Below are 57,671 nucleotides of genomic sequence, written 5' to 3'. Positions count from 1 at the left end.
CAATATTCCAACAAAACTACCAGTACTAGCCGTGGCTTGTTGGTTAGCTTCTATCGTCAGGTTGCCGTTGCTAGTTTCGAGTGAAGAGCTACTGGCAAAATTTATATTTTTGCTTACTTTTAGCGTAGCGGCACCTGTACCTGACAAAATGAGATTAGCCCCCGAGCTAAAGGCCACTACGTCAGTGCCTGGGATAGCATTATCGTTTTGTAAATCCACGTCTAGGTTGGCATTGGTGGCAAAAGTAATGTCACCGTTAAAGTTTACTTGATCGTTTCCTATTCCGCCGATGATGGTCAAACTGGGCAGATTGCTTGTAAATGCCTCTACATTAATAATGTCATTACCCGTGGCGGTGTTGATGGTAATCGAACTGGCACTTGCTAGTGCTACATTCGCTGGAAAGTTCTCGGGAATCCCTCCATTCAAAGAATAGGTACGTCCCGTTACATTAAACTGGATATTGGAACCGCTTTGACTGGCGCTGAGTGTTTCGCCGTTGCCCGCTAAGTCGGTAATGACGATGGCCCCAGAAGTAGTAGTGATGGTATAATCGGGGGAACAAAGGCCACCTTCGTCTATGGAGCCGTTACAGTTGTTATCGATACCATCGCAGATTTCGGTGGCACCCGGTCTGATTGCAGAATTGTTATCGTTACAATCGCCTGAGGTAGCCGATAATTCAGTAGCTACTTTATAGCCTGTCGGACGTAAACACTGGGTAATGGTAGATGCACCCGTTTGGGCATAGCCATCGTTATCCGTATCTTTATACCAAACCTGTCCAGGTTTTTCCAGTGCATCATTGTCATCACAATCGGTGTTGTTGGTCACGTAGCCACTTGGTTGAGTGCAGGCAGTCTGGGTGATTGCGGGATTCCCAAAACCGTCTCCATCTTGATCCCGATAGTAAGTAACATTTCCGCCAGCTTGTGATTCGTAAGCACCCATATCGTATCCTCCTTGAGCAGGACGTGGATTATTATCCAAATCGGTACTTGGCGCCCCAGTAGAAGTACCCGCATTCATTGCTGGAGAGCAACTTTGCAAGCGCAAATTTCCCCCCGCCGCATCGACAAAATTGGGATTGGTATTAAAGAGGCTATTGTCATTGGTCGCTCCCGATGGCGCACTGGCACCGCTGATGAGACTGTAGGAAAGCGTCATCGTAGCAGAGCTCTGCATCAAAATTTCATTGGTGTTTTGCCATAAAATAGAATTGCGAAGCAGTAAGGGATTGGTTGGAGAAGTTGAATTACTATAATGAATTGCGCTACCACCATTGGTTGCACTGTTGTTGTAAAAAGTGCTATTGGTAAATGTCGCATTAATGTTTGCGTTGGAAGCCCCCGACATTGAATAAGCCCCCCCATTATTTCCCGCTGTATTATTTAGAAAAGTACAGTTGGTAAAAGCTAGGTCAACGCTGCGGGAACCACCTCCTGTAAAATAATAAGCCCCACCATTGACAGTAGCGGTGTTATTTGTAAAAATACATTTACTAAAGGTATGATTTAGGATACCCCCAGAAGCCGAGGCAAAAACCGCAGCGCCATTACCAGCCCCACTATTGCCACTAAAGGTACAATTTGAAAAAGTTGCGGTTCCGTTTCCAGATGCTGCGGCTTCATGGTATGCCCCACCCCTGGAAGATGAAGTCGAAGTATTGCTCGAGAACGTGCAATTATTGACGGTAGTGTTCGTACGTCCTCCATTTGAATTGGAATAAATACCAGCGCCATAATCATTTACAGTGTTTCCCGACAAGCTTGAATTTTCGACCAATAGGCTGGCCGTTCCACCCGAAATTCCACCAACATTGCCACTATTATGTATGGCTGGCCCAGAATTGCCCTGAAGTTTACAGTTGCGAATGGTAGCACTAGTCCCAAACGGAAAGCCAACCCCATCATTGGCTATACCTCCGCCAGGATAGCCATTAGCCAACTTCCCTGCGGTAACCGTAAAACCATCGAGTGTCACCCCTGCTTCGACATTCTTGATATATACTACCGCATGGGCGTTTGTTCCTTGTATATCACTTGCCGTAACGGCAGGATTGGCCGTATCGTTGTTGTCTATATCCCCACTCAAGATGGTTTGGTTAGAGGCAACGTTTCTTTGTGAAAGTAGGGTTTCGGTACCCGCAAAGCCACCATAGAGGACTATAGGGAAGTCGATTTGAAAAGTTTTGGTGTTGACAGGTGAGGGGCTAGCATTTCCAGATGCATCTACAGAAGGCTTATATGTACCCGCAGCAACCCAAATTTCCTGAATGTTGCTGCAGCCGCTGGCATAATCAATGGCGCTTTGTAGGCTGGTATAGGCATTCGTCCAGGAAGTACCATTATTGGAACCACTGGCGTTCTGTTTTACATAAAGGCGCGTTGCTCCACCGCAGGAAGGGGTAGCAGCCTTCGTATAAACACCGATAACCCTGAAGTCCCCCCCTGAACTAATCGGTGCCCCATTGTGGTAAGCCTGTCCGCCCGTATAAAAGCTGGTAGTATTTCGAAAAACGGTAACCGAATTTGCAGAAGAAGTTGACACCCGAAAAGTGTATTGATCACCTGCAATAAAAGCTTTGGTACCACTACCTCCAGAAATTTTGATAAATAGGTAATCTCCCCGTTGGGTCATTGCAATACCCGTCTGAGAGTACTGCAGGGTTCCACCAAAGCCATCTCCTTGATAGATATCTAGTCGCCATACCGCGCTTTCATCAATAGAAGTAGTGCCCGAGCCCGAATAAATCGAGAGCCCAGCAAATTCACCAGTGCAACCGCTGTCCATGGTAATACTTTGCGCAAAATCGCGGGTTGTGAATCCAGTCGAGGAGCCTGGGCTGCCTGTGTGTACACACAAGGTCTGGCCAAAAACCAGCGTCATACGGCTGAGGCCAACCAGTAATAAACACAGAAAAATAAATAGTCTTTTCATGTGATTGAGATGAATTAAAGTGATACCCAAAATTCAGGATTTGTGAGACACAGGTGTTATCTCATTTTGGACTTTCTTTTGCTCATTTTGAACAATAAAAAAATCCCCTCAGCGGGGATTTTAATTTTTATTAACTCAAAATGGACTTTCTTTTCCTCATTTTGAACATTTTCACATTTTAATTCACTTTTACCACCTTCAGCGTCGCCTGCTGGTCGGTTGCCCTCACCTTCAAGAAATACATCCCCGTCGGTAACTCACTCACCCCAAATTCTTCTTGGTGAGTATTGGTTTCGGGCACAAATTGGCGACGCAAAACTTCCCGACCTGTTGCATCCGTCAACGCAGCTTGCACTGTTTGCCCTTTGCTGTCTTGCACCTTCAGACGCAGAATGCTGGTGACGGGGTTGGGAAGAACCGTGACGAAGGCGCCGTTATCGGTTAGCTGTTTTCCGTTATCCGACCCTTGCCCTTCGCCCCTTGCTCCTTGCCCTTTGCTTTTTGCATCTTCACTATCCGCTGACCTTGCTGCTCCCACACCTACCCCGTCTTTCGACTGAATGCGGAACCAGTATTCTTGATAAGCCAGCACGTTGCCTTGCGGCTTGCGCGTTGAGGGATAAATGCTGCCCCAGCCCTTTTGGTCCCAGTAACGAATGCCTAACTTGTACAAACCTTTGGGTAACCCTGCATCATATACGTTACCGCCTGCACCGTTGTCTTGGTAAAAACCGTACGCGGGATGATTCTGAGCGTACAACTCCGTCCAACCTTCGCGGTTGGCATACATGAAATACGGCGCATTGTTCTCGTGCGTGTTGAACGAACGAATTACGCCCATTTCTGGCGTCGCCAACATATCAAATGTCAATGAGCCGTCAGTGCTTAATCCGCACGCTTCTACGTTGATGGTCCAGTAGCGTGGTGCCATTTTGTTGGCATTTTCTACGTAAAATAACGTCGGGTTCACTTGCGTACTTTGTTCTAATTCGGGGCCACCGTCGCGGGTGATGAATTGGCTTGTCCACAACGACTTGTCATTCGCTAGCTTTACCGCCGACTTACTTTCGCCGATGTTGATTAACGTTACCACAAACGCATTCCAATAAATATCCTTGCGAACACTTTCTGAGCTTTGGCAACCACCATCAAAAAGACACTTCGCCCAGTACGTTTGCTTCGTCACGTTGTTAAAGGCCACTTCAAAACTTGGCGCAGTGACCCCCGTGTTCCAAAACGTCTGACTTCCTGCGGGACAGTTGGCTGAAATCGTGACCGTTGTACCCGTACAAACAATCTCTTGGCTTGCCGTAATCACGGGAGCTACTTGCGTTGGGGTTAACGTAAACGTCACGACATTGCTTTTTTCACTTACGCACCCATTTTCCGTTTGACAACGCGCATAGTACGACGTCGTTTGACTTGGAACAGTGGCGGGTAAGCTTGGCAGAGCAACATTCGTGGTCGCATTGTACCAAATCGTGCGCAAACTGCCGCACGTTGATTGACCACTGAAACTCGCCGATGGGTTACAACTGCTCGTCGGTGACAATGATACCGTCGGTGCCGATGGAATGGTAACCAGTTTTAACCGCATTACCCCCGACTCTGACTCCACACAAGAAGGCGTTCCGTCTGATTTACGGCAGCGTACACGGTAGTTGTGATACTGATTATCAACCAAGCCAGCTGGTACGCCTGCGCTGTATTCGCCACCGTCAACGGAATAAAGTATCACTTCACCCGTGGCACAGTTCGCATTAAAAGTTAGCGTAGTAGTCGCTAGGCTACACACTTCCTTCGTCTCACCTACGGCTACCGTCACCCCGTCCACCAACAGTGACACGTTTTGCGGCGTTGAGGCGCGGTTATTAATCGTCAATTCTATCACGCCCGAATAAGTCGAAGCGCAATTGGCATCACAAGCCGCTTGGTAGCGGTGAAGTTGGTTATTGGACGATTGGGAAACTGGTGCTGTCGCCGACCAGTCGCTCCATGCACCACTGCCCACTTGGCTACGCCAAACGGGTGACCCCGAAACACACAAACCCGAAACCGTAAACTGCAAACCGTTAACTGGATTGGCGTCTGTATCGCAGAAGGTTTGAGAATTACCTTCGTTCAACGTTTGTTGAAGAGTTGTTAGCGTAATCGTTGGTTTGCTTATTACCGTCAGCGTCGCAGGGTCGGAGTTGGTATTGACAGTTGCCCCGATGGCCACGCAGCGGAATTGATACCCATTTAAGCCCGCAACATTACTGATTGTGAGGGTAGCGGTTGTGCCGTTGGCATAAGGTGCCGAGGCGGGTACGTTGCTCCAGCCACCGCCCGAATTCAACTGCCATTGGTAGCCTGTTGCGTTGGTTGCGGCAGCCGTAAAGCTCGCCGAACTGCCCGAACAACGACTGATTGCCGTGGGTTGGGTTGTAAACACAGGCGCAAGTGCCGTGTTATTGAACGTAAACGGCACGATATAACTACACGCACCCCCTTGAGGCGTAACTTTGGCGTACAACGTTTGCACACCTGCTGGCAGCCCCGAAGGCACAAAGGTATTGGGTGCCGTAAATGTCCCCGCTGGAAGCGTCGCCATTGCATCGGTATAAATGCCGTTGACAACACCATTGTACGTACCGCCGTAGGTAAAAATTGGCGTAGGCGTGTTGTTAACGATAAGTGATGCGTTCGTAGCGTTGGTGACAGTACCTGTGAGTGAGCCGTATTTTAATACGCCGTCATTGGTAAAGGTGCCGTTATTTTCAAGATTATCAGCCACTTGCACGAGGCCCAAGTTGGTAAAGGTAAATCCAGGGCGGTTTATTAACACCCCTTTTAATACGATGATTTTACTACAGGCGTTGTTTATCACTAAGTCTCTGTTTATCAGGCCATGTGTATCTACCTCCCCTGAGCTTGTGATGGTGATAAGGGCGTTATTGGTAAATGTACCCTCCGAGTTTAAAAAACCACTTTTGGCGTTGTTGATGGTTATTTCCCCGCCCAAGTTGTTATTAAACAAGGTGTTATTTTCAATTCCCTTTATGGCTTCTGTAGCAGCTAAAGTGCCGAGCTTAATTTTGGCGGCGTTGGTAAAAGTACCCCCCGTCTGATTAACTAGGTAATTACTTCTTGCGCCATCTATTTCAATGACTCCGTCGGCGCTGTTGTTGAAGATACTCGTATTAACCAGCCCTTCAGACCCACTTTCAGGCCCACTGTTCACCTTGATGCTGAGCTTGGCGAGGTTCGTCATAGAGCCTGACTCATTGAATACCCCCCGCGTTGCGTTATCAATTTTAATTTCTCCGTTGGCATTATTTTGGAAAGAGCTATTGAGGTTTCGGATGCCATTGGTTGCCCCATCGACCTTGATTTTAGCCACGTTGGTCAACGTACCGCCACCTGTATTAAACAATCCTACTTCCAGTGGCGGCGTTATGCTACTTATGATGGATACCTCCCCGCCCGCCGTATTGGCAAAAGCCCCTCCGTCATTTACAAGCCCCCGATTTCCCACGCTGGCCGTCGCTCCGATGGTGATTTTGGCGGCGTTGGTGAAATTATTTTTGTTTAAGAATCCAACTTGTGTTGACCTGTCAATCTTGATTTCTCCTGCATTATTGTTGAACGTAGCTTCGTTTAACAGTCCACTGCCCCCCACACTGGCCACAGCGCCAATGGTGATTTTAGCCGTATTTGTAAATGTACCACCTGCATTAGACAAACCTACGTCTGTTGACCTGTCAATTTTTATCTCCCCTCCTGTGTTGTTAAAAATTGAGGAATTATAAACTCCATACATTCCCACACTTGTAGTAGCTCCGATGGTAATAGTGGCCACGTTAGTAAAAGGCCCATCACTATTTAACAAGCCCGTTGTTGTTGAATTATCAATTTTTATCGCTCCGCCTGTGTTATTAAAGGTTGTGGAATTATAAATCCCATACAGTCCTACACTTGCAGTAGCTCCAATGGTGATAGTGGCAGTATTGTTAAAGGTGCCTCCATAATCATTCCTCAAACCAAAAGAAGTTGACCTATCAATCTTAATCTCTCCTCCTGTATTGTGAAAGGTTGAGGAATTGTAAATTCCAGACTTTCCTACACTTACAGCAGCTCCGATAGTGATGGAAGCAGCATTGGTGAAAGTGCCTGCCAGATTATACAAGCCAGCTTCCGTTGAGTTATCTATTTTAATTTCCCCCCCTGTATTGTTGTTAAAAGTAGCGCGGTTGAGGAGTCCATATGCCCCTACACTGCCAGTGTTCCCCAAAACAAGCTGTCCGTTGTTCTGCACCGTGCCTGCATTGTGAAATCCAGCAAAAAAAGCCCCTACCTTTCTTGTTCCATTGATGGTCAGGCTCTTGGTTGCCGCAATGGTCAACACAGCCCCCGCCTGTACCTCCACCGATTTGGCCACGGCAGCGGTGTTGATGACGGGTTTGTTGGTGGTGTTCGGAATCACGACGTCGTTGGTAGCGGTAGGTACACTTACTGGCGACCAGTTGCAGGCGGTGTTCCAATCCGTATCTACCAAGCCTGTCCATGTGAGGATACCCGTGGGGGTTGCAACGAGCGCACACGCATCGTAGGTAAACGGCACTACATAAACGCATCCGCCACCTTGAGGGGTGATTTTGGCGTACAATGTTTGCACACCTGCTGGCAACCCCGAAGATGCAAACGTATTGGGTGCCGTAAATGTCCCCGCTGGAAGCGTCGCCGCCGCATCGGTATAAATGCCGTTGACAACACCATCGTACGTACCGCCGTAGGTGAAAATTGGCGTAGGCGTGTTGTTAACAATGAGTGATGCGTTCGTAGCGTTGGTGACAGTACCTGTGAGTGAACCGTATTTTAATACGCCGTTGTTGGTGAAGGTAGCACCAGAAGCTTTCTGTAATAAACCACTTATTTGAATTAACCCTTGGTTGGTTGTTACAGAGTTATTTTGATTATAATAATCGCCCGTTACTTTCAACCTGCCACAAGCATTGTTGACAATTTGTTCAGTTCCCAAAATTTCTACCTGACCACTTAGGTCTATCAAACCTGAATTATTGATACTTCCACTTCCCCCGCTCAATATTACCGATGAAGAAGTGCCAGTACTGAAAATAGAAGCGCCACTTTCGTTGGTAAGCGTACCAGAAACCACATAAATACCAATATGCCCGTTTGTATTAATCGTTCCTCCCCCTTTATTAGTAATAGCACCACTATTCAATCCGATACATTCATTAGGAGGATTCTCTACATTTAAAACACCGTAGTTTACAATGTTGCCATTATTTACTTCCAATCCAGACAATGCGCTTGAGCCATTGGAAGCTATATTTATCGTGCCTTTGTTGATTAACTCTGCTGCATCATTCACTCGAATCGAAAATGTGGTAGATGAAATTGTTAGTGTAGCGCCCGCATTTACGGTTAAGCTTGCTCCTGAACCAGTTATGGTTATTTTTTGAGCCACACCTGTTCCTGAACCAATAATGGGATCATTCGTTGTAGCAGGAATCACTACGTCATTGGTAGCCGTAGGTACGCTGGCGGGTGACCAATTGCAGGCGGTGTTCCAATCGGTATTTACGCTACCCGTCCACGTGAGCGTACCCGTGGGAGTTGCAACAGGCGCGCACACTTCGTAGGTAAACGGCACTACATAAACGCATCCGCCAACTTGGGGCGTAATTTTGGCGTACAATGTTTGCACTCCTCCTGGCAAACCCGAAGGCGTAAACGTATTGGGCGCGGTAAATGTCCCCGCGGGAAGCGTCGCCGCCGCATCGGTATAAATGCCATTGATGACACCATCGTACGTACCGCCGTAGGTAAAAATGGGCGTAGGCGTGTTCTTAACGATGAGTGATGCGTTCGTAGCGTTGGTGACAGTACCTGTGAGTGAGCCGTATTTTAATACGCCGTCATTAGTAAACGTACCGTTATTGTCAAGAGTACCAGCTACTTGAACCAGCCCCGCATTGGTGATGGTTCTGGAGGCATTGTTTTGGAGAATGCCTGACGCTACAATGAGTTTGCCGCAAGCAGTGTTATTGATTGTACCATCGTTTGCCAGCCCGTAAGACCCAGACCCAATACTTACCGTAGCTCCAATAAGAATGGTGGCGGCATTGGTCAAGGTACTGCCTGCAGCAGTAGATAGAGCACTAATACTCGCATTATCAAGGGTAATGGTACCACCGGAGTTATTAGTAAAGGACGCACCATTAAAAATGCTATACCACCCTATACTTCCCGTGGCACCGATGGTGATTTTATCCTCATTGGTAAAGCTACCGGCTCTATTGCGCAAGCCCGCAAGCGTAGAATTATCAATCCTAATTTCTCCACCAGTATTGTTATTAAACGTTCCGTTACTACTATTATGAATGCCATACTGCCCTGTACTGCTCGTAAATCCGATGATAATTTTGGCGGCATTGGTAAAAGTAGCACCATCATTCTCCACACCCTGCCCTGTTGCATTGTCAATCCTGATTTCTCCTCCGGTGTTATTATTAAAAACAGCATAATTATATATCCCGGTACCTCCCACACTCGCCGTAGCCCCAATGGTAATTTTAGCAACATTGGTGAAAGTGCCTCCCAAATTCCACAAACCTATTTCCGTTGTGTTATCAATCTTGATTTCTCCGCCTGCATTGTTGTTAAAAATAGCTTGATTTTTAATACCCCTAGGCCCCACGCTTGCCGTAGCTCCTAGGGTGATTTTAGCCGCATTGTTAAAAGTAGCTACTTCATTATTTAGGCCTATAATCGTTGATCGATCAATCTTGATTTCTCCTCCCGCGTTATTGTTAAACGTAGCGCCATTAGCGTTACCTAGGCCGACGCTTGCAAGTGCCGTAGCCCCAATGGTAATTTTGCTTGCGTTAGTAAAAGTACCTGGTGGATGAATCGACAAATCCCCACTTGTGCTAAGTAAACCAACCGCCGTTGTATTATCAATGGTAATGTCGCCGCCCGCATTGTTAAAAAAAGTGCCTCTATTATCAAGGCCATTAACCATAGTAGGAGTTATTGTTCCAATAGAAATTTTAGCAACATTAGTAAAAGTACCTCCTACATAATTGTATAAACCAGCGGTGCTACTTTTATTAATGGTAATTTCACCTCCTGTATTATTGTTGAAAGTAGCAGTATTATAGAGCCCAGTAAACCCTACCCCTGCGTTTAATCCGATGGTAATCTTGGCTGCGTTGGTAAAGACTCCTCCATCAATATTCTCTAAACCGCCCTCCGTTGCTCGGTCAATTATAATCTCTGCTCCGAGGTTATTGTTGAACGTACCCGTATTTACAAATCCATTACTGCCAACACTGCTCGTGTTGCCCAAAATAAGCTGCCCGCTGTTGTGAACCGTACCTGCATTAAATAGACCAGACGTTGTACCTTCAATGAGCTTTGAGCCATTGATAGTCAAACTCTTTGTAGCATTAATTGTCAGCACAGCCCCTACCTGTACCTCCACAGTCTTCGCCACGGCGGCGATGTTGATGACGGGTTTATTGGTGGTGTTCGGAATCACTACGTCGTTGGTGGCCATAGGAACGCTGCTAGGCGACCAGTTGCAGGCCGTGTTCCAGTCGGTATCCACTCCACCCGTCCACGTGAGCGTACCCGTGGGGGTTGCAACAGGCGCACACGCCTCGTAAGTAAACGGCACCACATAAACACACCCGCCACCTTGGGGGGTAATTTTGGCGTACAACGTTTGCGAACCCGCTAGCAAACCCGAGGGAGTAAACGTATTGGGCGCGGTAAATGTCCCCGCTGGAAGCGTCGCCGCCGCATCGGTATAAATGCCATTGATGACACCATCGTACGTACCGCCGTAGGTAAAAATTGGCGTAGGCGTGTTGTTAACGATGAGTGATGCGTTCGTAGCGTTGGTGACAGTACCCGTGAGTGAGCCGTATTTTAATACGCCGTTGTTGGTGAAGGCCCCACTGTTAGTCAGATTGCCAGCTACCTGCATGAGACCAGCATTGGTAATGGTTTTGGAGGCATCATTTTCAACAGTGCCTCTTATCATAATGACTTTACCGCAAGCAGTATTGTTAAACGTAGCCATGTTCCAAAGCCCGCTCCCTACCTCTGTATTTGCCCCAATGGTGATGGTTGCTGAATTGGTAAAGGTGCCGCTAACAGTACCTATAGCTGCTGTTATTGTATTATCAATGCTGATTTCTCCTCCAGTGTTGTTGTTAAAAGTTCCTTGGCTGAGAATGCCTGCGTTTCCACTATTGACTCCCCGTCCAATCGTAATTTTTGCCGTGTTCGTAAATACACCGCCTTCATTGCTCAAGCCGTTATTATAAAAAAAATCAATTTTTATTTCTCCGCCTGTATTGTTGAAAGTTCCAAAGTTCCGAATTCCATTATCCCCAATAAGTGCTAAAGCACCGATGGTAATGTAGCCAGCGTTAGTGAAAGTGCCAGTGATGTTTTCTAAAGCTATATTAGCTGACCTGTCAATTTCTATCACAGCCCCCGTATTATTGTAGAAGGTAGCTCGGTTGTAAATTCCATATATTCCCAAGGCAGAGCTATTTCCCAAAATAAGTTGTCCATGATTTTGCACTGTCCCTTGGTTGTATAAACCCATGGTACGTGTGCCAACACCAATTAGGTACCCTTTGGAGCCATTGATGGTCAGGCTCTTTGTGGCCGCGATGGTAAGCGTTGCTCCTGCCTGTACCTCTACCGATTGAGCCACAGCAGTTGTGTTGATGGTAGGTTGGTTGGCAGGAGTACTGGGTATTGTTACATAATTGGTGGCCGTAGGCACGCTGCTAGGCGACCAGTTGCAGGCCGTGTTCCAGTCGGTATTTACTCCGCCCGTCCACGTGAGTGTGCCCGTGGGATTTGAACCTCCACCCGCACCGATGGTGAGCGTAGCGGCATTGGATGTAACCGTCGCCCCACCAGGGCCAGTTGCCACACAGCGGTATTGGTAGCCATTCAGGCCATCCACATTGCTAATGTTGAGCGTGGCCGTGGTTCCATTGGTGTAAGGGCTCGTGGCGGGGACATTGTTCCAACTACCGCCCGTATTGAGTTGCCATTGATAACCTGTGGCGTTGGCAATCGCAACCGTAAATGAGGCAGAGCTCCCAGCACAGACCGTTTGACTGGCAGGCTGCGTAGTGAAAGTAGAGGCCGTGGCCACTTCAAACGTAAAGGGTACAATTTGGGGGCACGTACCACCTGAGCGCGTGATGTTGGCGTAGAGTGTTTGCGAACCCGCCGATAAACCAAAGTGCGTAAAGGTATTCGTTCCTTGGTTAAAACCACCTGCCGAGGCCGTAGCCGCCTCATCTTTATAAATTCCCTCCACCGTCAAATTATTCGCTGCCGCAAACTCAAAAATACTGGTCGATGTAGCGTTGTTGAAGATTCGGATGGCATTGTTGGTGTAGGAAGGGCTAGGATTGGCAACATAAATAATTCCATTATTGATAAAATCCGCCGCGGGGCCATTAAGATTTAAGGGGGCGCTGAAAAAGCCTTCGTTGAGGATTTGGCCTGTATTGAACACTTGTCCTGCGAGCAGTTTTACCACCCCACAAGGGTAATTGTGAAACAGCCCCGCGTATTTTTCTATCTGTCCTCCCAAGGTCATTTTACCGTGGTTTTGTACCATTTCGGGGGAAGTACTACCCGATAAATACATGGAACCAGAGAACCCCGCAAAGCTAAGTGTCCCACCGGCTTGGTTTAGCAATACCGCGCTCTCAACTATTCTAATCCCATAGAAACCAATCGTAGCTCCCGTCAGCGTAGCCCCCGCGTTATTAGTAAACTGCCCATTCCCTCTCAACTGTACCGCACTGGCAGGAGAGCCCAATTGATTGACAGTAATCGTTCCGTTGTTTTCGACCGTCCCACTGACAGACAGCGCATCATCACTCCCACTTCCATTAATCGTCAGTTCCTTACTGGCATTGACGGTGAGGGTTGCCCCCGCCTCTACTACCAAATTCTGAATAGAGGCATTGGTATTCAACACAGGATAACGCGCCAAGCTTCCTGGAATGTTTACTTTATTGGCATTTGTAGGTGCTACATTCGTGGACCAGTTGGTGCCCGTTGCCCAATCGGTATCCGTAGCTCCTGTCCACGTAATGGTTTGGGAAAATGCTTGCTGACTCAGCAAGATTAACCAAATGAAGTGTACTAGTTGTTTCATAAAAAATTAGAGTTTTTGATAAAAATGAACTTGGATGTCTGTTTTTTTAGATGCAGCAAAGCAGTAATAAGACCCCCAAAATGACGATGATGGAGAGTTTTGTCATGGTTGAGAAAAGGGTAAAAGTGTTGTGTGTTAAACCGCGTTTGTACGCTCACAAACATACGCTCACCACCCCGAATGGTATTAACTCTAATGTTCCATCTTTTGCTCTAATGTTCCATCTACCAAATTTTCTTTTGCTCTAATGTTCCATTTCTTTTGCTCTAATGTTCCACTCGCTGATTATCAGATAGTTACAAAAAGCCATTTTCGGCCATTTTTACAAAAAAGAGAGCCCCCAAAAATTGGAGGCCCTCTAAGCACTACGATATTAAAGCTACTACATTTTAATTCATTTTTAGCACTTTCAAGGTCGCTTGTTGGTCGGCGGTTGTCACCTGCAAGAAGTACATTCCTGCTGGCAATTCACTTACCCCAAACTCTTCTTGGTGCGTGTTGGTTTCGGGTACAAATTTACGACCCATCACTTGGCGACCCGAAGCATCCGTCAAAACCGTTTGCACCACTTGCCCCTTGCTCTCTTGCACCTTCAGACGCAGAATGCTGGTGACGGGGTTGGGGAGAACGGTCGCGAAAGCGCCGTTATCGGTTAGCTGTTGTCCGTTATCCGACCCTTGCTCTTCGCCCCTTGCCCCTTGCCCCTTGCTTTTTGCCTCTTGCCCTTCGCCATTTGCTCCTTGCCCTTTGCTTTTTGCCTCTTCGCTCTCCGCTGTCCTCGCTGTGCCTACGCCTATTCCATCTTTCGACTGGATTCTGAACCAGTATTCTTGGTAAGCCAAGACGTTGCCTTGCGGTTTACGGGTGGATGGGAAGATACTGCCCCAACCTTTCATGTCCCAATAGCGAATGCCTAGTTTGTACAAGCCTTTGGGTAAACCTGCATCGTAGGAGTTGCCACCTGCGCCGTTGTCTTGGTAGAATCCGTAGGCAGGGTGGTTTTGAGCGTATAGCTCCGTCCAGCCTTCTCGGTTGGCATACATGAAGTATGGTGCATTGTTCTCGTGCGTATTAAACGAACGAATCACGCCCATTTCGGGTACGGCCTGCATGTCAAAGGTCAATGAACCGTTTGTGCCCAAACCGCACGCATCCGCATGTATCGTCCAGTAGCGAGGGGCCATTTTGTTGGCGTTTTCGACGTAAAACAACGTCGGATTCACTTGCGTACTTTGTTCCAATTCGGGGCCACCGTCGCGGGTGATAAACTGGCTCGTCCAAGCCGAACGGTCGTTGGTTTTGATGGCAGATTTGCTTTCGCCAATGTTGATCAACGTCACCGTAAACGCATTCCAATAAATATCTTTACGAGCACTTTCAGCACTTTGACAACCACCTGCAAAAATACATTTTGCCCAGTACGTTTGCTTTATTACGTTGCTGAAAGCCACTTCAAAACTTGGCGTAGTCACACCTGTGTTCCAGCTCGTGGTGCTTCCTGCGGGACAGTTGGCCGTAATCGTCACCGTTGTACCCGTACACACAATCTCTTGACTGGCCGTAATCACGGGCGCTGCTTGTCCCGACGTTAGCGTGAACGTCACCACGTTGCTTTTCTCGCTTACACAGCCGTTTTCCGTTTGACAACGAGCATAGTACGACGTTGTTTGGCTTGGAACGGTTGATGGCAAACTTGGCAAAGCCACGTTCGTGCTGGCATTGTACCAAACTGTGCGCAGGCTTCCGCAAGACGATTGTCCGCTGAAACTTGCCGATGGGTTACAGCTACTTGTTGACGACAACGAGACCGTCGGTGCCGATGGAATGACCACCAATTTTAACCGCATCACGCCCGACTCCGATTCCACACACGATGGAGCGCCGTTCGATTGGCGACAACGCACGCGGTAGTTGTGGAATTGGTTGTCCACCAAAGCCGTTGGAACGACCGCGCTGTACTCGCCACCATCGACTGAATAAAGCACTACTTCTCCCCCAGCGCAATTGGCGTTAAATGTGAGGGTCGTATTGACCAAGCTACACACTTCTTTGGTTTCGCCCACAGCTACCGTCACGCCGTCCACCAACAACGACACATTTTGCGGTACCGAAGCACGGCCAGTAATGGTCAATTCAATTGGTCCTGTGTAAGTTGCGGGACAAGCCGCGTCGCAAGCCGCTTGGTAGCGATGGGGTTGATTATTGGAGGATTGGGAAACGGGGGCTGTCGCCGACCAGTCGCTCCATACGCCATTCCCTACTTGTACTCGCCAAACAGGATTGCCTACCACACACAAACCCGAAACCGTAAACTGCAAACTGTTCTCAGGATTGGCATCTGTGTCGCACAAGGTTTGAGAGTTACCTTCAACCAAGGTGCGTTGGAGGGTTGTCAGCGTAACCGTTGGTTTGCCTTGTACCTTCACCGTAGCGTTGCCCGTTTGCGCTTGGCTACAATTGGCAGCCGACACGCTCACGAGGTCATACACAAATACGCCTGCGGTCGTGGTGGGTTGCGTCACCGTAGCGGTGTTGGCGCCACTGGCCGACGAAACGCTTTGCTGCGGCCCGCCGTTGATGCGGTAGCCAAACGTATAAACGCCCGTTCCGTTTGCGCCCGTAAAGGTAATGGTCACCGAAGCTGCATTTTGGCAAACTGTAGTTGAGCCCGCAATGCTGGCCGTCACCGAGGAAGGGGCATTCAGCGTGTACGGCCCCGCCAAAGTCACGTCACAACCTTTGTATGTTATCTTAAAATCGCTGTAAGTACCTGCGCCAAGACCCATTAGGATAAACGAATTTCCTGCTGCTGATACACGGGCAGAAGGCGCCCCCAGCGGGATTGTCGTCGTCACAGCGTTGCCATCTTTCTTGTAACTCAAGGTATAATCCCCCGCTGGCAAGCTGGTTGAGAACGATAGTGTGCCGTCCGTTGCGCCGCAAGTGGTAGGATGGCTGCTGCCAGTTTGGGTCAGCGTAAACGTCGGTGCGCTTAGGGTGGCCGTGGCGGCGGCGCTGATGCAGTTGTTCAACGTCACTTTAATGTTCGTGTAAGCACCTGCACCCAAACTACTAATCACCAAACTCCCCGAAGCATCGCTGCCGACCGTCGCCGTCATTGCCGTGCCGCCGTCTTTTTGGTAGCTCACGCTGTAACTGGTGCTCGCCGCCAAACCCGTCAACTGAATGCTGCCGTCGGTGGTGTTGCAGCCGCTCGGTGGTGTTTTGGTACCCACTGCAAAGGTCGGTTTGTTGGGATCGGATAGCGAATAAGGCCCCGCCAAAGTCACCTCGCAGCCAGTATAGGTTATTTTAAAATCGCTGTAAGTACCTGCGCCAAGTTCTGGTAGAACAAAGGTGTTTCCTACCGCCGACACCCGTCCGCGCGACGTACCTACTATAATAGGAGTTGAAAGCGCGTCGCTGCCTTTCTTGTAACTCAAGGTATAATTCCCCGCTGGCAAGCTGGTTGAGAACGATAGTGTGCCGTCCGTTGCGCCGCAAGTGGTAGGATGGCTGCTGCCAGTTTGGGTCAGCGTAAACGTCGGTGCGCTTAGGGTGGCCGTGGCGGCGTCGCTGATGCAGTTGTTTAACGTCACTTTAATGTTCGTGTAAGCACCTGCGCCCAAACTACCCATCACCAAACTCCCCGAAGCATCGCTGCCGACCGTCGCCGTCACTGCCGTGCCGCCGTCTTTTTGGTAGCTCACACTGTAACTGGTGCTCGCCGCCAAACCCGTCAACTGAATGCTGCCGTCGGTGGTGTTGCAGCCGCTCGGTGGTGTTTTGGTACCCACCGCAAAGGTTGGTTTGTTAGGGTCGGATACCGTAAGAATGTCGGCAATCGTAATATCGGTGCTGTTATGCACAATCTTGAAATCTCGGTATGCCCCCGCCCTGAGTCCCGACAAGGTAAAGGTATTGTTGCCTCCACTGCCCGCCGTCACCGAAATAGTGGCAATGCCAGGACTCCCAAGGAAAGTATAATCTAAGGTATAGGCGTTGGTACCTACGGGTAGGGTGGTGGTAAATACCAGCGCGCCGTCCATCGCGCCGCAACCGCTCGGTGGCACCGTTGAACTGTAGGCAAACGTAAAGGCAGACGCAGGCGCACCCACCGTGGCCGAAAGCGCACTGCTGCTGCAACCGTTGATGGTTAAAATGATATTGGTATAACTTCCTCCGCCCAAATTGGCGAGGGTAAGATTGCCATCGGCATCGGAACTGACGGTGGTGGTAACGGCCGTACCGCCGTCTTTTTGGTAACTGATGCTGTAGCTTTTGCTCACGGCCAAGCCCGACAACTGAATGCTGCCATCGCTGCCCCCCACGGTCGTAACGGCCATTGTACCGCTTACGGCAGGGTTGGGCAAATCGCCAATACGGATAACGGGTGAATAGGGAAGTGCACAGTCTGCAGTCAAGACAAAATCCGAATAAATGCCCGCACTCAAATTAGACAAGTTAAACCGTCTAGCCCTACCCACCTGCACTACCGTCACATCAATTGTTACAGTAGTATCATTTTTTTTGTAACTCAACGAATACGTTCCTGGATTGGTTACAGCATTAAATAATACACTTCCGTTAGTTCCCGCGCAGGTAGTGGGAGAAGTAATTGTAACAGGAGAAACGGCTCCTGCCACATAAATCGTCGCCCCTGCGTACGCTACTTCGCACGTACCGTATTGCACTTTGATGTCGGTATAATACCCCTCAGCCGATACGTTGATAACACCTACATTTCCACTACCTTGGTTATATACCTCTATTTGCCCCGATTGGCTAACGCCATTTCTTTTGTAGGTGGCAGGATACGTACTTAAAGTCCCTGTAAAGCCCAGGTTGGTATCAAACACGAGGAGTCCCAATGTTGAACAAGTTGCTCCACGGGTACTCTTTCCGTTGGTCAAAGCTGCCTCTGATACCGTAACTGTACTAGTGACGGCTTGCAGCCAACAGGCTTTTTTGAGGGTGATGGTATATGTACCGATTGATAAATTACCCACACTTAACTGCCCGCTGGCGTTAGACGTTAGGTTTTGGGGAGTGCCTCCTACGCCTATCGTAACGGCGTACTCTGTATTGGGCTCCACGCCTAACAGCAATATACTCCCGTTGTTGTTGGTTGGGCAGTTGGAGGGAGCAATCCCAAGGGGGGTAAAGACGGGTACCGATGTGGCGGGTTGGGTAATGGTGAACGTCCCTCCGTTGAGGTTTTGCACCAACCCAGTATTGGCCGTTATGGTACTAGTGCCCCCACCATCTTCGATGATCACCCCAGCGTTATTGGTCGTGCCTCCGCCTATTATTTCGCTATTTGACTTAATCCACAGCAAAGAACCACACCCTACATTTGAAAACGTACCCAGGTTTCTCAATGCTGTCTGCCCACCCGCAATGCCTCCAACAATGATGCTGGCATAGTTTCTAAAAACCCCACTGGCAATATTGTCTATACCGACACCGTTAGAAGGAAAATTATCAACGGTAATTTCCCCTCCCACATTGTTGTCAACATTACCAAGATTAACAATACCATAGGTAGCCTGTCCCACATTACCAATATTTATCGTGCCTGCATTGGTGAAAGTAATGCCCGTACCAACAATCAGCGCCGCATTTGTGCATCGGCTTATTTTTATCACGCCCCCTGTTTTGTTCTCAAATGTACCAACACATACAATACCATTTTGACCTACAAACTGCGTTTGGCCCACATTCACCGTCCCCGCATTGGAAAACGTAGCATTTGCAGCGTTCTCTATTGCTGTGGTGGATGTATTATCCACCGTAATGGTTGCCCCGGCGTTGTTGTTAAAAGTTCCAAAGTTTACTATCCCTGTAGCTCCCAGCGCATTTTCATTTCCCAATACCAACTGACCGTTGTTTTCAAAAGTCCCACCAACATTATTGGTAAAAGATCTATTATTTCTAAATCCGTTAATGGTCAGCTTTCCCGAATTAGCGATGGTCAGGGTAGCGCTGGAAAATATAGACACTGATTTGGCTTCGGCATCGGTGGTACTGATGGTTGGGTAAAGCGGTGGTGATAATACGGCGCTGATTTGCACATCGTCGGTGGCGGTGGGGACAGTTAGTTTGCTCCAGTTAGCAAAGTTATTCCACTCACCGTTGGCGCAGCCCGTCCATACCAACGTAGTTTCGTTAGCAAGGACATTGATTACACGGCTCCCCGTAGCGCTAATTCCCCCAATAGCAAACTGACTGTAAATACCAACGGGAAGGTTACTTAACGTAAAACTGCCATCATTTGCAATGCTCACCGAAGCGGTGCGGGTTTCGGCCGTAGCACTGCTGTTAGCCTGGTAAGTGTAGCTCAAGGTTTGGGTAGTGCCGCCGTAGCCCATACTCGTAAACGCAATGCTCCCCGTGCCCGTGCAGGTCGTTGGTTGAGTAGCTGTGCCTAAGGTGAGCGTGGGGTTGTCGACCGAGGCCAACAAGCTAAATTCAAGCGTACTACAGGTAGTTCCCTTCACCGTGATGGTATACGTCCCCACGCCCAAAGAGGGAATCGTGATTTCGTTGGTGGTTACTGCCACGCTGGTGGTGGTAGGGCTACCGCCGTCCTTGCTGTAAGTCAGCTCGTACGTATCGTTGACCAAACCTTTGATTTTGATGGCGCCATCTCCGCCGTTGAACGTGGTAGGAGCCCCCCCAACCGCTACCAAGGCAGGGAGTGGCCCCGCACCCACGTCAAACGTGCCGCCGTTGAGGTTTTGTATCAAGCCCGTGTTGGCCGTAATGTTACTGTTGCCCGAAGCTTTTTCGATGATGGTTCCTGAGTTGCTTGTGGTAGCGCCAGAACCGCTAATAATTCTACTATTAGACTGAACCGACAGCAAGGCACTACAACCGTCATTGATAAAAGTAGCTCTGTTATCCAAACCATACAATCCTCCCGCAGTGGCTCCTATTATGATGGTCGCATAGTTTCGGAAAGTGCCAACCCCATTGATAATTCCACTGTCACTGAAATTGTCAATGGTGATGACACCGCCTAAGTTATTATCAAAACTTCCCCGAGAGTTGATACCAACACTACCCACACTTCCACCCACGCCAATGTTGATAGTTCCCGCATTCACAAAAGTGGCCGTTTGCGTCATTTCTATAGCCAAAAGGACACATCGGTCTATTTTGAACACTCCCCCTGTTTTGTTCTCAAATGACCCAACATTGTTTAAAGCAGCACTTCCCACCGACTGCGTTTGACCCACATTCACCGTTCCTGCATTGGTAAACGTACCACTATTATCTATTGCGGTGTTCGAGGTATTATCCACCGCCATGGTTGCCCCTGCGTTGTTTTTAATTGTCCCAGTCACATTGTTTCTAATCCCAAAAAAAGATAACGCACTTTCATTTCCCAACACCAACTGACCGCTGTTTTCAAAAATCCCACCATTGGCAAAAGAAGTATTACTATTAAATCCATTAATGGTTAATTTTCCCGTATTGGCAATGGTCAGGGCAGCGCTAGAAGTCAGGATAGACACCGATTGGGCTTTGGCATCGGTCGTGCTGATGGTTGGGTAAAGCAGTGGTGATGATACGGTTGTGATAAACACATCGTCGGTGGCGGTGGGAACGCCCGCTGGATTCCAGTTGCTGGCGTTATTCCAGTCGCTGGTCCCTGCAGCTCCCGTCCAGGCTTTTGTTTGGGCCAACAGTGGCTGGCTTGCCCCCAGTCCCAGCACCAAAAATAGGCTGGTGAGGTAGGTGATTTTGAGGTGTTTTAAACGTGTTAAGAGATAATGTAGCTTCATATACGTAGTCCGTTAAATTTGAAGCCACAAATAAATAGCAAAAAAAAACGAGAAAAAATAAGGGTTAACCCTTATTTTTTGGATACTTTTATGACTTTTTAAGGGAAATATATGCCAATAAGAACGAAAAAAGCCCCTCTCCAGAAAGAAGAGGGGTTGGGGGTGAGGTAGGTTGAGGTTATAACAAAGTAGGGTAATTGTATGTACAGTACAAAGGTCTGTCAAAAAAAAACAAAAAGATATAAGGGTTAACCCTTATTTTTAGGTTATGAAAATCGGCTACTTTTATTTGTTTTGGATGGTTACTTTGTGTCACGTTTGGGGGCAAGAAACCCCAAGTCCGCTGCCCAAACCGTCGATAAACAAGCTGGGACTTGAAGTATATGTGCTCAACAACGCCTTCCGCTACGATTCGTCGATTGTGCTGCTCCGCCGCATGATTGATGCCCCAACGACCTCCAACGAAGACCGTTTCTACGCTTTTTTGTACCTTTCGCACACCTACAAACGGCTTTTTGACTACACCACCACGTTGGAGCAGCTAGACTCCGCCTTGTTTTATGGCCGCAAAACTGCCCACCGCGCCTATTTTGAAGCCAATATTTCCTGCCAAAAAGCGTATGTCTTATTTGATACCCACCGCTACGAGGAGGCCGACCAGCGAATGCAGCAACTTGCCCGCACCAACTACCAGTATTTGGACGAAGAGCAGCGGGCAAAAATCAACATGCAGGAAGCCTATTTGCTGTATTTGAAAAAACGCTACCCCAATGCGGAACGGCGCTACTACGAAGCCCTGACGCACCTCCAACGCAGCAGCACCTGCGACGTGCCGATGATTTATACCAAGCTCATTCAGCTCTACGAAAAAATGGGCGACGAAGCAGGAATGCGCAGAGCCGCCGCCCAATCCATCAAAGCCGCCGACTCCTGCAAAATCACCAAATACGGACTTTATACCTACGAAGAGCTGTACCGATCCTACGAACGCTTGGGCAATATTTCGGCGGCGTTCAACGCCCTCAAAGTCTATGATTCGCTCAACACCATTTACAAACAAGAGGAGCATTTGTCGGCGCTCAAAGACCGTGAATTAAAATACCAACAAGAAAAAAACAAAATCAACGAAAAGCTCTACCAGTCGAGTTTAAAAAACGAACAACAAAAGAACCTTATCCTGATAGGTATTTTGGTGACACTCTCGGGTTTTGTGGCGTATTTTATTTTGTGGCAACGAAAAAAACAATTGCAGACCGAAAAAGAAAGAAACTTACATTATACCAAACAACTGTTAGAAAAAACAGAAGAAGAACGCAAGCGAATTGCGGGAGATTTGCACGACAGTATCAACTATGAACTGTTGTCGCTCAAAAAAAGTGAGAAACAAGACCCCGAGGTGATCAATACGAAGATTGACCAAATCATCAACGACGTGCGGGTCATTAGTCGAAACTTGCACCCCGTGATGTTTGACAAAATTGGGCTAGAGCCCAACATCGAACAATTGATAGAGCGGTTTCAGGCCCAACATAACCTGATGGTTAGCACCGAGTTTGACTACCAAGGCTCGCTGAGTTCACAAGCAGAATTACAGCTCTATCGCATCATCCAAGAAGGCCTGACCAACATCATCAAGTATGCCAAGGCGCACGCGGCCAAAATTACCCTGACCGAATCTACCGAAAAAATCCACCTACAAATCCGCGACAACGGCGTAGGTTTTGACGTTGCCAAAACCCTGTCGAGCACCGATGCTTTCGGGCTCCACAACATCATAGAACGTAGCCGAATTATTGGAGGAACCACCCATATACAATCATCGCCCGAAGGCTCAGTGATTGATGTAGAAATAGCTAAGTAAATGAAAAACAACGTTTTAGAGAAAAACCCAGTGAGTGTCTTAATTGCCGACGACCATCCCCTTACCCTTTACGGCACCCAAGCGTTTGTGACGTCGCTGGGGTACAAGGTTGTACACATCTGCACCGATGGACTAGAAGCGTTTGAGTGGATTGTCAGGCACAAACCCAAGATGGCGATTTTGGACATCAGTATGCCCCAAATGGACGGCTTGGAAGTGCTAGAAAAGCTACATCAACGGGGCATTTCTACGCGCGTTATTCTGTTTACGATGCACAAAGAGGCCACGATTTACAAACGTGCTAAAAACATGGGTTTGTCGGGTTATTTGCTCAAAGAAGGTTCAGAAGATGAATTAAAATTGTGTTTGGAAACCGTTGCGCAAGGTGGAAAATACATGAGTAAATTGATTCTAAAAGAAGTAAACAAACACCAGAGCAACGAAAGTGAAGAGTTAACTTTTGCCGAAAAGAAAGTACTGGAACTCATCGCACAACAAAAAACCTCCAAGCAAATCGGTGATTTACTATTTATCTCGGAAAAAACGGTAGAAAAGCACCGTTCAAACATCATTCAAAAGCTAAATTTACCCAAAGAAAAAAACATACTTCTCCACTGGGCAATGAAGCATTTTTTAGAAAAATAAAGTTTTCAAAAGGCAAGTTTTTCAAGAAGCAAGTTAGCAAGGGGCAAAAGGCAAGGGGCAAGTTAGCAAGGGAAAAGTTTGCCCATTTGCCTCTTGCATTATTTGCCCCTTGCATTATTTGCCCTTTGCCTTACTTGCCCTTTACTACGGTGCTTTTACCACTTTCAAGGTGGCTTGTTGTGTTTCTGTCGTCACCTTCAAGAAGTACATTCCCGTCGGCAATTCACTTACCCCAAACTCCTCTTGATGGGTGTTAGTTTCGGGCACAAATTGACGACGTACGACCTCTCTACCAGAAGCATCCGTTAACATACTTTGCACCACTTGCCCCTTGCTGTCTTGAACCTTCAGGCGGAGAACGTTAGTCACAGGGTTGGGCATGACCGAAGCAAAAGACCCGTTATCCGACCCTTGCCATTTGCCATTTGCCTCTTGCCCTTCGCCTCTTGCTCCTTGCCCTTTGCCATTTGCCCCTTCGCTATCCGCTGTCCTCGCTGCTCCTACCCCTACTCCATCTCGCGACTGGATACGGAACCAGTATTCTTGGTAAGCCAACACATTACCCTGTGGTTTGCGGGTCGAGGGGTAAATGCTGCCCCAACCCTTTTGGTCCCAGTAACGAATGCCTAACTTGTACAATCCTTTGGGTAACCCTGCGTCATATACGTTACCGCCAGCACCGTTGTCTTGGTAAAAGCCGTACGCTGGATGGTTTTGGGCATAAAGCTCCGTCCAGCCCTCGCGGTTGGCATACATAAAGTACGGCACGTTGTTCTCGTGCGTGTTGAAGGAACGAATCACACCAGTCTCGGGCGTCGCCAACATATCGAACGTCAACGAGCCATCGGCACTTAATCCACAGGCTTCAACATTTATTGTCCAGTAGCGTGGGGCTGTCTTATTGGCATTTTCTACGTAATACAAAGTTGGATTTACCTGCGTGCTTTGCTCCAACTCAGGGCCACCATCACGCGTGATAAACTGACTACGCCACGCCGCGCGGTCATTGGTTCTGATGGCTGATTTTGATTCGCCAATGTTAATCAATGTCACCACAAACGCATCCCAATAAATATCTTTGTGAACACTTTCGGCACTTTGACAGCCACCGTCAAAGATACATTTTGCCCAGTACGTTTGCTTCGTCACGTTGTTAAAGGCCACTTCAAAACTTGGCGTAGTGACTCCCGTGTTCCAAAACGTCTCACTTCCTGCGGGGCAATTGGCTGATATTCTCACCGTTGTACCTGTGCAAACAATTTCTTGCGAAGCAGTAATCGCGGGAGCCACACCAACGGGTATCACCGTGTAGGTCACCACATTACTCTTTTCGCTCAAACAACCGCCACTCGCTTGACAACGAGCATAATAGGACGTCGTTTCCGTTGGCGTTTGGCTTGGCAAGGTAGGTAAAGCCACGTTCGTGCTCGCATGGTACCATATTGTTGTCAGCGCTCCGCAATTGGCCGTGCCGCTAAACGCCACGGGGCTACCGCAACCACTCGTTACGTTCAAACTCGCCACGGGAGCCGCCAACGAACCCGTAATTCGCAACCTCATCACCCCCGATTCCGTCTCTACGCACGAAGGCGTTCCGTCCGACTTGCGACAACGTACACGATAATTATGGTACTGTCCATCCACCAACTGCGTTGGAAGTGTACTACTATATTCGCCGCCATCCACTGAATAAAGTAGCATTTCTCCCACACCACAACTCGCGTTGAAAGCGAGGGTATTCCCTTCGATATTACATATTTCTTTGCTTTCACCCACATTTACCGTCACCCCATCGGCGACTAACGACACGTTCTGAGGAATCGAAGCACGGTAATTTATCGTCAACTCGATGGGACTCGTGTATGTCACGGAACAGTTCGCATCACAAGCTGCTTGGTAACGGTGGGGTTGGTTATTGGAGGATTGGGAAATTGGTGGATTGGGTGACCAATCGCCCCACGCACCACTGCCCATTTGTACGCGCCAAACGGGACTGCCCACTACGCAAGAACCCGTAACCGTAAACTGTACACCATTTTCAGGATTGGCATCCGTATCGCAGAAAGTTTGTGAATTACCTTCGTTCAAGGTTTGTTGTAATGTAGTAAGCGTAATCGTGGGTTTACCTTGTACCATCACCGTTGCGTTGCCGCTTTGGGCTTGGCTACAAGCCGTTGACGAACTTTCTGAGACACTTATCAAACTATACACAAACGTGCCTGCCGTTCCCGTCGGCACTGCCACCGTCACGCTATTCCCACTCGTAGTCGTCACCGTTTGGGGCGCTCCATCGTTGATTTTATAGGTAAACGTGTAGGGTGCTGTCGCATTTGCTCCCGTGAAGGTGATGCTCGGCGATGGACTGTTTTGACATACCGTCGTTGTGCCCGAAATCGTAGCCGTTGGCAGAGGATTCACCGTTACCGTCGCGCTACCCGTTTGTTCTTGACTACAAGCCGTTAATGAACTTTCTGAGACACTTACCAAACTATACACAAACGCCCCCGCTGTTCCCGTCGGAACTGCTACCGTCACGCTGTTGCCACTTGTCGTCGTTACCGTTTGTGTTGAACCATCGTTGATTTTATAAGTAAACGTGTAGGGTGCTGTCGCATTTGCTCCCGTAAAAGTGATATTCGGCGATGAACTGTTTTTACAAACCGTCGTTGTGCCTGAAATCGTCCCCGTTGGCAATGGGTTCACTGTCACCGTCGCGCTGCCCGTTTGGGCTTGACTACAAGCCGTTGACGAACTTTCTGAGATACTCACCAAACTATACACAAACGCTCCCACTGTGCCCGTCGGCGCTGCCACCGTCACGCTGTTTCCACTTGTCGTCGTTACCGTTTGGGGCGCTCCATCGTTGATTTTATAAGTAAACGTGTAGGGTGCTGTCGCATTTGCTCCCGTGAAGGTGATGCTAGGCGATGGACTGTTTTGACATACCGTCGTCGTGCCTGAAATCGTGGCCGTCGGCAGAGGATTTACCGTTACCGTCGCGCTGCCCGTTTGGGTTTGACTACAAGCCGTTGACGAACTTTCTGAGACACTCACCAAACTATACACAAACGCTCCCACTGTTCCCGTCGGCACTGCCACCGTCACGCTGTTTCCACTCGTGGTTGTCACCGTTTGCGGCGCTCCGTCGTCGATTTTATAGGTAAACGTGTAGGGTGCCATTGCATTTGCCCCCGTGAAAGTAATGGTCGGCGATGAACTGTTTTTACACACCGTCGTTGTCCCCGAAATCGTAGCCGTCGGTAATAAATTAACCGTAATCAATACAGAACTTGAAGTAGCCTCCGAGCACACCCCGCTTTTGACCACGGCCCTGAAATAAGTATCGGCAGTGAGGTTGCCGATGAGCGCGCTCGTTAGGGTGACTGATGTGGAGGAAATAGGAGTGGGACTGCTGAAGGAAGCATTAGCGGATTTTTCCCATCGAACCACGTTGCCCACCTGCCCGTTCAGGGTCAGATCGGCGGGGGAAGTACCTGAACAGATACTTTGAGCAGAACTAAGCGTACCACCCACACTGACGGGATCAACCGAAAGAGGCGCAGAGTTGGTGGCAGGAGTTTCACAGCCGTTGGCCGCCGTGATTTTGGATAGTTGCAGCGTGCCACTGACGGGCGAAGCAATGACAGCCGAAGCACTGCCGCTGCTGACGGTGATAGGAGCGGTTTGGGTACTGCCGCTGTTTATTTTATAACTGACACTCGCATTGCCGCTGAAAGGCGTGCGGTTTTCATACCAAGCGATCTTGTCGTCACTAAGAGACGCTGACAACACATCCAAATCCCCGTCCCCGTCCAAATCTGCCGCATATACTGAGAGAGCTGAAATCGCTGAGGAACTGATCACCCTTTGGGACCCGAAGCCTCCACTGCCGTTGTTTTCGTACCACGCGATTTTGTTGTCATTGGGAGAGGCCGACAGCACGTCCATATCCCCGTCCCCGTCTAAATCCGCCGCATACACTGACTGGGCAAAGCCTGCCTCAGTACTGATAATATTCTGTGGCCCGAATCCGCCGCTGCCGTCGTTTTCATACCAAGCAATCTTGTTCCCACTGCGACAAGCCGACAGCACATCCATATCCCCGTCCCCGTCCAAATCTGCCGCATACACTGACTTGGCCAAACCTGCCTCAGTACTGATAATCAGTTGCGGTCCAAATCCGCCGTTGCCGTCGTTTTCATACCAAGCGATCTTGTTGTCATTTTGGGAGGCCGACAGCACATCTACATCCCCGTCTCCGTCCAAATCCGCCGCATATACTGTATTGGCAATATCTGCCGCAGTACTGATTACCTTCTGCGACCCAAATCCGCCGTTGCCGTCGTTTTCATACCAAGCGATCTTGTCATCACCAAGAGAAGCTGACAACACATCCGAGTCTCCGTCCCCATCCAAATCTGCCGCATAGACAGAGTTCGCCGAACTCGCTGAGGTACTTATCACCCTTTGAGACCCGAACCCTCCGATGCCGTTGTTTTCGTACCAAGCTATCTTGTTGTCGAACTCAGAAGCCGATAACACATCCAAATCCCCGTCGCTGTCCAAGTCCACCGCAAAGACAGAGCTGGCCGCATTGGTCAAAACGCTGATCTCGATTTGGGGGCCAAATCCGCCATTGCCGTTGTTTTGATACCAAGCGATCTTATCATCTTCGCGAGAGGCCGACAGCACATCCAAATCCCCGTCTCCGTCCAAATCTGCCGCATACACCGACTTAGCCCCATTCGCCGAGGTAGTGATGGCTGAGCGGGTTTGGAAACCGCGGTTTTGCACAAACCCACTGAGGGATAAGCTTGCATTCGAGCCCGCACACACGGGCGCGATGGGCGCTAAAGTGAGCCCTTTCAAGTCGGGGCGTGGCAGGTGGCGGAGTTGGGTGGTTTTGCCCGTACTTGTGGCGCAAGGGCCGCCGTTACTTATTTTGAGTAAGGTCAGCAGCCCTGCTTTAGGAGCCGTCAGGGTAAGGGAGGCACTGCCCGCACTCACGGGTACGATCACCGTTTGAGGAATGCCACCACCGACGGTGTAGGTCACGGTGGCATTGCCGCTGAAAGGCGTGCGGTTGTCATACCATGCAATCTTGTCATCAAACTCAGAGGCCGCCAGCACGTCTAAGTCCCCGTCCCCGTCTAAGTCCGCCGCATACACTGACCAAACCCCGTTAACGGAGTTGCTAATGGCGGGTTGGGCGATAAAACTCCCACTGCCGTCATTTTGGTACCAAGTAATCTTGTTAACAGAGGCCGACAAAACGTCCCAATCTCCGTCCCCGTCCAAATCTGCTGCATAGACCGATCGGGCATCATCCGCTAAGTTGCTGATGGGCGTTTGGGTGGTGAAGTTCCCATTGCCGTCATTTTTATACCAAGCGATCTTGTTATCAAATATAGAAGCCGATAGCACGTCTATATCTCCGTCGTTGTCTAAGTCTGCCGCATACACGGACCAAGCCCCGATAGCAGTAGTGCTGATGGCGGGTTGGTCGGTGAATCTCCCACCGCCTTCGTTTTTGTACCAAGCGATTTTGTAGTCATTGGAAGAGGCCGACAACACGTCCATATCGCCGTCCCCGTCCAAGTCCGCCGCATACACCGAGCGGGCATCATCCGCCGAGGTGCTGATGGGGGTTTGGGCGGTGAAGCCCCCGCTGCCATCGTTTCGGTACCACGCGATCTTGTTATCATTGTTAGACGCCGACAGCACATCCATATCGCCGTCCCCGTCTAAGTCTGCTGCAAATACCGATTGAGTCCCAGCCGCGGAGGTGCTGATAGCAGGTTGAGCCGTAAAAATACCATTGCTGTTGTTTTGGTACCACGTGATTTTATTATCATATAAAGAAGCCGAGAGCACATCCAAATCCCCGTCTCCGTCCAGGTCCGCCGCATATACAGAAGAAGCTCCGTTGGCGGTGGTGCTGATGGGGGGTTGGACGGTAAAGCTCCCGTTACCATTGTTTTTGTACCACTCGATTTTATTGTCGCCAAAAGAAGCCGAGAGCACGTCCAAATCTCCATCGCCGTCCAAGTCCGCCGCATACACTGACCTGGCTTTATTGGCTGAGGTGGTGATGGGTGGTTTGGTTTGAAAACTACGGGTTTGCACAAATCCACTGAGGGATAAACTCGCATTCGAGCCTGCACACACGGGGGCGATGGGGGATAAAGTCAGGTCTTTCAGATCAGGACGGGGCAGGTGGCGGAGTGGGGTAGATTTACTTACCCCCGCCGAGCAGCCGGCAGCATTGGCTATTTTGAGGACGGTGACAGCCCCTGCTTTAGGAGCCGTCAGGGTGAGTGTGGCACTGCCCGCATTGACGGGTACGGTCACTGTTTGGGGCACCCCGCCTCCGGCGGTGTAGGTCACCGTGGCATTGCCGCTGAAAGGCGTGCGGTTTTCATACCACGCGATTTTGTTGTCATTAAAAGAAGCTGAGAGCACATCCTTATCCCCGTCTCCGTCTAAATCTGCTGCATATACCGACCAAGCCCCCATCGCGGAGGTGCTTATAGTTTGTGTTGTAAAAGTCCCGCTGCCATTGTTCTCATACCAAGCGATTTTGTTGTCAAACTCAGAAGCAGACAACACATCCATATCTCCGTCTCCGTCCAAATCCTCCGCATACACTGAAGCAGCAAAATCTGCCGAAGCACTGATTACATTTGCAAAACCGAATCCGCCGCTGCCGTTGTTTTCGTACCAAACGATATTATCATCCCCGGAAGCCGACAGCACGTCCAAATCCCTGTCCCCGTCTAAATCCGCCGCATACACCGCTCGGGGACTCGAGCCATAAATACCAATCACGATTTCGGGTCCGAATCCCCCGGTTCCGTCGTTTTTGTACCATTCGATTTTATTATCAATAAAAGAAGCCGACAGTACGTCTAAGTCTCCATCTCCGTCTAAGTCGGCGGCATACACCGAATGGGCCCCACTGGCCGACGAACTGATTACCTTTTGGGTCCCAAATCCGCCACTGCCGTCATTTTCATACCAAGCGATCTTGTTGTCATTCAGGGAAGCTGACAGCACGTCCATGTCCCCGTCCCCGTCCAAATCCTCCGCATATACCGAAAAGGGTGAACTAACCGCAACACTGATTACATTTTCGGAGCCGAATCCGCCGCTGCCGTTGTTTTCATACCAAACGATCTTACTATTGTAAGCCGACAGCACATCCAAATCCCCGTCCCCGTCCAAATCCGCCGCATACACCGAGCGAGCATCGTTGGCGGCAGTGCTGATTACAATTTCTGAACTCAAGCCCCCATAGCCGTCGTTTTTGTACCACGCGATTTTGTTGTTATTGGAAGAAGCCGACAGCACATCCATATCCCCATCTCCATCCAAATCCGCGGCATACACCGAACGAGCCCCATTGGCTGAGGTGCTGATGGCCGGTTTGGATTGAAAACTGCGGGTTTGGACAAAGCCGCTGAGGGATAAGGCCGCATCTGAGCCCGCACAAACGGGAGTGATGGGAGCAAGCGTAAGCGATTGCAATTCGGGGCGGGTACTTACCGTGACCGTTCCGGTGGCGTCAGTAAAACCGCTGCTGCGGGTGCCCCCGTCTGCCCCCGTCACTTTCAGTAATGTATAGGTCTTGGTGGCGGTGGTTTTGCTCATAGCGTTGAAAGGGGTACCACTCGTTACCCCCGTTTGGGTACGGATGGCATTGCCGTCGGTGTAGCGTACCGTAAAGGGTCCTGTCCCCGCCGTGGCGGTAAAAGTGAGGGTGGCCTGTGCGCCGGGGCAGATGGCGTTACCGCTCAGGCTGCCCTGCGGCGTCACTTGGGCCAAAAGCCCGAAAGAAAAAATGCACAGAAGCAGGGTAAGGTAGCGTAATTTTGCGTTCATAAAGCGTTGGGTTTGCATCTTGTGTTGGAGGTCGTAGAGTTGTTTTTCCAAGTTTTTCAATTGTTTTTGATAACCATACCAACACCCCGCCACCAACACTCCAAACAGAAGTACTAGCAGTAGTAGCACAAACTTAGGTTGGCGATATAGTTTCGGAATTGGCATAGTTAAAACTACCCAATGCGCTCCCTAAACGCCAAATTTCAAGCGTTGCAAAAACGTTGCAATTTACAACACACTCACCATCAACTTGTTACAAGCCAAAAACGCTCTTACTTAGGAAAAGAGCAAAAGTAGTCGTCTTCTGAGGAGACAGTACGAAGGAATAAAAACGGGTCTATTCGCCCATCATTTCGAGCCATTTTTCTAGGCTTTCTTCTTCGGGAAGCTGCACTTTTTTACGTAAACGCGACCAAGTAGAGCGCACACTCACGGGGGAAACCCCCAACATGCTGGCCATTTCTTTGGTGGACAATTGCAATTTTGCCAAAGCAATAAAACGAATTTCGGCAGGGGTAAGCGTCGGAAATTTCTCCTTCACCCGACGCAAATACCCTCCGTGGACTTTCTCAAAAAGCGCACGAAAATCCTCCCATTGCTCGTCGGTCAAAATCGTTGCTCCTTGTAACTGCTCAATGAATTCGTTTTTCTCCAAAACACGCTGCGTAAAATGTTGCAGTTGCTGCTTGGCTATTCCAAGCTCTTGTTCTTTTATTTGCAGTTGCTGTACCGAAATCAATTGATCTTGCAGGTGGTTTTTTCGTTGGTTTTGATAAACGTAAACCGCCAATGCAAAGCCAATCAACAGCAGCAGCAATACGCCATTTCGCTCTTTTTCTTTTAAGGCACGTTGGGTTTCGATGCTAGTCATTTCCGCACGATGCTGGCGTAGCTGATTGGCTTGCACGGCTCGTAAGATTTTTCGCGCACTAAATTGTCGTTGCAAACTGTCCTTCACCCAGTCTGCCGAATCGGAATACATCATGGCCAATTGCGGCTGACCCGTTTGAACATATAATTTCAGTAGCCAAGGATAAACTACGTTATACAGCTCAAATTCTCGTTGACTATCGGCATATTTTTTAGCTTCCAACAACAGTAGTTGGGCTTCCTTCTCTTTGCCTTTTAAGAGCGCAATCGCCCCCAGTGCTGTCTGTACCTTTACCACCATTTGCCATTCTTCTTTGAATTTAACCATCGAAAGTGACCGACGAAGAAGCGCCTCGGCTTGTGCGTAGTTTTTTCTGGTAAAAGCATTCAAACCGAGCTCACCGTAACTGACTCCCAGCCACGACGTATCTCTCTGACTAATAGAAGCTTGCAATGAAACCTTAAAATAATAATCTGACGAATCTAATTGATTTTGTTTTCGGAAACAAATCCCCAGCAATCCATAATTTCGGCACAAATGCGCCGTTTCTCCCGCCTCTAACTCACTTTGAATAGATGCTTTTGCTAACTCAATGGTTTTGGGATAGTCGTCGAAATAGTAATAAGCAGAGGCTAACTCTTTGAGGCAATTGGTTTTATCAGGAAAGGTACGTTTACTTACGTTTTTGACCAGTTCATACATGCGCAAAAAATGTTCAAAAGCCAATTCGTAGTTTTTAATCCGATAAAAATACGTCACGCCAAAATGCTTTTCTACGGAGGCTTCTTGCAGTAATCTTTTTTGTTGGGCAATCTTCAATGTACGGTTTAAAACGCTGAGCGCTAATTGGTCAGAATACTTTGTTCGGTACAGAAAAAAACTCAACTCCCCCATGTACGTATCCATTTCTAAGCCTTCGTCTTTATGAGCTATCGCTAGTTGGCGAATCCCCAAAAGTTCTTTAAAAAACAACGCCGAATCGTATTGGACATTGACGGTTTTTTCAGCCCAAAAATTCCCCCACTCTTTAGCTCGTCCTCGGTAGTCTTTGTGTAAAAAGCGCTCATATTGCGCATTTACCGACAAACTACCAAGTAAAAAAAGCAAGCTAACGTTTATTAGGGTTTTGAGTTTCATTTTTATATCCTTGCATAGACCTACAAAGATATACCATATTCTTTTTAGGTGCTTTTTATTTACAAAAAAGGGAACCCAAACTTAATTGGATTCCCTTGTCATGGCTTTTTCAGACAAAAACTATTCTACCTTCACCACTTTCAAAGTAGCTTGTTGCATCTCCGTCGAGACCTTCAAGAAGTATATTCCCATCGGCAACTCACGCACCCCAAATTCTTCTTGGTGGGTGTTGGTTTCGGGCACAAATTGACGACGCAAAACTTCCCGACCCGAAGCATCCGTCAACGCAGCTTGCACTGTTTGCCCCTTGCTGTCTTGCACTTTCAAGCGCAGAATGTTTGTGACAGGGTTGGGGAGAACAGTCGCGAAGGTGCCGTTATCCGTTATCGGTTGTCCGTTATCCGAACCTTGCCATTTGCCATTTGCCCCTTGCCCTTCGCCTCTTGCTCCTTGCCCTTTGCCATTTGCCTCTTCGTTATCCGCTGTCCTCGCTGCTCCTACCCCTACCCCATCTCGCGATTGAATGCGGAACCAGTATTCTTGGTAAGCCAACACATTACCCTGTGGTTTGCGGGTAGAGGGGTAAATGCTGCCCCAGCCCTTTTGGTCCCAATAGCGAATGCCTAACTTGTACAAGCCTTTGGGTAACCCTGCATCATATACGTTACCCCCCGCTCCATTGTCTTGGTAAAAACCGTAGGCTGGATGGTTTTGGGCATAAAGCTCCGTCCAGCCATCACGGTTGGCATACATAAAGTAGGGTGTATTATTCTCGTGCGTGTTGAAGGAACGAATTACGCCAGTCTCGGGCGTCGCCAACATATCGAACGTCAACGAGCCATCGGCACTTAATCCACAGGCTTCAACATTTATTGTCCAGTAGCGAGGGGCTATCTTATTGGCATTTTCTACGTAATATAAAGTTGGATTTACCTGCGTGCTTTGCTCCAATTCAGGGCCACCATCACGCGTGATAAACTGACTACGCCACGCCGCGCGGTCATTGGTTTTGATGGCTGATTTTGATTCGCCAATGTTAATCAACGTCACCACAAACGCATTCCAATAAATATCCTTGCGAACACTTTCGGCACTTTGACAGCCACCGTCAAAAAGACACTTTGCCCAGTAGGTTTGCTTCGTCACATTATTGAAAGCGACCTCGAAACTTGGCGCAGTGACGCCCGTGTTCCAAAACGTCTGACTTCCTGCGGGACAGTTGGCCGATACTCGAACAGTAGTCCCCGTACAAACAATCTCTTGGCTTGCCGTAATCACGGGCGCAACTTGCGTTGGGGTTAACGTAAACGTCACCACGTTGCTCTTTTCACTCACACAACCATTTTCCGTCTGACAACGAGCGTAGTACGACGTCGTTTGGCTTGGAACGGTCGAAGGTAAGCTTGGCAAAGCAACGTTCGTGGTGGCATTGTACCAAACTGTGCGCAAACTGCCACACGTTGATTGTCCACTGAAACTCGCCGATGGGTTACAACTGCTTGTCGATGACAATGATACCGTCGGCGCTGCTGGTATGACCACCAATTTTAACCGCATTACCCCAGACTCTGACTCCACACACGATGGCGTGCCGTCTGATTTGCGGCAACGTACGCGGTAATTATGGTACTGATTATCTACCAAGCCAACGGGTATGCCCGCGCTATATTCGCCGCCATCGACGGAATAAAGAATCACTTCGCCCGTGGCACAGTTCGCATTAAAAGTTAGGCTAGTAGTCACCAAACTACACACTTCCTTCGTCTCGCCTACGGCAACTGTCACACCGTCCACCAATAAAGACACATTTTGAGGAATGGAAGCTCGGTTATTAATTGTCAATTCAATCGGACTCGTGTAAGTCACAGAACAGTTCGCATCGCAGGCCGCTTGGTAGCGGTAGGGTTGGTTATTAGATGATTGGGAAACTGGGGCTGTCGCCGACCAGTTGCTCCATGCGCCAGTACCCACTTGCACTCGCCAAACGGGATTACCCACCACACACAAACCCGTAACATTAAACTGTAAACCGTTAACAGTATTCGCATCCGTGTCGCAGAAAACTTGGCTGTTGCCTTCGTTTAACGTTTGTTGTAAGGTTGTCAATGTAATTGTGGGTTTGCCTTGTACCGTCACCGTCGCGCTACCTGTTTGTGCTTGGCTACAATTAGTTGGATTTGATACCGATTCCAATGTAAAACTAATCACCCCCGAAACATTGGTTGGAACGGGAACGACAACGCTATTATTGCTTCCTGTTGTTTGTACAGTTTGAGGTGCACCTTCATTAACTTTATACGTAAACGTGTAGGGAGTTATCCCGTTTTGCCCCGTAAATGTAATGCTCGGCGAAGGACCGTTTAGACATACCAAGGCTGTACCTGTAATCAGTGCGATTGGCTTGCTGGGGTCGTTCAGTGTCGTTGAAACGGCATTTGTTACACAGGCTCCATAGGTAGCCACTATCTCGGTATAATTTCCTGCCCCTAACCCCGTAAGCGTAATTACCCCACTGCCATTGGAGGTAAAATTGGCAGCGGCAACCTCCACATTATTCTTTTTATACGTCACGCTATACGTGGTAGCATTTAGGAACCCACCCAGCACAATGCTACCATTGCCCCCCCCGCACGTAGTAGGGTGAGTTGCGCTGACCGACGGGGTAATTGCTGCTGGCAGAGCCAACTGATATTCATACGCACCCATGTCCACTTTTCCGCCCACAATACGCGGATTACCTGCCATATCGGTTACGGCCGCACCCGCATTATCACCTGCATTGATAGCGGGCGAACAAGCTTGCAAACCCAAATCTCCGTTGGGGACATTCACAAACAATGGGTCGGCATCCTTATTGCCTGTACCCGAAAAGCCCCCTTTGATGATGGAATATGTAACCACTGGCAAGCCCGAGCCAATACTTATACCCGTATTTTGTCCCCAAATGATTGAATTTTTTATCGTTGGCGCTGAGCTTATAGTCATCATTTCGCCTCCACCATCGGTGGTTGCATTTCCAGCCATTGTTACGTGGTTGAAGTTTGCATTGGAAAACCTGACCAAACCTCCCCCTCCCTGAACGGCTGAGTTGCCCCAAAATAGCGCATTAACAAAGGTAGGAGTGGCTCCCAGAAGATAAACTCCCCCGCCGTCAAGCTCTGCTTTGTTTTTCACAAATGAAACATTGGTTAAACTACTTGACGAATTGGCAATAAACGCTCCTGCACCATTTGATGCGCTGTTGGCGGTAATTAGGAGGTTTTCCAACGTTGGAGAAGATAAACCAATAAACAAACCTCCACCAGCGTCAGTTGAGGAAGCGTTAGCGTTTCCTCCCGTTATGGTAAATCCATCCAAAACTGCCGTGCTTGTGAGTCCATTGTTATCATTTTTGACCACATAGAAGCTATTTTCCGCTGTATTGGAGATATTTAACGAACTACCACTTCCCGTTATCACATCATCCCCGTTCAGGTCGCCACTAAGAACAGTAACATTTGTTTTCCAATTGCGATCTGCAAAAGTCGGAGTACCTATTGCAGGGAAACCACCATAAATTTTCACCCCAGCTTTCATGACAAAAGATTCCGAGCGAGAAGTACCTGGCTTGTAGGTACCAGCTGCCACCCATACTTGTTCTACGCAATTGGCATTAATCATCGCTTGCAAATTTCCTGAAGCGTCGGCCCACGAACTCCCCGACCCTGATGCTCCTGCTTTGACATAGCGAATAGCGGACGTCGGTTTGGCCGCGACCCAGTTCGATGTGCTTCCGTTTAGGGCAAAACCGTTCAACGTACCCGCATACACGTTGGGGTCGGCCGCATTAGCCAGCTTTGAAATATTCGTATTATTGCCGTTGGCACCCCCGTGGTCAAATTGATAGTACATCAACAAACCCGTTTGGGGAAGGGATAAACCACCGCACAGCCCTGCCTGTATCTCTGCTTGCGTTCGAGCAACATTCCAAATTCTTAGCTCATCAATACTACCATTTGTGTACTCTGGCGTTGAAGAAGACCCGTTGTTATTTCCTAACGTCAGACCTGTGTCAAAGGCGGTCAGCGGATAAGCCATCCCAAATTTTTGTTCGACCAATTCCCCGTCCAAATACGATTTAAAGCCGTTTTGGTCGAATCTTTGCCATGTCATCGCAATGTGGTGCCAATTTCCGTCGGTAGCAGCCTGGCCTACCGATACGCCAACACTACTTCCTCCAAAACCAATGGTATGGGTATAACTACCCGCTGAGCCATAACCCGAACTGATAAACTGATTTCCCGCTTTAAGAAACACCGCCGAACGAATGTCTGAGCCTTTGAACCAGTATTCAATGGTAAAGTTATCTCCAAGGTTCAAAGGTACAGGCGTACAGTTGGCCGCATTGGTTGTGGAAATACTTACAAAGTCGTTGCTACCGTCAAAATTCAGCGCGTTGTTGGTAGTGACGGCAGGTAGATTAAAAGTGGAGCTCTGCTTATTCCCTTGAAACTCAAACGCTCCCATGTCCACCGTACCTCCATTGAAAACACGAGTAGCCCCCGCTCGGTCAGTGGTCATTCCCGAAGGCACACTGCCATTGTCCCCTGTGTTGATGGCACAAGACTGCGCTTGCAGGCGAAAGTTACCGTCGGAAGGAGCCACAAACAGTGGGTCAATGTTTAAATTCCCGTTCCCTACATAGCCTCCCTGCACAATTGAGTTGGCCACACTGACAGTACCACCGATTTGCACAATTTCATTGGTACCGTTGCCATTTCCCCAAAGGATATTGTTGGTCAAGGTCATGTTAGTGGAGAAGGTCCGAAGTGCTCCACCGCTGTTGGCGCTATTGCCCGTAAATGTATTGTTAACCAACAACATTCCTCCCCCAAAGAAGGTATGTAAACCTCCCCCATCTCGGGAAGAATTGCCCACAACGAGGTTATTGACCAGCGTATTAGTGCCGTTGTAAATGTAGCCACCTCCTCCGTTATTTGACGATTGATTTTCCGAAATGGTATTACTTTCTAGCGTGATGTTGCTATCTTTTGTGTAAATACCACCGCCATTTGACGATTGATTTTTGGTAATGGTGTTATTTTTCAAGGTGGTGGTTCCACCAAAAATGTACATCCCGCCCCCCTCACTACGACTGACTGATTGACCATTAATTGTTACCGAAGAACTTCCCGTTGCATTTCCTCCCGCAATGGTGAAACCGTCCAATTCTATGGTAGGTGTGGTATTCGAAAAAGTAGCAACCACTACGTGATACGTATTTTCATCGGCATTGGCAAAATTAGCCCCGTCGTTTCCCAAAAGGTCGCCGCTCAAAATGGTAGGATTGGCTGCGATGTTTCGGTCATTTACCGATGTTTCGTTTCCTGCAAACCCTCCGTACAATTTCACTCCATTTTTGAGTAAAAAATAATAGTCACGGTTCGTACCACAATTAGTACATCCTGGCGAGCTACTGGGCTTGTACGTCCCTGCGGCCACCCACACTTGTTGCACACAGCTAGCACCAATCATCGCTTGTAGATTCCCCGAAGCATTTGCCCAATCACTTCCATCGCCCGTACCTCCTGGTTTGACATAACGTATAGGGGGACCTGTCGGAGCAGCTACCCAGTTCGAGGTACTTCCATCCAACGCAAAACCATTCAACGTACCTATGTAAGTATTGTTAGGATCGGCAAGATTAGTCAACTTCTTCACGTTTGCGTTGGTGCCGTTGACAGCACCGTGGTTAAATTGATAATACATCAATAAACCCGTTTGAGGGAGCGATAAATTACCACATTGCCCCGCCTGTATCTCCGCTTGCGTTCTGACTACGTTCCAAACTTTTACTTCGTCTAAGCTACCGTTCAAAAATTCACCCGTTCCATTCAACGAGCCCAAAGACAAACCAGCACTAAAAGAAGGCAAATCGGTGTTTGTGGCATTTTTTTGCTCTACCAATTGGCCATCTAGGTACGATTTGAAACCATTAACAGCTCCCTTTTGCCAAGTCACGGCCACGTGATGCCAATTGCCATCGGTAGCAGCTGCCCCTACGGCTACCCCGTCGGTACCTCCGCTGTTGGAGAGAATATGCTTAAAGTTACCAGCCGTCCCCCAACCCGAACTGATGTAGTTAGCACCGCTTTGAAAACGCACCGCCGACTGGATGTTGGTGCCTTTGAACCAATACTCAATGGTAAGGGCATCGCTGAGGGTAAGGGTGGCTGAGGTACAATTAACGGGGCTTACGGGTGCCAAACTGACGTAATCATTGGTCCCGTCAAAATGAAGGGCGTTGTTAGTGGTTATGCTGGGTGATACGATTTGTCGTGCACCTTGGTACTCGTAAGCACCCATATCGACCGTGCCGTTGTTATAGATACGCGGGTTTTTATCAAAATCCGTTTCTCCCGAAACGACAACCGAATTTGTTCCGCCATCAATGGCACACGAAAAAGGAGTTACGTTGAAATTTCCATTGGCGGCATCCAAAAAATCTGGGTCAGCGCTGCGATTTCCCGTTCCAGCATACCCCCCCTGAACGATTGAATAACTAATACCAGTGCCTCCTCCCGTATTGGCTACTGGGGCATCTTTCCCCCAAATGATGCTATTGGCGATGGTAACACTCGCACCCGTTGCACTCTCAATGAGACGGGTAGTAGCACTGTGGAGTGTACTGTTTTTTAGGTTGGGGGATGAATTTTCAAACTTAATAGCCGAAGTGGCACCGCGATTATTGTAAAATTGGCAGTTGGAAATCGTCAGATTAGAAAAGGCTACCGCCATCCCTCCAGCGAGTCTTCCAAAATTATTTCTCAGAATACAGTTTTGAATAACGGGTGAGTTACCATAAATGTAAATACCACCTCCTGAATTATATGAATTATTAACGTCATTTCTATCATCTGCATAGCCATCCGAAATGATGAACCCGTCAAGCGTCGTCGGGTTTGGAGAACTACCTCCAATATCAAGGATGGAGACGACATGAAATGCGTTATCTTTTTCGTCGTTAACATTTCCAATATTACCGCTCAAAATGGTCGGATTAAGTACCCAGTTTCTGTCGGCTAACGTGGGGTTGTTGGTAGCAGGAAACCCACCCAAGAGCTTCACGCCGTTTTTCAAAGCAAAGGTAATACCCACATTGGCTGTTGCCGTGGTGGGCTTGTAAGTCCCTGCGGCTACCCATACTTCTTCCACGCAACTGGCATCAATCATGGCTTGTAAATCACCCGACGCATCGGCCCACGAAGTACCCGTTCCTGACGCCCCCGCTTTGACGTAGCGGATTTTTGAGGTCAATTTACCTGCCACATAGTTGGAGGTGTTTCCACTGAGACTGAAGTTTTTCAATTCTCCCAACAACTGATTTCCATTGACACTGTTTAGGAGTGCGTTATTTGCCGAATTGGTGCCACTTGCCGTACCGTGATTAAATTTATAATACAGCACTAGGCCCGTCTGAGGCAAACTCAATTCCCCACAAAGACCCGACTGTATTTCGGATTGTGAACGTGCTACATTCCACACTCGCACCTCATCTAAGCTGCCATTCATAAATTCATCTATTCCATTGAATGAACCTAAGGTTAGCCCGCCGCTAAATGAAGGCAAATCTGTATTGGCTGCGTCTTTTTGTTCTACCAATTGCCCATCTAAATAGGATTTAAAGCCATTAGCAACACCTCTTTGCCAAGTAACGGCTACATGGTGCCAGTTGCCATCAGTAACGGTTGTTCCCACGGCTACCCCATTAGTACCTCCGCTGTTGGAGAAAATATGCTTAAAGTTACCAGCTGTAGCTGTGCCCCAACCCGCACTGATATAGTTAGCGCCGCTTTGGAAACGTACTGCCGACTGGATATTGGTTCCTTTAAACCAGTATTCGATTGTAATAGCATTGCCGCCAGCCAGCGAAACAGGCGTACAATTAGACGTGTTTACTCCTTGAATTTCAACAAAGTCGTTTACCCCGTCAAATTGAAGGCTATTATTGGTTGTTTCGGTGGGGAAGGATTTAGCTTGATAATTACCTTGGAACTCATACGCGCCCAAGTCCACCGTCCCATTGTTGAAAAAGCGCGGATTCCCCCCCGCATCAGTCAACACATCCGAAGGAACCGCTGAGTTGTTGCCCGCGTTAATCGCACAGGACGAAGCTTGTAATCGAAAATCTCCGTTAGCAGCATCCATAAACTGGGGGTTACTGCCAAGGTTGCCACCGTCACCACCCTCAATAATTGAATTGGCGGTAACAAGCGATCCTTCCTGTCGAGTAATACCGCTGTTACCATTCCCCCAAATAATACTATTACGGATAGTTATATCAGAAGATGAGCCTTCCAATGCAGCCCCGCGACCCGCATAATTACCGACCATTGTTACATTAATAAGGGTTGGGTACGCCGTATTATTACTGATTCCTCCCCCTGAACTTTGGGCATAATTTCCCGTAAATACCGTATTAATGAAGGTAGCCCGTGTGTAGTGATTGACGACTGCCCCTCCCCATTCAACAGCATAGTTTTTTTCAAACTGAGTATTTAAAACTGTACCAGGGCTAAAACTCGAATACAACCCGCCCCCTCTTCCTGCTGAATTTCCGATAAAAAGGACATTTTCAATTGAAGTGTAGGCGTTTTCGGTGAGTATTCCACCACCACTATTTTGAGGGGACGAACTCCCATTTGCATTGCCTCCTTTTATAATAAAACCATTTAATACTGTCGTATTTGTTGTCCCACTCAATAAAATCACCACATGACGGCTATTTTCGTCGTTGCCTGTGATACTCAACGTACTACCACTTCCAGTAACCTGATCGTTATTATTCAAGTCACCACTTAGAATTGTTAGGTTGGTCTTCCAGTTACGGTCAGCCATCGTTGGCTCACCAGAAGCAGGAAAACCTCCGTACATTTTCATCCCTGATTTTATGGAAAAAGAGACATTACGATCGCCTGTGCTACTGGGCTTGTAGGTACCTGTGGCTACCCATACTTGCTCGCCATCAGCCGAGGCATTAATCATCGCCTGTAAATCGCCTGAGGCATTGGCCCACGAAGAACCATCACCCGTACCGCCTTCTTTAACGTAGCGAATGGTTTGGGCATGACTATTTCCCGCAGCAATAAGTAAGGAGAATAAGCTACCCACTAGCAGTAGCGCGCATCGAAAAAGTAAATGACTTTTCATTTTGAGTAAGGCAAAATATGAACAGTCACAAAGAAAGAAGGCAGCTCGCAAAGCCATGTTGCAACAACGGTACACGTAGGTTTCAGAGGGGATACCAATGTTGCAAATAGGGTACACGAATGTTGCACCCTACGGAAAACCTACAAATAAGCAGAGGGTAATTTGCCAAAACGGCGATGGAACAGTTGTGAAAAATGCTTCACCTGCAACAACCCCACCGCATAGCAAACTGCTTTGACAGACTGCGCTTGCTTCGTTTCTAGCAAATACAACGCTTGTTGCAACCGTACTTCTTGCAGGTACTGCTGGGGAGAATGGCCTGTTAAGTTTTTAAGTTTTCTGAACAACTGCGTACGACTTAGTGCCATATCATCAGCCATGCGTTCCACCGAATAATCCGTTTCATTGAGGTGTAGTTTCACCCGACTCTCCAATTGCGCTAACCACGCCATGTCACTCACCGAAACGACAGGTGTCAAGTCGGTTTCGGGACCATGATCCAACAAAACCTCTACTTTCTCAACCACCAAATTATCGCTCGACCGTTTTTGTGCATACTGCAAAAGGTTATTCATTCGGACAAGGAGTTCTTCTTCCTCAAACGGTTTAGTCAAGTAATCATCCACCCCAATCCGAAGCGCTTTGAGTTTATCCTGCATTTCAGCGCGGGCTGTTAGCATAATGACAGGTATCGAACAGAGCTCATCGTCAGATTTAAGTATATTGACCAATTGATACCCATTGAGCACTGGCATCATTACATCTGTTAAAATAAGGGAGGGTCGGAGGCCTTTTTTTAGTAATTCCAAAGCTACTTGGCCATTTTCTGCTTTTATGACCGTGTATTTATCCTGCAAAATCAGCACCAAATAGGCTCGTAAACTTTGATTATCTTCCACAATTAGAATGGTGGCTTTGGGCTCTTGCATAGACTCCGACGCTAATTCAACTCCCGCCAAACCTATTTCTTCTTTGTAGAGCACTTGGTGATTTATTTCTTCGGCGTCGGCATTCGTTAGTGTTGTTAGTACTTCTCTTTTGGGGAAATAAAACGAAAACTCTGACCCTTCCATCAACTTGCTTTCTACTTTCAACTCCCCGTTCATCAGTTTGGCTAATTCAACCGACAATGAAAGCCCGATTCCCGTCCCCCCCTCCACGAGCACATTGGCTCGGTTGGATTGGTAAAATCGCTCGAAAATGCGGGGCAAATCCTCGGGATGGATGCCTCGACCCGTATCCTTTACTTTAATACAAATTTGATGATGATGCTCCTCTACGGTGACTGCAATTTCTCCATTTTCAGGCGTAAACTTAATGGCATTAGACAATAAATTGTTCAGTATTTTTTGTACTTTATCTTTATCTACCAAAAGTTGCAAATACCGATCAATAGCATAGTTAAACGTAAAACGAATATGCCGCGCAGTAGCTGCTGATTCAAAATTGGCCGTAACTCGACGGATAAAATTATAGAGCACGACCGATTCTTCTCGCACCTCTAACTTACCCACTTCTAGTTTATTCAAATCCAAAATTTCATTGACCAGTTTCAAAAGACTTTCGGCATTTTGCCGTATCAAACTAGCTAGAGAATTGTTAAGTGCATCCAGAGTTCCGCTTTTCAGCATCGTACTTAAAGGGGCAAGTATGAGGGTAAGTGGCGTACGTAATTCATGCGAAACATTCGCAAAAAAACGTGATTTAACCGCATCCAATTCGTGAAGGGCAGCCGATTGTTGCGCAATAATTCGTTGAGCCCTTCGGCTTTTTGCGTAAAAAAAAGCCAGTAAAAAGACCAAAATCACTAATAAGCAAACCGAGGCAATCAGTATTTTACGTTCAAAAGCTTGTTTTATCTGAGTTTGTTCTTTTTCTTTCAAGCTATACTGTATTTCAAGCTCCTTTACAGCGTTGTGATGATTAACATCTAAACGTTTAACGGCTTCTTCAAGAAATTTCTTCTGCGCTTCATACGCATTTTTGAAATCCCCTTTTTTCTCGTAAGCGTTGGCAGTATAGTGCCAAATATCGTAATCCGTCGAATGAATATTCAACGATTCTCCAAGGGCTAACGCTTGCTTGTAGTAAGCAATCGCCTCATCGTTGTTTCCTCTTAAAAAATAAATATGCCCCAAATTGAACAGCCCCATTTGCCCATGGTGGGAGTTTTGAAGTTTGTATTTTTCCACTAATCTCAAATACTCACTTGCATAAGCCTGAGCAGTTCCCAATTGCTTCAGTGTTTTATGATAATTGACCCGTATCCCCAAATAACTCAACTGAAGCATTAAAGGCACTTCTGGCAATAACGGTTCAATTTTCTCAAGGTATAGTTTGGCCGAGTCCATTTGGTTCTCCACAAATTTCAGGTTATGAAGGCTCATGTAAATTGAAGCCCTCCGCTGCAACGATAACTTATCCTCTTTTGTCAGGTAATAAGTAAGGCTTCTGAGCAAACAGGTTTGACCAAAATCCCTGCCGTCCGTTGATTTTGCGTAGTAACCACCTAACCCAAGTTCATATTCAGCTTTGATGGCGGGGTCAGTATTATCTTCAATCAGCTCATTGGCTTCCTTAAATACATCTCTATCTTGGGTTTTATAACCAGCCCACCCCCTGTCCGATACCCTATACAACACCCTGTATTTTAACACATTATCATTTACCATTTTACTGTATTTTTCTGCATACAGCAATGCGCTATCTTTTTGGGCGGGTATGAGCTCATAAGAAGCAAGTTTTAAATACGCCTCAATCAATTGTGCGTACGGCTTCCTTGATTGTTTCTCCAAAACGCTAAGCCCTTTTTTTGCATAAAAAAGAGTACTATCGTAGTTAAACTGCGGTTCGTATCTGAACCATTCCGCTTTATCGAAGTACCAATGTGCTTTCTTCTGTTCTTCAATTGTCGTTTTTTGCTGCGCAAAAGAAACCAAACTCCCTAAAAACAACACCAAAAAGGCACAATTTATTGGTATATATTTTGATATTGAGTTCAAAAAAATATTCATATGGAAAGCATCACTTGGTAAAATCAAACAACCAATCATCAGTAGCAAAGATAATTATTGTTGGCTATCTATACTAAAAAAATGAGCTACTTGAGAATAACCCCAAGTAGCTCATTTTTATCTAAAAGTAAGACACTACTGCACTTTTACCACCTTCAGCGTCGCCTGCTGGTCAGCGGTCGTCACCTTCAAGAAGTACATTCCCGTCGGTAACTCACTCACGCCAAACTCTTCCTGGTGCGTATTGGTTTCGGGCACAAATTGGCGACGCAACACACTCCGCCCCGATACATCCGTCAAAACCGTTTGCACCACTTGCCCCTTGCTATCTTGCACTTTCAAACGAAGAATGCTGGTGACAGGGTTGGGGAGAACGGTCGCGAAAAGCTCGTTATCTGTTAGCTGTTTTCCGTTATCCGAACCTTGCCATTTGCCCCTTGCCTCTTGCCCTTCGCCATTTACCCCTTGCCCTTTGCCATTTGCCCCTTCGCTCTCCGCTGTCCTCGCTGCTCCTACCCCTACCCCATCTTTCGATTGGATACGGAACCAATATTCTTGATACGCCAGCACGTTGCCTTGCGGTTGACGCGTTGCAGGATAAATACTGCCCCAACCCTTTTGGTCCCAGTAACGAATGCCTAACTTGTACAAGCCTTTGGGTAACCCTGCATCATATACGTTACCACCCGCACCGTTGTCTTGGTAAAAGCCGTAGGCTGGATGGTTTTGAGCATACAACTCCGTCCAACCTTCGCGGTTGGCATACATGAAATACGGCGCATTGTTCTCGTGCGTGTTGAAAGAACGAATTACGCCCATTTCTGGCGTCGCTAACATGTCAAAGGTCAATGAACCATCGGTACTTAATCCGCACGCTTCTACGTTGATGGTCCAGTAGCGAGGCGCCATTTTGTTGGCATTTTCTACGTAAAACAAGGTCGGGTTTACTTGTGTGCTTTGATCCAATTCGGGACCACCGTCGCGGGTGATGAATTGACTCGTCCACAACGACTTATCATTCGCAGGCTTCACTGCCGATTTTGATTCACCAATGTTTATCAACGTCACCACAAACGCATTCCAATAAATATCTTTACGGACACTTTCCGAACTTTGGCAGCCACCTTCAAAGAGGCATTTTGCCCAGTACGTTTGCTTCGTCACGTTGTTAAAGGCCACTTCAAAACTTCGTGCAGTGACACCCGTGTTCCAAAACGTCTGACTTCCTGTGGGACAGTTGGCCGAAATCGTGACCGTTGTACCTGTACAAACAATCTCTTGGCTTGCCGTAATCACGGGCGCTACTTGCGTTGGCGTTAAAGTGAACGTCACCACGTTACTCTTTTCACTCACGCAACCATTTTCCGTTTGACAACGAGCGTAATAGGAAGTTGTCTGGCTTGGTACGGTTGAAGGAAGGCTTGGAAGTGCCACGTTCGTGGTGGCATTGTACCAAACTGTGCGCAAACTGCCGCACGTTGATTGGCCACTGAAACTCGCCGATGGGTTACAACTGCTTGTCGGTAACAATGATACCGTCGGAGCCGATGGAATGGTAACCAGTTTTAAGCGCATCACCCCAGACTCTGACTCCACACACGATGGCGTGCCGTCCGATTTGCGGCAGCGTACGCGGTAATTATGATACTGATTATCCACCAAACCAACAGGAACTCCTGTACTGTATTCGCCACCGTCAACTGAGTAAAGTATCACTTCACCAGCTGCACAATTCGCATTAAAAGTTAGCGTAGTAGTCACCAAACTACACACTTCCTTCGTTTCACCCACGGCAACTGTTACACCATCCACCAATAAAGAAACATTTTGAGGAATGGATGCACGGTTATTAATTGTCAATTCTATCACGCCCGAGTAGGTCGAAGCACAATTGGCGTCGCAAGCCGCTTGGTAGCGGTGGGGTTGGTTATTGGACGGTTGGGAAACTGGGGCTGTCGCCGACCAGTTGCTCCATGCGCCACTGCCTACTTGTACTCGCCAAACGGGTGACCCCGAAACACACGAACTCGAAACCCCAAACTGTAAACCGTTAACTGGATTCGCATCGGTATCGCAAAGAACTGGGTTGTTGCCTTCGTTTAGGGTTTGTTGAAGGGTTGAAAGGGAAATCGTTGGCGGAACGACTACCGTTACCATCACATCCACAAATCCGCTCAATTGAGGTGCTAATTCGCAACGAACTTTATAGCTCGTACTTACCGTAAGCGTTGGCGTTACCAGCGGTGAGCCCACAAACAACTGGGTGGTACCTGCCGCGTTGTACCACGTTACTTGACCTACTTTGCACGACGCCGTCAACGACGCCGTCGCATTTTTGCAAATGGTCACGTTGGCAGTATTCGCTGGAAGTTCCACCGAAGCAATGACGGTCAATACCGCATCGTTGCCATCGCCACCTACATAACTGATGCGGGCGTTTAACTGACCTCCCAAGAATGGTGCAATCGTTGAGCCTTCAGGCAAGCCGTTGAACGTACCTTGAATGGCATCACTTCCGTCGTTGTTGACTATCACAAACGTTTGTCCCAACACGGGCACGTGGCTACCGCTGAGTACTAAATCAAGTCCCGACAGGTTGACCGAACCTGCTACGTTGAGCTGGTGATAGTCGGTATCGGCCGTAGTTCCGTTGATGGCAATGGCCAAGTCATTGCCCGAGGCAAACGACACGGTTCCGACGTTGACATCCGTTCCCGCAACCGTTGGGTTGATGCCTCCCGCCGCGTTAATGACAAGGGTTCCTCCGTTGGTTGCCAAGGCCGAAGCGTTCAAATTAACCGCCCCTGCCGTCGTGAGGTTGACATTGGTGGCGGCGGCGCGGCTGATGGGCGCACTGATGGTAATGGCACCACTGTTGGCATCACCGATTTGGAGCGTACCCGCCGTGATGCGGTCAAGTTCGTCGTCGGAAAGGCTCAGAGGTCCGCCCAGCGAATTTGTCGCTGCTCCCAAGTCGATATTGACGCCGTTGGTGTAAGGACGAAGTATCACACTGCTGGCCGAGTTGGTACTGATGGTCGCCGTATTTTTAATGTCAATACTATTGGTAATCAGCGAAATGGTACTGCTTGCTGATAAATTCGCCCCCGCATTCGCTACAATCCCTTTGCTCGCTTTTACCGTTGCAGTTCCTGTGCCAGAAAGTGACACAGTTACATTGTCGCCCATCGCCACTTCGTCCATACCAGCATTGACATCGTCATTTTGCAAGTCTAAATCCAAGTTGGCATTGGCCGTAAAGGTAAGGTTACCGTTCATGTTGACTTCGTCGTCGCCCGTGCCACCGTTGATAGTCAATGTGGGTAATTGGGTTGTAAATGCTCCAACGTTGATGATGTCGTTGCCGCTAGCGGTGTTGACAGTAATACTATTTTTACCCGAAAGGACTACCTCCGCAGGCGTCGTAAAGGCCGTAGTGATACCACCGTCAATGTTATACGTTTTACCCGTGACGTTAAAGCGGATTTTACCGCTGTTTTCACTTACCTCTAATGTTTCGCCAATGCCTTTGGTGTCGGTAATGACGATGTTGCCGCCCATAGTAGTAATGGTATAATCAGGTGTAGGTGCTGCAACGATTTCAACACTGGCTGTTGTGGTAAATTGAGCACACCCTCCCGAAGCAGCAATCCTGTAAGTGACTACATAATTATTAATCAAACTGCTACTTGGCGTAATTTGCCCCGTTTGATTATCAATAGTCAACCCTGTTGGAGTGGCTGTATAGCCTCCTCCTGCTGTACCTGTTCTATTTACACTCACTGGAGCGGCATTTTGGGCAAAAGGCGACCCTGAATAACTGATGTTGGCGTCTGGAAGAGGCGTCACAGTAAGAGTAGCAGCATCAGAATTGGTACTGCCGATGTCGTTGGTAGCCACACAGCGGAATTGGTAATTGTTGAGCCCTGCCACGTCACTAATAGACAAGGTAGAAGTGGTTACATTGGAGTAAGGGCTCACATTGGTCAAATCGACCCAAGAACTTCCACTATTGCTACGGGCTTGCCATTTATAACTTGCCGCGTTAGAACTTGCTACTGTAAAGCTGGCAGAATTACCTGCACAAACAACTTGGTTGTCAGGAGAATCAGTAAAGACAGGAGCTGCTACTACCGTCAATACGACATCGTTTCCATCCCCTCCTACGTAGGTTATTTTTGCATTTTGCCCACTACCCAGAAAATTGTTAAATATGTATCCTTCCGCATAGTCAAGAAAAACATGGTCGATGGGGTCTGTCCCTGTGTTATTAATAATCATAAATGTTTGACCAAGGGAAGGGCTATAGCTACCAGTAAGCGTTAATCGAGTTTGATATAAACTGAGCTTCCCTGCTACCTGCAATTGCGTATATCCCGTGTTAGCTGCGGACCCATTTATATCGAACACATATCTATTATTAGATCCTGTTGACAATACCCCCGTTGTTCCCATTGAAACATCCATTCCCGAAAACGTAGGATAAATATTCGCGGCCCCGAATCGGACATTACCATCTAAAGTAGTAATGCCACCTCCGCTAATGGTCAAATCACTTGAACTCTGCAAGGTGATACGGCAAGTAGCTGAGATATTGGCAGGAGCTATCGGAGCAGAAATTGTTATAGGGCCAGTTGTGGCGTTTCCAATGTGTATCTCATCGGCAAAGATTCGGTTCATTTCATCGCTTGTATAACTCAAACTCCCTGCCGTTTCTGTTCCTAAATTGATAGGAGTGTTATCGGTTCTGGGAAGCAGATTGACAACACTGGCTAAGTTGGTTCCTATCACGGCAGCTGAACCGATTGTTACCTTATTCCCTATCAAGTTAATGTTAGTAGAATTGTTAGGATTGTTTGATGACCTCAACGTACCACTGTTTATAAACAAGTCGTCTGAGGCCGTATTACCAGCCGTACCAGTAAGCGTGGTGGAACCGTTGGTATTGGTAAAATCACTGTTTGAAGAAATACCATGGTTGCCCGTACCAGTTGTATTTGCTCCCGTGCCCGTAATGACTATGCCTTTTACGGTATTTGGGATATTTGTAATGGTGTTACTTACCAACACACCTGCATTATCAGCACTAGCTCCGAGGCCATTGCCAGTCCCAATGAGTGTAATAAGACTTTTTGAACTAATCGGGGCATTGATATGAATGCCAACATTGCCATTTACGGGGCTTATTCCCCCTGTGCCTTCGATGGTCAGGCTTCCTACTAAACCCGTTACATTACCAGCAATAAGAACCCCAACTTGCGGGGCATCAGTACCATTTCCCCCTTTGCCTTTTAATGTAACTGCGCCAACTCCTCCGCTTCCGCCGAGGATGCTAATTGTACCTTGGTGGGCTATCCCAGTAAAAGAGCCAACAGTTGGTGTCGTCTGCTGATTGGCTTCTATCAGGATGTTACCTGCGACCGCCGCAAGGCTACTTCCACTCTTAGTTTCTATATTTTTACTTGATTTGAGGGTAATTGCACCTGTTCCACTCAAGTTAAGGTTGGCATCGGTATTTAGGGCAATGACATCTACGCCAGGATTGGTCTCATCGTTTTGCAAGTCCAAATCCAAATTAGCATTGGCCACAAAGGTAATATCGCCGTTCATGTTGACTTGGTCGTCGCCTATGCCACCGTTGATGGTCAATGTGGGCAATTGGGTTGTAAATGCACCCACGTTGATGATGTCGTTGCCGCCAGCCGTGTTGACAGTAATACTATTTTTACCCGAAAGGGCTACCTCCGCAGGCGTCGTAAAGGCCGTAGTGATACCACCGTCGATGCTATACGTTTTACCCGTGACGTTAAAGCGAATTTTACCGCTGTTTTCACTTACCTCCAATGTCTCTCCCGTACCTGTAACATCCGTAATAATCACATTGCCCCCTGTGGTAGTGATCGTGTAGTCGGCAGGCAAGCAGGCGAGTGTATAATTATCCCCTGTGATGGTCCAGCCTTTGTTATTGATTAAATTGTCTCTAGCTGACTTCGCCGCGCAGTAGTTCAGCCCTACGGCTCCCATGCTTCTGCCCGTTACATTTTGGGCATTGAAAGCCGTCAGCGTGGCATCGTAGTTGGCTACACTCAAGCCGGTGTTATCCAAGAAATTCACCAAGTTCACATTAGCATTGAGGGTGAAAGACGCCAAACTTTGATTAAAGCTGCTACATCCAGAAAACATAGAAAGCATATCCGTCACGTTTGCCGTGTTAAAGCTGTTGGGGAACGCTTGGTTGTAGGAACTACAACCTCTAAACATAAAATTCATATATGCCACGTTTGCAGTATTAAAGCTGCTGGGTAGCATTTGATTGTAAGAACTACAATTAGAAAACATCCCATACATATCCGTCACGTTTGCCGTAGTAAAGCTGATGGGTAGCGCTTGGTTGTAAGAACTACAACCATTAAACATTTGAACCATCCTCGTCACGTTTGCCGTATTAAAAGTGCTCGGTAGCGCTTGGTTGTAGGCACTACAACCAGAAAACATCCCCCACATATCCGTCACGTTTGCCGTGTTAAAGCCTTCGGGCAACGCTTGATTAAAGCTGCTACAATTGGCAAACATAAAACTCATATTCATTACCCCAGCCAAATTGGGTACGTCAGGCGCCGTAAGGGTCATGTTGGAGCAGCCAGAGAAGGCCAACCGCATACTCGTCCACGCTACCTCGCCCCATTGTTTAATTTCAGTCAGGCGTTGGCAGTCAGTGCCATTGTTGATATTGATGCGTTCAAAATTGGTAGGATAAATGCTGACATCAATGATGGCATTTGCTGGTAAACTACCGATATTGAGCGAAGTACCCGTAAACGTACCACTGCCACTCGTACCTGCGGGTACGGTTGTCCAAGTGTAGCTCACTTGCCCACCCGTACTGGTTTGTACCCCAATGCTCAAACCCGTACTGCTACTACCCGTTTTGCTCAAATCCCAACGCGTGATGAAGGGACGACCAGCGGGGGCTTCTACCGTCAATGACACGGGAACAACCGCACTCACACAGCCCGTACTGCTCTTACGCACGCTGAGATTGAAATTATACGTGGCTGCTCCGCTGGCGGGTATGGTTACACTGATGGGGCTGCTCGCTGGCATACTCTGATTGTTCACCGCACTAAAATTCGGCATGGCCACTGGTGTACCCGTCACCAAACTGAATTGGTCGGGACTTCCCGTGGTGGACGTGTAGGGAATACTAAAACTCGTAGAGGTGATGCTTACAGCACTGATCGTGCCCAACGTGATAGTGGGTTTGGCATTGACCGTTCCACTCACCGCTATCGTTTTGTCGGTTGCGTTCGTACTCGTTAGGCGTACATTGTCGCTGGGTGTACCCGTGGCTGTCGCCGAAAGCCGTACATAGACGGTAGTGCTGGCTACCGTTCCGCTGTTTTGAGCAAGCGTTACCGAAGGCCCAAACGCACTGCCGCTGGTAGTACTTACTTCAAAACCTGCGGGGGCAGTGATTGTGATGTCAGCTGTGAGACCACTGCCACTTACTGTAAAACTCTGAGCCACCGAGGCCGTACCCTCACAAGCAGTGAAGGGCAGAAGCGTACCAACCGTGGTAATGGTGGAACTGCATAGCTGGGTATCCCCTGTGATGGTCCAGCCTTTGTTGGTTATCAGATTGGTACGAGCCGCTTGGGCAGCGCAGTATTTGAGTGGTGAGGCATCGCCCAGGTCTTTGTTGGTGTAGCCGCCGTCATTCCAGCCCGTAAGCGTCGCATCATAATTAGTCACCGAAAGCCCAGAGTTTGTGAGCATACCCGTCATGTTGGTGACCGCCCCGAGGTTCAACGATCCTAAGTTTTGATTAAAAGCTCTACAATCATAAAACATTAAGCTCATATCCGTCACAAGCGACGTAGTAAAACTACTTGGTAAAGCGTGGTTGTAAATACTACAGCCTTGAAACATTAATTCCATATTTGTCACCCGCTCCGTATTAAAACTACTAGGTAAGGGTTCGTTATACGAACTACAGTCGTAAAACATAGACTTCATATTCGTCACAAGAGACGTATTAAAGACATTCGGCAAGGCTTTATTATACGAAGTACAGCCGTAAAACATTTCACTCATGTCGGTGACACGCTGCGTATTAAAACTGTTCGGTAAGGGTTGGTTATAGGCACTACAGCTCCTAAACATACCGCTCATATCCACCACCATAGAGGTATTAAACGTGCTTGGTAAGGCTTGATTATACGAACTACAAAAAGCAAACATATAGCTCATATTCGTAGCCGCAGACGTATTAAAACCTTCTGGTAAGGCCTGATTAAACGAACTGCAGCCGTAAAACATAGAACTCATGTCGGTGACTGCTCCCAGATTTGGCACATCCGTAGCGTTGAGTACCATATTTGCGCAGCCCCGAAAAGCACTATTCATACTTGTCCATGCAATACTTCCCCATTGGTCGATGGATACTAATTTACGACTATCACCTCCGCTATTAAAATAAATCCTTGGAAAATCGCCTCGGATAGCTACCGAATATGTACCTGCCGTACCGTAGTTGTGGGTTACACTGCCCGTCAAACCAAATTCATCAAACGTACCATCGTTGTTCCAGTCCACGTCGTAGTTGTAGCCCGTACCCGTGGTCGGAATTGTGATGGAAGTACTGTTGGATGTACCTGTATTGTCAGTTTTCCAAGTGGTGATAAAAGGTGTTCCTCCGTAGCCTTGAACGGCAAAATCGTAAGTTCCCTCTCCTAAATCATTGTTCAGAATCCTTACTGTAGCGGTCCGTAAACCTTCTGCTGAGGGATTGAACGTGACGACAAATGTAGTAGATTGCCCCGCGCTGATCGTAGCAGGCAACGTAATCGCACTTACCGTAAAATCGCTAGCATGAGTTCCTGTTACGCTGATTGCCCCTGCGTTTAGTTGGAGGTTACCAGTAGCACCAGTTACGTTTTGAATCGTAAAGGTATGACTAACCGACCCTGATGCTACATCTATTATGCCAAAGTCAGTATCGTCAACCCCCGATGGCGTTAAATCGCCATCTGCGATATTTTGTCCAAGTCCAGTTACATTAATTTCGGGGGAAACCCCCACTGCCGTCACGTCAAAGGTATAAGGAGAGGCGTCAGGATCATTGCTCTGAATGCTGATTGTCGCAGTTCTTCGTCCATTGCCACTAGCGTCTATAATTACGGGAAAAGTAGCAGAACTGCCAGGTGCGATGGTAAGGGGTAATGACACATTTCCGATGCCAAAATCCGCAGCTCCTGACTTCGTAATGCCACCTGCTGGAATGACCAAATCAGCCGTTCCCGTATTCTCGATTGTGAAGGTACGCACGACTGGTTCTGTTAAAGAAATATCAATGTTACCAAAATCAGTACCATCTTCGGTTCTAGGTGAGGTATCGCCATTGTCAATAGTGAATCCATTGCCTTTGATATTGATATTAGAAACGGCAGGCGCGGCCACCGTAATCACCACATCGTTGTTATCCGTTCCTCCCGTATAACTAATCGTCGCATTTAGGCCACTTCCTCGGAAATTAGGAATCGTTGCTCCCTGTGCTAGACCATTGAACGTACCTACGATAGGGTCGGTACCATCGTTGTTGACAATGATGAATGTATTTCCAGCAACGGGAACGTAACTACCCGAAAGTACCAAGTTGAGCCCTCTTAAATCAATCGTACCCTGTATATTCAACTGGTCATATCCTGTATTGACCGTTGTGCCACCGATGGCGATAGTAAGGTTATTGCCAGAAGTAAACGAAATGGTATTCCCACTCAAGTCCACGGTTGTGGACTTAGGATTTATCCCACCAGCTGCATTAATAGCAATATTACCCGTGCCCGCTCCAAATGACTGATTCAGGTTTAGAGCTTGCCCAGTAGTGAAATAAACATTGCCAGCAGCGTGGGTAATGGCTTCATTCACATTAATAGCGCCCGTATTGGCATCGCCAAAGTAAAAAGCTCCTCCTGTAATATTATCAAATTCAAAATCAGAGATAAGGATTGGACTTGAGGCTACTTCTCTGGTAGAAACAAAATTAATTTCAGTCCCATTAGTTAATGGCAAAAACGTAATTTTATTAGAAGGGTGGCCTGTTATTAAAGCCTGATTATCCAAAGCTGAAACAAAACTATTGGCAGTCACTGTTATATCCCCACCGTTGGTAGCTGTCCTGATTTCACCATTTGAGGCGTTTATGTCCGTATTATCTACTATAACCCCTTGAGAAAAGTTACCACCCCCTTCTTTCCCTGTAACAATTATGTTGCCTCCACTACTCGTAATTGCACAACCTATTCCAACACCATAGTTATCTGTTCCAGTACCAGGGCCACCTTCTCCATAAATCGTTAACGTCCCCATTCCCCCAGGGGAAACTGAGCTATGGATAAGAAAGACTCCTAAACATCTAGTGGAATTCCCCAAACCTCCCCCGTACCCATTGAAGGTTATATTTCCCCCTGCCGTAGTTACTGTTCCGCTTGATATATATACTCCACTCGCCCCTGCTTCGGTATAGTTTAGGCTCCCTCGCCCTGTTAGGGTAACATTGCCTAGACCGCCTGCTGCAATCACCCCACGAACAAATATGCCGTGACAAAGTGTATTGGTGGATGCGATACCATCTCCAATGCCATTTATCACAATATTGCCACCCGTCGATCTCACTTCACTGTTTTCGAATGCATATACTCCAGCACTAATATTACCACTCGTCGGCCCACCAGTACCTTCTAGTGTTACGGTATTGGTTCCGCCTAGTATTTTTGCTCCGCTATAAAAAAAAATACCACTGGTGCCATTCCCTGTATCCCCCCCTTTCCCTTTTACGGTGAGCAAACCACTGCCTGTCACCTGAAACAACGCATTTAGACCGTTTAATCGTACCCCTACAAAATTGCCGCTAGTAGGAGTACCTTGCTGGTTAGCTTCTACAAGGAGATTACCGTTGGCGGTCGTTAGCCCTCCGCCTGTGTTTACAAAAACATTCTGACTTACTTTTATGGTAGCGCTACCCGTTCCAGCTAAAATCACATTCGCATTGGTGCCAATGTTCACCACATCCCTACCAGGGGAAGTGTCATCATTTTGTAAGTCTAAATCCAGGTTTGCATTTGCCGCAAAAGTTATGTTACCATTCATATTCACAATGTCATCGCCAACACCACCATTGATTGTCAAACTGGGTAATGAGGAGGTAAACGCTCCGACAGTGATAATGTCATTGCCCGCATTTGTATTGACGACAATGCCTGTATTACTAGAAATGGGTATGTCAGCAGGCGTCGTGAATGGCGTAACAGCGCCACCGTCAATGCGGTATGTTCTCCCTGAGACAAAAAACCGTACATTTGAGTTACTCTCACTTACCTCCATGGTTTCGCCATTGCCACTGACATCAGTGATAGTTACCGTATTATTGGCAGTAGAAATTGTATAATCGGCCGACGGCGAAGGGGTTGTTCCTATTCCTTCAATAGTAAACGTATAAGGATTTTCGTCTTCATCATCATTGGCAATGGTCAGAAGTGCAGTCCGTACCCCGTTTCCCGAAGGATTAAATGTTATTTGAAACGTTGTGGATTGAGAACGTGCTACGGATGACGACGGTGCCGCAGTCAGCGTAAAATCGGACGCATGGGTACCCGTAATCGCTACTTTTGTTGGCGTCCCCGTAAGATTAAGGGAAGCAAGGTCATTGTTTTCAATGGTAAAAGTGCGAACTATCGAGCCTCCTGTTACAAATTCTGCCCCAAAATGGGTATGATTATTGGTAATAGGCGTTGAGCTACCGTTCGCAATTGGATTACCATTTCCGAAAACATCCATCTCAGGCTGCATGCCAGTCCCGAAGAGATTAATCCTAAAAGGATTTTCGTCTGGGTCATTGCTGGTGATAGTAACTGTCGCTGATCTTCTATCTGCAACGGAGGGATTAAAGGTAATTCTTAAGGTAGTAGTGGCATTGGGGGCAAGTGTAGTGCTGGGCGAATTGCTGACTGTAAAATCACTCGCCGCTGTTCCAATGATGTCAATCGATGAAATAGTGTGCTGACCGCTAAATACTGGACACTGGGTTTCCCTTATTTTAGGGAATAGGGATTTGATTAATGGGGTTATTTTT

At 47.9% G+C, this 57,671-nt stretch carries 10 protein-coding genes and 1 pseudogene (1 of these 11 running past the window's edge); 2 read left to right on the top strand and 9 right to left on the bottom strand.

Annotated elements, in window-relative coordinates:
- The 3 genes from AC23N5_RS29105 to AC23N5_RS29095 form a co-directional block, all read right to left on the bottom strand.
- On the bottom strand, positions 1-2,940 hold part of the coding region annotated (locus AC23N5_RS29105; protein WP_487758210.1) for a beta strand repeat-containing protein (this coding region is incomplete at its 3' end). 12,818 nt of the annotated region lie to the left of the window's left edge; 2,940 of 15,758 annotated nt are visible.
- A gap of 178 nt (positions 2,941-3,118) precedes the next feature.
- Complete coding sequence (locus AC23N5_RS29100) at positions 3,119-13,153, bottom strand: T9SS type A sorting domain-containing protein (protein WP_487758209.1); 10,035 nt, start codon at positions 13,151-13,153, stop codon at positions 3,119-3,121.
- Positions 13,154-13,542: 389 nt separating this feature from the next.
- Positions 13,543-20,943, bottom strand: coding sequence for a T9SS type A sorting domain-containing protein (locus tag AC23N5_RS29095; protein WP_487758208.1), 7,401 nt, complete (start codon positions 20,941-20,943; stop codon positions 13,543-13,545).
- A gap of 268 nt (positions 20,944-21,211) precedes the next feature.
- On the opposite strand from AC23N5_RS29095, the gene AC23N5_RS29090 reads away from it, so the two are divergent.
- Together AC23N5_RS29090 and AC23N5_RS29085 are read left to right on the top strand one after the other, a co-directional pair.
- Complete coding sequence (locus tag AC23N5_RS29090) at positions 21,212-22,804, top strand: tetratricopeptide repeat-containing sensor histidine kinase (protein WP_487758207.1); 1,593 nt, start codon at positions 21,212-21,214, stop codon at positions 22,802-22,804.
- Positions 22,805-23,449 carry a response regulator gene (locus AC23N5_RS29085; protein WP_487758206.1) on the top strand — a complete coding sequence of 215 codons (645 nt, stop codon included), beginning with the start codon at positions 22,805-22,807 and terminating at the stop codon, positions 23,447-23,449. It begins immediately after the preceding gene.
- 144 nt (positions 23,450-23,593) lie between these two features.
- On the opposite strand, the gene AC23N5_RS29080 is transcribed toward AC23N5_RS29085, so the two are convergent.
- The 6 genes and pseudogenes from AC23N5_RS29080 to AC23N5_RS29055 form a co-directional block, all read right to left on the bottom strand.
- The gene (locus AC23N5_RS29080) at positions 23,594-31,495 is read right to left on the bottom strand and encodes an FG-GAP-like repeat-containing protein (RefSeq protein ID WP_487758205.1); all 7,902 of its coding nucleotides are present in this window, start codon (positions 31,493-31,495) and stop codon (positions 23,594-23,596) included.
- Between the two features lie 172 nt (positions 31,496-31,667).
- On the bottom strand, positions 31,668-33,338 hold the full coding sequence (locus tag AC23N5_RS29075; protein ID WP_487758204.1) for a helix-turn-helix transcriptional regulator: 1,671 nt from the start codon (positions 33,336-33,338) through the stop codon (positions 31,668-31,670).
- A gap of 120 nt (positions 33,339-33,458) precedes the next feature.
- Positions 33,459-42,527, bottom strand: a complete 9,069-nt coding sequence (locus AC23N5_RS29070) for a LamG-like jellyroll fold domain-containing protein (RefSeq protein WP_487758203.1) — start codon at positions 42,525-42,527, stop codon at positions 33,459-33,461.
- Positions 42,528-42,667: 140 nt separating this feature from the next.
- Complete coding sequence (locus AC23N5_RS29065; protein ID WP_487758212.1) at positions 42,668-45,484, bottom strand: ATP-binding protein; 2,817 nt, start codon at positions 45,482-45,484, stop codon at positions 42,668-42,670.
- Between the two features lie 192 nt (positions 45,485-45,676).
- A complete protein-coding gene (locus tag AC23N5_RS29060; protein WP_487758211.1) occupies positions 45,677-57,388 on the bottom strand; it encodes a BspA family leucine-rich repeat surface protein in 11,712 nt (3,903 codons plus the stop codon).
- A 45-nt stretch (positions 57,389-57,433) separates the two neighbouring features.
- Positions 57,434-57,592: pseudogene (locus tag AC23N5_RS29055) on the bottom strand (choice-of-anchor D domain-containing protein); the annotation flags it as partial.
- Between the last annotated feature and the right edge of the window lie 79 nt (positions 57,593-57,671).

Source organism: Runella sp. R5_40 (assembly GCF_057652295.1).
The sequence above is the reverse complement of the archived record's forward strand: the minus strand, read 5'-3'. Positions and strand labels throughout refer to the sequence as shown.

What these genes read in the sequence shown, in the direction of transcription:
- AC23N5_RS29100 (WP_487758209.1), bottom strand. Translation starts at nt 13,153, where the DNA reads ATGAAACAACTAGTACACTTCATTTGGTTAATCTTGCTGAGTCAGCAA.
- AC23N5_RS29095 (WP_487758208.1), bottom strand. Translation starts at nt 20,943, where the DNA reads ATGAAGCTACATTATCTCTTAACACGTTTAAAACACCTCAAAATCACC.
- AC23N5_RS29090 (WP_487758207.1), top strand. Translation starts at nt 21,212, where the DNA reads ATGAAAATCGGCTACTTTTATTTGTTTTGGATGGTTACTTTGTGTCAC.
- AC23N5_RS29085 (WP_487758206.1), top strand. Translation starts at nt 22,805, where the DNA reads ATGAAAAACAACGTTTTAGAGAAAAACCCAGTGAGTGTCTTAATTGCC.
- AC23N5_RS29080 (WP_487758205.1), bottom strand. Translation starts at nt 31,495, where the DNA reads ATGCCAATTCCGAAACTATATCGCCAACCTAAGTTTGTGCTACTACTG.
- AC23N5_RS29075 (WP_487758204.1), bottom strand. Translation starts at nt 33,338, where the DNA reads ATGAAACTCAAAACCCTAATAAACGTTAGCTTGCTTTTTTTACTTGGT.
- AC23N5_RS29070 (WP_487758203.1), bottom strand. Translation starts at nt 42,527, where the DNA reads ATGAAAAGTCATTTACTTTTTCGATGCGCGCTACTGCTAGTGGGTAGC.
- AC23N5_RS29060 (WP_487758211.1), bottom strand. Translation starts at nt 57,388, where the DNA reads ATGCAGCCTGAGATGGATGTTTTCGGAAATGGTAATCCAATTGCGAAC.